Here is a 56,924-nt window from a genome sequence, read left to right as displayed (position 1 = left end):
CCCCGTCTTGTCGAAGACGACGGCGTCGACGTCGCGGACGCGTTCGAGGACGTCGCCGCCCTGGAAGAGGACGCCGTAGCGTGCGCCGATGGCCGTCCCGACCATCGTCGCGGTGGGCGTCGCCAGGCCGAGCGCGCAGGGGCAGGCGATGAGGACGGCGCTCGCGAACACGACCACGGCGAACTCGAAGCCGGAGACGGCACCGCCGGCCGCGGCGGGGCCGCCGGCGACCAGCCCCCAGGCGGGGAGCGCGTCGACGAAGGACGCGAGCGCCTCGGGGAAGAGGAACCAGGCGGTGCCCCAGAAGACGGCGTTGACGATGACCGCCGGGACGAAGTAGGCGCTCACCCGGTCAGCGAAGTTCTGGATCTCGGGCTGGCGGGCCTGCGCCTCCTTGACCGTCTGGACGATCTGCTGGAGGGCGGTCTCCTCGCCCACCTTCGTCGCCTCGACCAGGAGGACGCCGTTCTCGTTGACCGTGCCGCCGATGACCTCGTCGCCGTCGCGCTTCTCCACCGGCACCGACTCGCCGGTCACCATCGACTCGTCGACGGCGCTCTCGCCCTCGACGACGACGCCGTCCGTCGGCACCTTCTCGCCGGGGCGGACCCGGAGGCGGTCGCCGACCTCGACCTCGTCGAGGGGCACCTCGCGTTCCGCGCCGTCCTCGACGACCGTCGCCGTGTCGGCCTCGAGTTCGAGCAGTTCGCGCAGCGCCTCGCCGGCCTGCCCCTTCGAGCGCGCCTCCAGCCAGTTGCCCATCGTGATGAACACGAGGATGAGCACGGCGCTGTCGAAGTAGAGGCCGCCCGGGATGAGCGTGAGCATGACGGCCACGCTGTAGAGGTACGCCGTCGTCGACCCGAGCGCGATGAGCACGTCCATGTTCGCCGTGCGGTTCTTCACGAGCGCCGTGTAGGAGTTCTCGTAGAACTCCTTACCCAGCAGCACCTGGACGGGCGTCGCCAGGAGGAACTGGACGACGTCGAGGTCGACGCCGAAGAGTTCATCGCCGAGCACCTCGGGGAAAAAGAGGTGCTCGACCATGAACGCCACCAGCGGCACTGCGAACGCCGCGCCGAACAGCGTCAGCCGGAGCTGTCGCCGTATCTCGGCGTCGCGAGCCGCGTCGCGTGCGTCGGCCGCCGACTCGTCGCCGGACTCGCCGTCGCCCTCGTCCTCCCGGATGGGGTCGTACCCCGCCTCGACGACCGCGTCGTGCAGGTCGTCGCGGTTTGCCTCGACCGGGTTGTACTCGACGCTGGCCTCGTCGGTGGCGAAGTTCACCTCGGCGTCGACGACGCCCGGAACGTCCTCCAGCGCAGTCTCGTTGCTCTCCGCGCAGTTGGCACAGGACATGCCGGAGATGCCGATGCTCGCGGTCGCGCGAACCGGCTCGTACCCCGCGTCCTCGATGGCGGCGTACAGTTCGGACAGCGAGATGCGCTCGGGGTCGTACTCGACGCTGGCCTCGTCGGTGGCGAAGTTCACCTCCGCCGATTCGACGCCGTCCAGCAGTTCGAGCGCCTCCCCGACCGTGCTCGAACAGTTCGCGCAACTCATCCCGCGGACGTCGAGTTGGGTCCGTCTCGTCACAGTGTCACCTGTCAGTTACTACGGGGTCCTCGTTCATTGGCATTGTTCTTAACAAGTATCGGATGAGCGACGACGTACTTTTCGGAATGTAAGGTCGAGCGCGGTCCGTCTTCGATTCCAAAGCTCGATGCGGCGTGCGCCATGATTTCATCTACCACGGTGGCGTGAGGCGGCTTTCCTGCCGGCAGCGTTCCGACTGTTGGCTGGCTTCGAAACGCTTAGACGCGCCCCGCCGAATGGTCCGCCATGAGCGACCTGCTGGTCCGCGCGGCGCGCGGCGAACGAACCGAGCGCCCGCCCGTCTGGCTGATGCGCCAGGCCGGCCGATACATCCCCGAGTACCGCGACATCCGCGAGGAGTACTCCTTCCGGGAGGCCATCGAGGACCCCGAGGTGGCCGAGCGCATCACGCTGCTGCCGTGGGAGCTGTTCGAACCCGACGGCCTCGTCATGTTCTCGGACATCCTCACCGTCCTCGAGCCGCTCGGGTTCGACTACCACATCGAGAGCGGCGTCGGCCCCGTCGTCGAGAACCCCGTCCTCGACCCCGCGGACGTGCCGACCGAGGCCGGCGACGTCCGCGAACAGCTCGACTTCGTCGGCGCACTGCTCGACCGCCTGCAGGAGGGCGTCGGCGACCGGACGAGCATCATCGGCTTCGCCGGCGGACCCTACACCCTGGCGTCCTACGTCGTCGGCGAGGACTCCACCTCGCGCAAACCCCTCCGTCGGCTCCGCGCGAACCACCCCGAGGCGTTCGCCGCGCTCCTTGAGGCGTTCACGGAGGTCGTCGAGGAGTACGTCGAGTACCAGGTCGACCGCGGGGCCGACGTCGTCCAGGTGTTCGACACCTGGTCAGGCGTCCTGACGCCCGACGACTACCGCGAGTACCTGCTCCCGCTCCACCAGCGCATCTTCGACGCCATCGACGTCCCCTCGATCGTCTTCGCACGCCACCCCGGCGGGAAACTCGACCTGCTCGACGAGGCCGGCGCGGACGTCGTGAGCCTCGACTGGACCGTCGACATGGCCGACGCCCGCGAACGCCTCGGCGACACGCCCGTCCAGGGCAACCTCGACCCCTCCTACCTGCTCGGCGACGAGGACTTCGTCCGCGAGAAGACCCGCGAGGTCATCGCGAAGGCCGGCGACACCGGCCACATCCTCAACCTCGGCCACGGCATCGACCGCAACACGCCAGTGGAGAACGCGAAGGCGTTCGTCGAGACGGCCAAGGACGTCGAACGGTAGCGTTATCCCCGACGGGTGACACGTCCCCGCCATGTCCCTCCGCCTGGTCGCCCGCAAGGAACTCCGGTACGCCCTCCGCACGAAGACCTTCTGGGCCGTCTCGACGGCGTTCGCCGTGCTCGTCGTCGGCGACGCCGTGCTGTACACCCAGCAATCGTGGGTCGCCGGCACGACGGCCGACGTCGTCGACGAGTTCTCGCTGACCGCGAGCGTGCTCGTCCCGCTGGTCGGCCTGCTCGTCGGCTACCCCGCCGTCGCCGGTGAGCGCGAGTCGGGGTCGCTGAAGGTCCTGCTCGGTCTACCCCACGCCCGCCGCGACGTCGTCGCCGGCAAACTGCTCGGACGCAGCCTCGTCGTCGCGCTCCCATTGCTAGCCAGTTTCGCCGTCGCGGGCGTCGTCGTCCGGTCGGCCTATCCCGCCGTGTCGCTCCCGACGTTCGGCCTGTTCGCGCTGTCGACGCTGCTGCTCGGCGTCACCTTCGTCTGCGTCGCCGTCGGTATCTCCGCGGCCGCGCGCACCTCGCGGCGAGCTGGCGCGGCCGCCATCGCGGTCTTCGTCGTCGCGCGGTCGCTCTGGGGCGTCCTCGTGAACCTCCTCCACTACCTGAAGACGGGCTCGGCGGTGCTGGTGGCGCCGTATCCCGCCTGGACGCACTTCGTCGAGCGGCTCGGCCCGATGGCGGCGTTCGAGGGGCTGACGACGCTGTTCTTCCCGGAGCGCAACGGCGTCCATCTTCCGGGCGGAGCGGAGCCGCCGGCGTACCTCTCGCCGTGGGTGTCGCTGCTCGTGCTGCTGGCGTGGGCGACGATACCGCTCGCGCTCGGCTACTGGCGGTTCGAGACGGCGGACCTCGCCTAGTTCGACAGCGTCTCGGCGAGGCGCTTCGCCTCGCGCACCCGGCTCGGGACGCCCATGCGGGCGGTGTAGTTCGTCGCGAGGTGGACGCCGTCGGGCGTCGACAGGTCCTCGATGGCGTCCCAGGAGCCGTCGTAGGCCGGGAACCCGCGGTCGAGTTTCTCGACGCTGAGCACCTCGGCCGCGGCGTCGATCACCTGCTCGAACTCCTCGGCGGCGATGGCCCCGAGCGTCGATTCGTCCTCTTCGAGCAGTTCGGGCTTCTTCATCCCGCCCAGGAAGACGGTGTAGACGCCCCTGTCGTCGGGGCCGCGGCGGTCGAACATGCTCGCGTTCCACGAGACGCCGAGGGTGTCGAGGTCCTCGTCGTGGCGCACCTGGTAGCCGAACCCCTCCCGGTCGCAGTCGGCGAGCAGGTGGACCATCGCGAGGGGGTTGTAGCGCAACTCGGCGAGCGCGTCGGCGGCGTCGGGCGCGAGCCCGGCGAGCAGGTCGGCGGTGACGTCCGCCGGCGTCGTCACGACGACGTCGTCGACGGCGACCGTCTCGCCGTCCGCGCGCTCGACGGCGTAGCCGCCGCCCTCGCGCGCCCGGATGGCCTCGACGGGCGTCTCCAGGTGGACGCGCTCGCTGTGGGCGTCGTACAGCGCCGCCGGCAGTCGCTGGGCACCGTCGCGAAAGGAGATGGCGGGTGCGGACGCGCCGCCCTGCATCGCCCGCTTGACGGCGGGCGCGAGCAGCGAGCCGTACTTCTCCTCGACGCCCAGCAGCCCCGAGAGGGCGTGCCGGACCGGCATCTCCTCGGGGTCCGAGCCGTAGATGCCGCCGAAGAGCGGGCCGAGCAGGTTGCGGTAGGCCTCCTCGCCGAACTTCCGGGTGAACAGTTCGGCGGCCGTCTCGTCCGGTCGTCCCGGGTCGGTCGATGGTTCGTTGACGACCCGGAGCTTCGACTCCTCCGAGAGCAGGTCGGTCTCCGCGAACGCCTCCAGCGAGAAGGGGGCGCGACCGAGGCTCCCCTCGGCGTAGACGAACATCTCGGTGTCCCCGGCCTCGATGACCTCGTCGCCGAGGTCGAGGTCGTCGATCAGTTCGTCGATGGGGTCGGTGCGGCGCAGGCGCTGGGGGCCCCACTCCAGCAGCGCGCCGTCGACGCGACCGCTCCGGACGACGCCGCCGGGTTCGTCGGTGGCCTCGAAGACGACGTGGTCGACGCCCGCGCGGTCGAGGTGGTGGGCGAGCGACAGGCCGGTGATGCCGGCGCCGACGACGCCGACCGCAGCGTCGCGGTCGTCGTCAGTCATCGCTGAACGGGGCGTTCAGGCACATCGTCCCCGGCGTGTCCTTGCACTGGCACTGCCGGAACTGGTAGTACGACGGGTCGAAGTCGGCGACGAACGGCTCGACGAGGTCGGCGAGCACGCCCGCGAACCGCTCGTCGTCGTGCGGGACGGGGACCCGGTGGAACTCCAGTCCCAGCTCCTCGGCTTCCTCGCGCAGTTCGTCGTCGAGTTCCGACAGCGTCTCGCTCTGCTCGTGCATGAAGCTGATGGGCTCGACGACGACCCGTTCGGCGTCGACCGACTCGATGGCCTCCTCGACGTCCGGTTCGGTCCACGGGATGTCGCGGTTCCCGTGGTTCTGGAACCCGAGCGTGTAGTCGTCGACGCCGAGTTCGGCCGCCATGACGTCGCAGAACTCCTGGACGTACGTGTCGTAGCGGCTGCCCTCCTCGAGGTAGTGGGCGGGCGTGCCGTGCGCCGAGAAGACGAGCTCCGTGTCCTCGTCGGTCAGGTCGACGCCCTCCTCGTCCGCGAACGTGGCGATGTTCTCCGCACGGAGGCGGTTGTAGGTCGGGTGCTTGTGCCAGCCGGTAATCTCGTGGACGGGGACGTCCCAGTCGCGCTCGTCGACGGCCCCGGTGAGTTCTTCCAGGGACGCGACCGTGGTCGACGCCCCGCAGAGCGGGTACACCGGGAGCCCGACGAGTTCGTCGACGCCGTCCTCGCGCGCCGCCTCGACGGCGTCGCTGATGAACGGCTCGGTGAACTGCATCCCGACGTACGTCTTGGCGTCCAGTCCCCGCGATTCGAGTTCGGCCTCCAGCGCGTCGGCCTGCGCCGTCGCCTGCGGGTTCAGCGGCGACCCGCCGATCTCCTCGTACTCCTCGATGAGGCCGGCGGCGCGCCGCTCCGCGAGCTGGCGCGAGCGCTGCCGCGCCTCCTCCTCGGTGGTGTCGCCCTCAAGGTCGGCGTTGTTCATGAAGATGCGCTCGAGGTAGTCGAGAACGTTCTCACGCGTCGGTTCGGCCGGTTCGCCGAAGTTGAGTACCGCGACGCCGATAGTCATGTCCGGACTTCAGGACGGAAGTGGGGAATAGTTGTCGCTCCGTCCCAGTCGCCGGGACCCGACTCGAACCACGTCCGCCGAGGCGGTCCACGTCCCGTCGTGTCACGAACAGGGTACCTCTCGTCACCTGTCGCGCGCGCCGGTTGCGGCCAGCCCCGGTGGCTCCGTGCCTGTCGATGCCCGTCCGCCGTCGTTGACTCCCGCCGCAGGAACTGCAACATCAGTTACCCGTTCCGAACCGCGTTCGTGACTGTCGTTCCGCAGGGTTACCAACTGTGCCACGGCCGTCAGTTTTCGGTAAGCGCCCGTTTCCTCGACGCTACGCACCGTCTCCGGTCCGCGGCCGTCGGTGGCTGTGTCCTCTAGACCGACGTTCCCTCGTCGCAGACTTTACCTGTAATACGGCCGACTGGTTGGCGACGGCACTGCCGACGACGGTTCATCCCCTTTCATCAGTTCACATCGTTCGTACACGAACCCCGAAATATCTCCACCGTGCGGCGATTGTTGCAAGCTCCCACCGCCCACCTATGAAGAATTAGTTACATGAGGGCGTCGGACGTGTTTCCTTTCCGGATGTCAGAGAAATCCAACGTATCACGACGACGATTCCTCGAGGCGACCGGTAGCGCGGCGTCCGCGGTCGCGCTCGCAGGCCAGGCCGCCGGCCAGCAGACGACCACCACCCAGCAGGGAGGGGGTGGCGGTGGGCAGGGCGACGGCAAGACGCTCCAGCGAATCAACTCGACGATGAGCACGCTGGACCCGATCAAGGCCACGGACACGGCCTCCGGGACGGTCATCCAGCAGATCTTCGACGCCCTGATGAACTATCCGGACGGGCGGATAGCGGTCAACAACCTCCTCGCGGAGAGCCACGAGGTCTCCGACGACTTCACCTCGTACACGTTCAACCTCAAGCAGGGCGCAACCTTCCACAACGGCGACGAGGTCACAGCACAGGACTTCGTGTACTCGTGGGAGCGTCTGGCGGCCTCCGAGAACTCCCGCCGGTCGGCGTTCATCCTGGAGAACATCGGGGTGGAACACGAGACGACCCAGGACGGCGACTACAGGCCTGGGACGCTGGCGGTCGAGGCACAGGACGACTACACGCTCACGATGGAGACGTCGGCACCGTTCCACGCGACGATGGAACTGTTGGCGTACACCTCGTTCGCCGCGCTCCCGGAGGGCATCGTCGGCGACATACCGGGGTACGAGGGCGAGATGCCGTACAACCGGTTCGCGACGTCGAACCCCATCGGGGCCGGCCCGTTCCAGTTCGAGCGCTGGCAGAGCAACCAGGAGGCGGCCGTCACGCGGTTCGACGACTACCACGGTCAGACCGCCAACATCGCGGGCGTCACCTGGAGCATCATCGAGGACGACCAGGCCGCGTACACGTACACGATGAACAAGAACGCCGACGTGGTGTTCAACGAGAACATCCCGACCGCCCAGTACGACCCCGGGAAGCTCAACGTGGAGAACACCGACGACCTGAGTCGTGAGGTCGGTACCTACGGGCCCGTCGAGAACGGCGCGACGATGGACTATCTCGGGGTGCAGACGATCAACTCCTTCTACATCGGGTTCAACCAGAACAACGTGGAGGAGGCGGCCAGGAAGGCCACCGCGTACGCGCTGAACCAGCAGATCGCCGTCGACCAGGTGTTCAAGGGCCGCGGGAACGGGGCGTACCACTTCACGCCGCCGCGCATCTACCCCGGCGGTCCGCAACAGTACAACCAGCACGCCGAGAACAACTACCCCTACGGGTACAACGAGACCCAGCTCGAGCAGGCCCGGCAGATGATGGAGGACGCCGGATACGGTCCGAACAACCAGTACCAGTTCACGCTGACGACCTACCAGTCGACGACCTGGCAGTCCATCGCCAAGATCATCCGCGACCAGCTGGCGAGCGCCCACATCGACCTGCAGCTCCAGCAGGCACCGTTCTCGACTCTCCTGCAGCGGGGCCGGAACGGTAACCTGCAGGCGTACACGCTCGGGTGGATCATGGACTGGCCCGCGCCGGACAACTTCCTCAACCTGCTGTATCCGCCGGCGACGGACACGTCACAGTCGGGACCGCTGTCGTACGTCAACTGGTCCGACACCCAGGCGGCACAGCAGGCGACCCAGGCGTGGGAGAAGATCCAGAACAACGCCGCGCCGTCGGACCAGGCCGAGCAGGCCCGCAACGAGGCCTACGTCACCATCGAGGAGGCCAACTGGCAGGACGTCGTGTTCCTGCCGGTGTACCACCGCCTCGACCAGGAGTTCAGGTACCAGTGGGTCGACATGCCCAAGTTCGGCTCGGCCGGCCCGAGCCGTCAGATGTACAACAAGACCACCATCGGGCAGCGGAACTGAGCGGCTATTCCAGCCACTCGTCCGCCCACTCCTCGATTTCTTCGAACACCGGACAGAGCGACAGCCCCTTCGCGGTGAGGTTGTAGTAGGTCGCGATGGGGGCGTCCTCCTCCGTGCGACGCGCGACGAACCCCATCTCCTGGAGGTCGTCGAGCACGCGCGAGAGCGTGCGCGAACTCGCGCCGGTCGACCGCTTCAGTTCGTTGAACCGCTTCTCTCCGTCCTTCAGGTCGTGGAGGACGACCAGCCGCCACTGCGAGCCGATCTGTTCGAACGATTCGACGACGGGACACACCTTGCTCCGGTCGTCGACGGTCTGCGAAGACATTCGATTCGTGGTAGGGTCGCCGCGGTACTAATCGGTTCGGGTTCGAATCAGGTGACGCGGTGTTACCGGCCCGTCCCGCTACCGTCGTCGCCCGCGAGGCAGCCTTTCACGGTCCGCGACCGACGGGAACAGCGCGGGTAACGCGGTAAATCAACGCCGCCGTCGGGCGAATCGCAGACGGGGACTTTTGCTCGTCCCCGTCGCAGGCCGTGGCATGGTTACGACCGACGAACTCGCCGACTTCGTGACCGGAACCGACTTCGAGGACCTCGCTCCGGACACCGTCGACGAGCTGAAGAAGCGCGTGCTCGACTCGCTGGGCATCGCCGTCGGCGCGATGGGGGCGGAACCGGTCGAGCAGGTGCGCGCGACCGTCGAGGAACTGAACGAGGGCGGCGACTGCCACCTCTGGGGCGGCGGGGCGGCGTCGCCGCCGGACGCGACCATGCTCAACACCGCGCAGGTGCGGTACCTCGACTACATGGATTCGTTCCTAGCGCCCGGGGAGACGCCGCACCCGAGCGACAACGTCGCGGCTGCCATCGCCTGCGGGGAGTACGACGACCGCTCCGGCGCGGACCTGCTCGCCGCGGTCGGCGTCGCCTACGAGGTCCAGGGCGAACTCGCGTGGAACGCGCCGGTGCGCGACAGGGGCTTCGACCACGTGACCCACACCGTCATTTCCGCTGCTACGGGGGCGTCGAAGCTCCTCGGTCTGGACCACGAGCAGGTGCGCTCGGCCGTCGGTATCGCCGGCACGGCGCACAACGCGCTCCGGGTGACCCGCACCGAGGGCATCTCGGAGTGGAAGGGCATCGCCTCCGCGAACGCCGCGCGCAACGGCGTCTATTCGGCGATGCTGGCGAACAACGGCATGGAGGGCCCGGTCAACCTCTTCGAGGGCGGCAAGGGCTGGAACCAGGTCGTCGCCGGCACGGACTTCGACGTCGACCTCACGCCCGCCGAGCGCGTCCACGACGTGATGACGAAGAAGTACGTCGCCGAGACGTACGCCCAGTCGGCCGTCGAGGGCATCATCGACCTCGCCGAGCGCGAGGACCTCGACCCCGACGACGTCGAGCGCATCCACCTCGACACGTTCGCCGGCGCGAAGCTCATCATCGGCGGCGGCGAGGGGTCGCGGTACGGGGTGGAGACGAAGGCGCAGGCCGACCACTCGCTGCCCTACATGCTCGCCGCGGCGCTCATCGACCGCGAGATGACCAACGCCCAGTACGACCCCGAGCGCATCCAGCGCGACGACGTCCAGCAGCTCCTTCAGACCGTCGAGGTCGAGGAGGACCCCGACCTCACCGACCGCTTCGAGAACGGGGAGATGCCGGCCGACCTCACCGTCGACATGGCCGACGGGACGACCCACACCGTCGCAAAGGACGCGTTCGAGGGCCACCCCACCCAGTCGATGTCCTGGGACCAGGTCCAGGCGAAGTTCGACCGCATGGCGGGCGACCGCTACGACGAGGCCCACCGCGAGCGCATCGTCGAGACCGTCCTGCAACTTGAGGACCACGACGTCGCCGACCTGGTCGAACTGCTGGACTGACCCGGCACACGCGCACCCGGAACGGCCGACCGCCCGGGGTACACGCAGTACAACGTCGCGACAGGCGGTGTCTACTCCGTTTTCGGACCTCGCGGCTCGCACGGCGGAACGCGAGTGTCCGCGCGCCGGTAGGAACGTCGCCCACCCCGACCCCGACTGGCCAGATTTCCGGACAGGACTCCGTTCTACGGCCTCCTTCGCTCGTCCCGCCCCCGTTCGCGTCACGTTCGCCGCCCGAAAAATCCCGCGAAAACGGAGCTGAACGAACCCAACGGTGTTCACGTTTAAAATAGGCCTCTGTCGTCGGCGTTGCCCGGGGGCGGGACGGCCGACCGACGGTCGAGCGGCGACGTGTCGTCGGCCGCGTCCTCGAACGACGCACTCCCGTTCCGGGGCAGAACATGAACGAAGGACCCAGGTTACTGCTCGTACTGGCGGTCGTCGGAACGCTGCTGATGGTGGGGTTCGCCGGCGCCGGGCCGGCACTCGGTGGCGACGCTAGCGATGACGCGGACTCCGACGACGATACCGAAACGAACGACGACGGAACGACGACCGTGGGCGTCGACCAGGACGTGGTGACCGTCGAGAGCGACTCGGTGGTCCGGAGCTACTCGGTCGTCGAGGGCGATTCGGTCGTCTCTGCGAATGGCACCGACGTCTCCGTCGAACTGAACTCGACCCAGGTCGTCCGGTCGAACGGCGACCAGTGCCGTATCTCCATCTCCGCGAACGAGTCCGACGCGACGGTCCGGACCTGTGACGAGGTTCGCGAGAACGGTGTCGTCCGGACCGACGAGGACGGCGACGTGAGCGTGGTCGTCCGGTCGAACTCGGTCGACGTCGACGCCGTGAGCGTCTCCAACGCCACGGAATCCGACGGCGACGATTAGGCGAACGTCCACGCACTCGTTCCCCCGTCGGTCGGACTTTCGCGACGCACTGCACCGCCCCCAGGACCAACTCTCCCCGGAACCGCCTCCAGACATGTGTGGCGTTCCAGACGGTCGGGGCGTCGTCGAACCACGAACTCGCTGCCCCGTCCGAACGCGGCGAGCAGTCCCTGGTCCTTCTCGTCATCGAGGCGGCCTGCCGATACTCCGTCGACCATCCCGACGTCTCGGAGCCGAACGACGCGACGTCGGGGACGATCCGGGACGACCCGACCGCTGGTCGCCCGGGTCCGACCGCTGGACCCATTGCGGTACGTGGACGGACTGCCGACCCACGCCGACTCGTCGCCGTGCCAGGGCGCGATGCCGTCGTTCGAACCGTTCGCACCGTTCGTGGCGAGCGTAGCGATGCTACCGGGCCTCAACAGGTCGTCCGTACCTGTAGACACGTTCGCGCCTGACGGTGGCGGCGCACGCTGTCTGGTGCGTCGTGAACGCGTACCCGGGCGTGCATAACGACTCTACTCCAGTCTACTGTGGTCTCCTTGTAAACGCGTACCGACGTCTTTTCTCAACGCCTGTGTCTCGTTGACACGCCTTCGGCAGTGCTAATTTTCCGGTTGCGACACCTGAACGACCCCGGTGGCCGGGAACGCATCGCGGGAGATGCGTAACGGCGTCGCTGTCGTCCCGTTGGAAACGCGTACCGACGTCTTTTCTCAACCCAAGTCGGTCGTTGACTCACGTTCGATTGCGCATAACTTCCGGAACGGGATAGCTAAACGAACCAACGGTGACCGGGATTGAAATAGGAATTCGTCATCACCGTTTCGCGGGGCAGAACCCCGGTACGAGGGCGGTCGGCGCTGAATCGCCGGCCGTCGGCTCGCAGCCGGACCCGCCCCGGATGACAACATGAAGAAGGCATTTCGAATCCTACTCGTACTGACGATGGTCGGCACCCTGATGACGACGGGGTTCGCCGGCGCTGCGGCCGCCCACAGTAGCGGCCACGGTGGCGGCCACGACGACGGTGGTCACCACGACGGCGGCGCTGCCGACGGCGCAGTCGAACAGAACGCGACAGCGGTCGTCGATCAGGACCAGCTGGTCGACCAGGACAACGTCGTCGAATCCGTCAACGCCACCGCGAACGCGGGCGAGGCGGAAGATGGTAACGGCGACGGCGACGACGCTGGCGGTATCCAGCAAGTCGAGTTCTATAATGAGGGGAACGAAGTGGTCCTTGCTACCTTCGTGTGGAATGAAGAGGACGAAATATTCGAGCGGCAGGATCAGGACGGACCCCCAGTCAGCTTGACTGCCACTGAGTTCAACTCGGAAGGCCAGCCGGTCCGAGCTGAGTGGTCGTCTAACGCAAACCTAGGTCAGATCGTCGTTACGCAGTTCAACGGCGAGATGTGCACATTCCCGAACGAGGGAGAGGGTCAGGGCCCTCCGCCTAAGTCTGGAGAGATCACGTCATGTGACCTCGTTGACGGCAACGACGGCATGAACGGCGACGACGGCGCGCAGGCCGCCGGCAACGCCACGGTCGACGTGAGCATCGACCAGTCGAACGCGAACACGCAGCAGGGCGAAGCCTCGGCGTCAAACGTGAACGCCGACGACCAGAACGCCAACGGCGGTAGCTCGGGCGCGAAGACGGCCTCGGGCTCCAGCGGCGGTCACCACGACGGCGGTCACCACCACGACGGCGGCCACGGCGGCGCTGACGACGGCGCTGTCGACCAGGACGCCACCGCCATCGTCGACCAGGCCCAGGAGGTCGGCCAGTCCAACTACGTCGGTGAGGTCAACGCCACGGCGACCGGCGGCAACTCGACGGTCACCGTCGACATCGGTCAGTCGAACGACAACAGCCAGATCGGCATCGCCTCGGCGTCCAACCTCAACGTCGGCGACTCCAGCGAGGCCGAAGCGTAACCAGGCGGTCACTCGCCGTCTTCGGTCGTCGGATGTGACCTGACGTTCGTCCATCTCGGCGACACTCCTTCGACGACTCGGTCATACACGGGAGTCCGGTACCGTACCCTCGGACGCTCGCTCATTCTTCCGTCGCGTCCGTCGCACACCGTGCGCCGTCCAGCGTGCTCTGCCACGTGTCGAAGTCACCTCCCTGCTACCGTGTGGTCGGTCGAGACGACGTCCCTCGACGCGAACCAGCGACGCTGGGACGGCCAATGACGCTTCGCTGGCACCGAAGCGCGCTCTCCGGGGGCTGGTGCGTTTCTCCCCGAGAACGTGGGCGAGCATCGGGTCACAGCCGTCTCGTCTAGCTGTGTCGGTCAACGCAGCGTGCCGACGTTGGTCGTGACGTATTCGCACTCGGTTAGTGTACGCCGTGAGCAGGTGAGAACGGACTACCGTCTCGGAGTCTTATCGACGTCCCTCGGAAAAATTCGCCCGGTCTGCGCCGTCGGTAGGGTCGTTAGCCCTCGTACTCGATTTCGTTCTCGGCTTCCACTTCGGCGACCTGCTGATTGTTGTTGGTCTGAACATTCACGTTGCTGACGGTACTATCGCCACTGCTACCGTCACCGAGGTCGACGCTAGCGGCGACGCCCCACTGGTCGTCGATGGTGTTTTTCTGTGAAACGACCTGCGTTTGCTCGACTTCTGCATCGGCCTCTTGCTCGACTTCAACTTCAGTGCCGTCCTCTCCGCCGTCGGAGCTACTGCCACTGTGGGCCATGGCACCGCCGGCGAACACTGTCGATACGAGCATCAGACTCGCGATGATCGTGATTATCTTTCTCATGGTTTACCTGGTTGGGCTGTGAGCGTCCACGACGGAATCACCTCCCGAGCGACCATCGCTCGGCGCGGCGCTCTCTGCCACCAGAACCAGCCTCGACGGATTCGTATTTCAACCCCGGTCTCCGTTAAGCGGGCTGAACGGTTTCGTTCGGCCGTGAATCTGGATTTCTCGCCGGTAACGGACAGAGAGCCAGTTCAATCGCCGAAAGCGACCCGAGAGTGGGGATTCGTGGCGTTCGGGCTTTATTTCCGACCATCCTTCGAACAGCCCGCGTCGTCACGGCCCTCGAACAACTCGAAGCAGTGAACGGAAACTCTGTGGGCAGTTCACACGGCTCGCGAGCGTTCGCTTGCTCAAAATCCGTTACCCGCTTTCGCGCTCGGAATCTCGGGGTGGGCGTTCACGTCCCGTTCGCCACCGTTCGACGAGATGCGTCGCCGTTCAACTGTTGGCCGTTGGACCACTGTGTGGATTCCGTCCCGTCAACGCCACGTGGTCGCGGTCGAACTCGTCGTTTTCGTCGTTCTCTCGCGGGGATAATCCAGCTTGGGGGTTGTTCGACGCCATCGGGGAACGGCGATCGGTGCGGAAACGACGGTGCGTCGCGCTCCAGCAGGCGCACCTCTCGGTCGTCGTCGAGTTCGTCGGTCGCCAACCGGAGTGGATGCGGAACCCGTGGGTGGCCGTGGCACTGGATGGCCGGGATAACCGTCCCACGCACGCGGTCGCGCTCGCGATGATGAACGCCAACGCCAACGCGCTGACGTCAACGCCGACGCGTCAGCGTCTGTCGTCGGAGTCGCGCTCGCGGGTTCCCGGATGGACAGGGGAATGTCGATCGACCGGGCAACCTCGCTAGCGACGTGATGGCGGTGACCCGGTGTGCTGTGCTCGACTCGAAGCGGGTCGACGTCGCCGGTCGCCGAGTCGGGGTGCCGACCGAGAGGCCCCGCCGTCATCTGGTCCGGTAGCGTCCTGGCCCCACCGTCGGGCCGTCGAGTCCGTCTCGATGCCCCAATTCCGGAGCGTCCGCCGTGGTCGACCCCCGCATGTATCAACATCCTATCATTCGTTTTCGTGGTACGTGCAGCGTCCCGGCCCGATTTTGTCGGCTTAACTATCACTTGGCAGTCTTATCCTCCCTGAACCGGTTCGATATCCGATTTATTCACATCTCGTGTGACGTATTGTATCGATGGAGCGTTCGAGATGTGTGTTTTCCTAGTTCGAAGGATGGCGGCGACAATCTGTCTCGATGATGGGTACGTCCGCCCTGTCGTCGATTAAGCTCTCCCCTCCCCCTGCTCAACCTGTCAATAACAAAGGCCAATACCGGGCTTAACGCTGCTTGCGGAGCTATGACCGAGTAACAAACGATGAATCAGGACGAATCGAAGGAAGACATCTGATAAAATGATGAACAGTAAACTACGAACACTGTGCGTCGTGCTGTTCGGCGCGATGCTGATCACGGCCCCGAGTGCGGGCGTCGTCGGCGCCCAATCGGCCGGCGCCGGTACTGGCGACTCGGCCGGTACCCAGATCGTGCAGGCGGACGACGGCGACGTGTACCTCGTCTTCGGTGCCAACCCGGCGGACGGGGACCTCGAGTCGTGGGTCGAAGAGCACAAGGACCAGGCGAGCACGGGTGCGACTGACACCGACGGCCAGTCGGACTCCGACGCCCAGGTCATCCAGTACCAGGACGTCGACCAGCTGAACGTCCACCAGAAGGGGAAAGCGGTCGCCATCTCGATAGACGGCGGCCAGGCCCGTGCGATCCAGCGCGCGGTCCAGAACAACTACAACACCCAGTCCGGTGAGGCGGAGTCGACCCGCTCGGACGCGCCCGAGCAGAGCGTCACGTTCGAGGACGTCGACGACGTGAACATCATCTTCGCCAACGACGACGGTTCGACGACGTACTCCGGTTGGGTCGTCGAGAACGGCGACGAATCCAGCTCCTCGGGTGCCGACGCGTCGGTGATCCAGGACCAGGACGTCGACCAGCTGAACTACAACAACCAGAGCACCGCGCTGGCGATCGCCGAGAACGGTAGCAACGCGACGGCGATCCAGCGCAGCATCCAGCGCAACGTGAACGTCCAGGAGGGCGTCGCCAACGCGTCCAACGCCGGTCACCACCACGGTGGCGACGCCGACTCCGCGGTGGCCCAGCTTCAGGACGTCGACCAGCGCAACGTCAACCTGCAGGGATCGGCGATCGCGATCGCCGTCGGCGAGAACAGCACCGCCAAGGCGGTCCAGTTCACCCAGCAGACCAACATCAACGCGCAGGTCGCCTCCGCGAGCGCGAACAGCTACGTCCCGATGACTCCGATAGAGTTCGTCGCAACGGCCGGCATCGAACCGTCCTCCGACGACGTCGAAACGTCCGACTCGTCGGACTCGACGGACTCGTCGGACTCGGGGCAGGCGAACCTCGGTGCGATGCACGCCGACGGTGACGACGGCGACGGTCACGAGCACGACGGCAGCCAGGGCGCAGACGCCCGCGTGCTCCAGTACCAGAACGTCTCGCAGCAGAACATCAACATGCAGAACGCCGCGACGGCCATCGCGCTCAACAACAGCACGGCCACGGCGTACCAGACGAGCTACCAGAGCAACTACAACAGCCAGATCGGAGCCGCGAACGCGACGAACGTGGAGAACAGCACCACGGCGCTGTACAACAGCGACGAGACCGGGGACCGTTCGACGTGGTCGGTCGACTACGACAACGGCCACGAGCAGACCAACGAACAGATGGCCGCTGCCGACGTCTCACAGCTACAGTACGTCGAACAGGTGAACGTTAACCAGCAGTACAACGCGCTGGCGGTCGCCGAAAACGACGGTGAGGCGACCGCACTGCAGGTCACCTACCAGAGCAACGAGAACCGTCAGGTGGCGGAATCCAACGCGAGCGACGGAACCGAGTCCCCCGGCCACGAGCATCCGCACGACGGTGGTCACGAACACCCCCACGACGGCGGCCAGGGCCACGAGCATCCCCACGACGATTCCGATCACGAGCACCCACACGACGATTCCAGTCACGAACACCCACACGACAGCACCTCGAACGACGAAGCAGGCAGCCAGAACCAGACGTCGAGCGACCCGGCGAACGACTCGACGACCGATTCGTCGAGCGCGGCGGACGAGTCGACCACGACGACTACGACGACCGAGTCCGACCCGGCCGACACGACGTCCACCGACAGCATGGGCGCGGCCGACGATGATAGCACCACCACGACCACGTCCAACGACGGCGGTCAGCCCGGCTTCGGTGTCGCTATCGCGGTCGTCGCACTCCTCGCCGCTGCGATGCTGACGACCCGTCGCGGTAACTAACTCGACCGACTCCCGGCTTTTTTCGGCGTCGACGAACGTGGACACCTGCCCAGCGACGGCACAGGTGGCACGAGGAGTTGCCACGCTCGCCGTTCGGTCGGCAACGCTCACCTGACGGGCCCCAGTCCCTAAGTGAACACCCGTCGCGCTACCAACGACTATGCCACCCGAAAACCGCGCGTTCGACTTCCTCCATCACAACGACCGACCGGACAAACCCCGAACGACGGGAATCACCGAGATTCGCGGCCCATACTACGACCCGATGGGGCCCCGCGAGCTACGCGACATTCTCGAAACGATGGGCTGGTACGTCGACATCTACAAATTCAGCGGCGGGTCGTTCGCGCTGATGCCGGAGGACGCCGTCCGCGAACTCATCGATATCTGCCACGAACACGACGTCAGGGTATCGACCGGCGGCTTCATCGAGAACGTCCTCGTTCGCGACCACGACAAGGTCGAAGACTACATCGAGGAGGCAGCGGACCTGGGTTTCGACATCCTGGAGATCTCCAGTGGGTTCCTCGCCACTGGCACCGACGACATGGTGGCGCTTACCGAACTGGTGCAGGAGTACGACATCAAACCCAAACCCGAGATCAACGTCCAGTTCGGGGCTGGCGGTGCCTCCGACCCGGAGGAACTGGAGCGCGGCGGGCAGCAGAGTCCGGAGCAGGCCATCGAGGAAGGCAAGCGCCATCTCGAGGCCGGTGCCGACCTCCTGATGGTCGAGGCAGAGGGTATCACCGAGGAAGTCAAGGAGTGGCGCACTGACGTTGCCTACCAGATCGCCAACGAGCTGGGCACCGAGAATCTGGTGTTCGAAGCGCCTGGCCCCGAGATGTTCGAATGGTACATCAAGAACTTCGGCCCGAACGTGAACCTGTTCGTCGACAACTCCCAGATCGTCGAACTCGAGTGTATGCGTTCCGGCCTCTGGGGGAAGATAAGCAGTTGGGGTCGGACTGTCACGTACGAACGAGAGTAAGACCGGTCGTCGCCGGAACCGACGCCGTCGGACGTCTCCCATCTACCGCGCCCGGGCTTGCCCGCCCCTCGCTTCGTGAACTGGGGCGTCCTGTTTCCGTGGCGGCGTGTCGTAGTGTCCCACTCCGGCCGGACCGACACGTATCGACGATAGGCTGCCGTGCCTCGTAGAGCGAGCAGTACGAGGTCGTCTTTCAGCGATGGTACGTGGCGGCTACACTGTTAGCAACGGAAGCATAACAATATAGGTTCGTCCTGATCGTGAGGCTATGCCCGGTATAGCCGGTGGGACGGTCGATAGGCGTAGTCTCGAGGCGATGTCGGACTCGATGATGCACGAACGCTGGTACGAGACCGACGACGTTCTGGGGCGAACGTACGGCCTTGCGTCCGTCAATCACGGGGAGAAAGACCCGAACGCGCACACCGTCTGGACTGCGAACAGTCGAGGTGGGGTTCTCCACGGGGTGATTTCGAACCGAGAAGCACTTGGCATGAGTACCGCCGACGTCTTTCGGGCGGTCCTCGACCGTCCGGATGCGATTCTTCCCAGGCTGTCTGGTCCATTCCTGATCGCATGCGTCGATCAGCGAGGTTCAGCGATCGTCGCGACCGATAAATCAGCGACCCGGCCGTGTTATTACACGACGGATGGGGGATTTCTGTTCGCATCGGAGTTGAAAGCGCTGCTCACGCAACTGCACGACGTTCGACTGAACACCCAGGCCATCGGCGATCTCCTCCTGACTGGTGCCGTCCTCGGTCGAAAGACGCTCGTCGACGAGATCGAGTCGCTCGAGCCTGGCAGCTATCTTCGATACAGGGACGGTGTGATTTCGAAAGAACGGTACTGGACGCCAGGGTTCGGAACAGCGCCGGCAGAGGGCTACGTCGAGCGGACGGTCGACCACTATCGGGAGAGCGTCGAGAAACTGGTCGAGACGGTCGATGGCGACCTTGGCCTCTGGCTCTCGAGTGGGCTGGACAGTCGGACCATGGCATCGGTCGTTACCGACGAAGTCGAGTCCTTCACTGCGTTCACGTACGGCTCCCACTGGGGGAAAGACTGTGCTGGTGCACGGCAGGTTGCCGAGCGACTCGATATTCCGCACTACGTGAGCGAGTACACGGCTGATGGCTGTGTCGATGCGATCCAGAAGGGCGTCGGGCTCACGGATGGGATGAACCAGTGGTCGTACTACGTCAATCTCCCTGCAGCGATGAAGGACGTCTCGTCGAATGCGGACGTGATCTTCGAAGCGTGTGCACAGGGGGAGTTCTTCGGCGAGAACTACTCCGCGTTCCAGTGGGACTCGCCGCTCGAGACGCTGTACGACCTGAAGCGGCAACTGTCGGCACAGGACGTTCGGGCGTTGTTGACCGAGGACGTCGAACCGAAGCGATCGTTCGAAACGTTGCTGGAACGCAGTCCGTTCCGGAACGATAAATCGAGACTCCTCGACGTCAACTGGCAGCTGTACGCGAACAGGCACTTCCGTGGAAACAAACTCTATCGAAGCCAGGCCGGCACGAGAGTTCCGTTCGCTCACGGCCCACTACTCGACCATCTCGCAAAACTACCAGTAGAATCGTATCAGCGACCGACCGTTCCCTTCACGAACGGAAGGATTCCCTGCGGTATCTCACCGCTGAAGCTCGAGGTCATGCGCACCGTCGGCGGCGACCTCAACCGGATTCCGTACGACCGGACCGGGTTCGGACCCGCGACCTCGAAAGTTGCGCACGGGATCGGATTCACTGCGAAACAGGCGAAAAAGCGACTGCTCGACACGAGAGAGACGATGCAGGGCAAGTGGTATCGAGACGATCGCCGGATGAACTCGTTCCTGAACGGCCTGCTCGATGCCGTCTGCGACCGCGACCTGTTCGACGGCGACGTGGTCCGTGACTATCAGGAGGCTCACCTCGACGGTGAGACGGACAACGTCGCGGTGATCTCGGCACTCACGACGCTCGAACACTGGCGTCAGACCGAACTCGAGCGACAGACCGCTGCGAAGGTGACGGTTCCGGCGTAGTACCGGCCGTCTCCTCATCGGTATCGGAACGGATGTTCCGGTCTATCGGCCGTTGAGGTGACTCCCTCGGGGCGTGACCGCGAGACGACTCACCTGCCCGGACTTCGGACGGGACCTACCTGAACGCCGGCCGGGCGAGCGCGACCGTGACCGACAGCCCCCACAGGCGCAGGTCGAGCGCCGTCTCCACCTCGAATCCGGCCTCCCGCAGCGTCGCCCGGACGTAGATGGGCCGGCAGTCGAGGTAGCGCGGGAACGCCTCGTGAAGCCGCTCGTACGCCCGTACCGCGACCGTCTCCGGACGCTTCGAGAGCGCGACGACGCAGAGCCGGCCGTCGTCCCCGAGAACGCGTTGCCACTCGTCGAGGACGTCCCCGAGCACGGGCGTGTCGAACAGTTCGAGCGTGAAACTCGCCAGCATCGCGTCGACGGTGCCGTCCCGTAGCGGCAGGCCCCTCGCGTCGGCACAGGCGACCGTCGCCCGGTCGGCGACGCCCGCCGCGACCACCGTCTCGCGCGCGACGCGACACATGCCGGCGGCGATGTCGACGCCCACGACCCGTCCGTCCTCGCCGACGGCCTCGGCCAGCGGGCCGATCGCCTCGCCGGTCCCCGTCCCGACGTCGAGGACGCACTCGCCCGGCGCGGCGTCGAGCAGCGACAGGCCGGCGTCGAGCGCGTCCGCCTCGAACGGCGTCGCGACGGTCCCGTACCAGCGGCTCAGCGTCGAGTACCACGCCTGGGCCTCGGCGGGCGACCGTCGCACGCGCGTCACCGACGAGGGGTCGGAAGCGGCGGCGTCGGACACGGCCGCACGGTCGGTTCGAGACGACATATGCGTTCGGCCGCCGTCGCACCGGACTGCCCGGGCATCGCTCCGGGTCCCCGGCTAACCGTTTTGGGTCGCCGGGACGAACGTGAGGGTATGTACGAGGAGATTCTGGTGCCGACAGACGGGAGCGAGGGGTCACGACGCGCGGTCGAGGAGGCAGCCGAACTCGCGGCGGCGTTCGACGCGGTCCTGCACGTCCTCTACGTGGTCGACACGCGGGCGCTACCGATGGACGTCGACACCGGTGAGATACTCGGTGAACTCGAGACCGAGGGGAAGCAAGCGATCGACGACGTGGTCGACGCAGCTCACGACGCAGGCGTCGGAACGACGGAGGCGGTGGTGGGCCGCGGAACGCCCCACCGGGCCATCCTCGACTACAGCGACCAGCACGACGTCGACCTCGTCGTCATGGGGACCCACGGCCGCACCGGAGTTGGCCGGTTCCTCCTCGGAAGCGTCACCGAAAAGGTGGTGCGGGCCTCCGACGTGCCGGTGTTGACCGTCCGGATGTCCGGCGAGGGGACGACAGGCGCTGAGTCGAACGGGGAGTGACCGGTCGCCACTGCGGGCGTCCGTCGTAGCGCCCCTTCTCCACGAGCGCCGCCCGAACTATTAGGGGGCGTCGGGTGGTCGTAGGGACGAATGTCGTCCCAGCCCCCGCTCGGATTCCACTCGCTCAGGGAGGAGGTCACAGGCGAGCTACCTGTCGAGGGGCGGATTCCGGACTGGCTCTCGGGGAGCCTCGTCCGCAACGGTCCCGGCGCGTTCGAACTCGGCGACGAGGCGGTCGACCACTGGTTCGACGGGCTGGCTATGCTCCACCAGTTCACCTTCGACGACGGGGTCACCTACCGCAACCGCTTCCTGCGGACGGAGGCGTACGAGGCGGCCCGCGACGGCGAGTTCGACGGCGGGTTCGCAACCGGCGAGACGACGCTCCGCGAGCGCCTGAAGGCGTTCGTCCTCGACGACCCCTACGACAACGCGAACGTCATCGCCGAGCGGATCGGCGACCGATATCTCGCGCTGACCGAGACGCCGCGCTGGGTCGAGTTCGACCCCGCCACGTTAGAGACCCGCGGGCACGTCCAGTACGACGGGTCCGAACCCGCGGGACGACTCGCCTGCGCGCACATGAACCGCGACCCGGCGACCGGCGAGATGGTGAACTTCGAGACGGCGTTCGGGCGGTCGAGCGAGTACCACGTCTACTCGATGGCGTCGCCCACCGAGCGCGACCACGTCGGCTCCGTCGCCGTCGACGAACCCGCGTACATGCACAGCTTCGCGCTGACGCCGAACTACGTCGTGCTCACCGAGTTCCCGTTCGTCGTCGACCCGATGGACTTCCTCCGTCCCGGCAAGCAGGGGCCGTTCGTCGACAACTACGAGTGGCGACCCGAGCGCGGCACGCGATTCCTCGTCCTCGAGCGCGACACCGGCGAGCTGGTCGCACAGCCGCGGACGGAGCCCTTCTTCGGGTTCCACCACGCCAACGCCTTCGAGGACGACGACGACCTCGTCATCGACCTCGAGACCGTCCCCGACGCGGCGTCCATCGACCACCTCTACCTCGACGCGCTCCGCGCCGGCGACCTCGACGCCTTCGGCGGTCGTCTCGAGCGGTTCCGCGTCCACCTGGGGACGGCCGACGCCGCCGTCGACCGCCGGACGATCTACGACGGGACCGCGCTCCCGACCGTCTCGCCTGCGCGGTGGTGTCGCGAGCACCGGTACGTGTACGCACAGGGGACCGACCAGCCGGTGACCGAGTGGCCGCGGTCGGTGACGAAGATAGACACCGTCTCCGGGTCGGCACGCACGTTCGCTGCCGCGGGGGACCACTTCAGCGAACCCATCTTCGTCCCGCGGCCCGACGGCACGGCCGAGGACGACGGCGTCGTGCTCACCGTCGCGCTCGACGACGACGCCGGGCGGTCGGTCCTCGTCGTCCTCGACGGCGACTCGTTCTCCGAACTGGCCCGCGCACCCCTTCCCCACGCCGTCCCGTTCGACTTCCACGGGCGGTTCTTCGCCGAACTGGCGTAGGCCGCCGCCGAAGCCTTATCTTCGCTCGACCCCGAGCACGACCATGCAACCGAGGGGAAACCGGGGGCCGGGCAGGCGCCGTCTCGTCCGACTCCTGCTGTTGCTCGTCGTGCTGTCCACCGGCGGACGCTTCCTCCGGGGCGGCGGCCTCGGCGGGACGCAGGTCGTCCCCGACGGGGTCGGCGGACCGGTCGTCGTCGCGGTCGTCGCAGGCCTCGCCATCGTCGGCGGCGTACTGGCGTTCCGGGCCGGCGCGTTCGACCGCCGCGGTGCGTCCGGCACGTCGGTGCCTGACGGCGAGTACACGTGTCGCTACTGCGGCACCGACCTGGAGCGCTACCGGAACCGCTGTCCGCACTGCGAGACGCGCGACCCGGTCGCCAGCGACGAGGAGTGGTGACCGCGGTCGCGATTCCTAAAAGAATTAACCGTTCAGCGTATACGTCCGTCTGTGAACGCCGAAATCGTATTCCGCCTCGTCGTCGCGGGCGTGCTCGTCGTCGCGCCGACGATTCTGTTTCTCGGCCTCTGGCGAGGGCTGATGGCCCTTCGCAACGACAACCTCGTCAACCGCACGTTGAACGGAGAGTCCGGCCGGTTCTCCGACGGGCCGATCCCCGAACGCTTCTTCCGCACGGCCGTCGGTGGCGGGCCCGCCGCGGACTCCGTCGCGTCGAGCGACGTCGGCACCGTGCGCTGTCCGGACTGTGGCCAGCCGAACCCGCGCTACGCCGACTACTGCGGGGACTGTCTGGACAGCCTGGACTGACCGCCGGTCGACGGGGGTCTGCCGTCCCGCTTCGTACCCTACTTGGGGGGCTTGCGCTACCAGGGGACGACGTCTTGCGGATAGCCGAACTACGTCTGCTCCCATGAAGGACGTCCAGCTCCCGGATGACGCCGCCGACCCGGTCGACGACCTGCGCGAGATGTACGGCCAGCGACGGCACGAACGGCCGTCGACCCCCGGGGTGGCCGTTCGGGAGGCGTACGGTCCCGCCCAGCACGGGGATGGCGACCACGCATCGGACGCGCAACTGGTCGCCTGGACGGTCGGGGACCGGCCGACCGGGTGGGTCAGTAGTGCTGTCGGCGTCCGCAGGCGGACGACGTTCCCGACGCAACCGTCGGCCGGTCCGAGGAAAGCCCCCGCGTGAGGACTGGCGTGACCGGAGTCGCCCCGCCCCGCTCCCTCCCGTCCTGCTCTGCCAGCAGTCCTCACGACCGCGACTCGTGGCACCGGAGCACCACGTTCCACCTCACTCGGCGTCCGCCGGTTCGCCGATGGTGGCGGTGACGAGCGCTTCGGTACCGCGTCGAAGCCGCTCCGAGACGGCCTGGTGGGAGACGTCGAGGCGCTCGGCCAGGTCCTCCGCCGAGGCCTCGCGGGGCACCGAGAAGTACCCCATCTCGACCGCGGTGAGCAGCGTCTCGCGCTGGAGGTCGGTGAGTGGGAGCGCGTCGCGGCCGCGACTGTCGGCGCTGTGTATCTGTTCGAGCTCCAGCGTGAGGCCGTTCTCCCGGCAGAACGAGACGTACTCCTGGACGCTCTCCTGGTCGGGGAACCGGAGCTGGACCTGCCAGCCGTCGCCCGCCCGCTCCGACGAGAGGAAGACCGCGCCGAGGTTCGCCCAGCTCTGGTAGGTGACGACCTCCTCGCCTTCCTCCGTCAGCCGCACCTGGTACAGCCGCGTCCCGTCGACGTCGGCGAGGAGCGTCGGGTCCGTCACCGTCGGGTCGGCGTCGAGACCGTCCTCGAACGCCGCGAAGTCGCCGTCGCTCGCCCAGAAGACCATCGTCGTCGCCGACGCGTCCGTCGCGGTCTGCTGTTCGACGGAGACGGAGATGTCGGGGACGTCCCGCAGGGCTCGCCGGAGGACCGGGGTTTCGAGGTAGAACGTGGCGATGACGGACATCCTGTCACCTGTTGGTGCGCGAGCAGAATAAGGAGCGCGGCCCGACCGGCGACGCGAACGCTGTGGGTGTGCGGGGTGCTGAAGGTGCGGTGACTGGCGCTGTAGCTGCGGCGTCGGACGAGGGTGTGTGCGGTGGCGCACCCTTCACCGCGCACTGACGGCTCCTCGGCACAGCCGCCACTCGCTATTTGTCGGTCCGCGTCGACTCCCGACGTATGGAGTACGAGACGGTCGACGGCCAGGATGTGCCGGTCGTGGGGCTGGGGACCTGGCGGACCAGCGGGCGAACCTGCCGGAACGCAGTGGCTACGGCGCTGGCGCTCGGCTACCGGCACGTCGACACCGCACAGGCGTACGACAACGAACGCGACGTCGGCCGGGCGATCGCCGCCGCCGACGTCGACCGCGAGGAGGTGTTCCTGACGACGAAGGTCCGGCCGATGCACCGCAGCGCGGACGCCATCCGCGGGTCGGTGCACGAGAGCCTCGCGCGACTCGGCACCGACTACGTCGACCTGCTGCTGATACACTGGCCGAACCCGCTCGCGTCGACGGCGGAGGTGATGGGTGCGCTGTCGGACCTGCGCGACGAGGGCGCGACCCGCCACGTCGGGGTGAGCAACTTCGACCGCGACCAGTTGCAGACGGCCCGCAGGGTCTCGCGGGCACCCGCCGTCGCCGACCAGGTGCAGTTCCACCCGTTCAACCCGCAGACGGAACTGCTCGACTACTGTCGCGAGGCGGACGTGCTGCTGACGGCGTACAGCCCGCTCGCCCACGGCGGCCTCGTCGACGACCACGTCCTGACCCAGATCGGGCGCAAGTACGGTAAGACCCCCGCCCAGGTCGCACTGCGCTGGGTCGTCCAGCACGACGGCGTGGTGGCCATCCCGAAGGCGACGTCGCGCGACCACCTGGAACAGAATCTGGACGTGTTCGACTTCTCCCTGACGGAGACGGAGATGGCGCTCGTCGAGCGGCCGTCGCGCGTCCGGACCGGCGTGTCGATGCTGCGCGGGAGACTGGGGGTGTAGATGGTGGCGACACGTTTTCTTCCGCTCGTCCTCCGGGCGGTAGTCGCGATAGTCGTCGCCACACCGGCGACGGGCAAGTTCCTCGACTACCGCGGCCAGGTCGACTTCTTCGCGAGTCTCGGGCTTCCCGCACCCGAGTTGACCGTCGTGCTCGTGGGAGCCGTCGAGGTGGCGGCGCTCGTCATGCTCGTGCTCGGCTTCGCCGGTCGGGTCGCCGCGGCCGCGCTCGCCGTCGTCATGGTCGTCGCCATCGCCACCGCCGGCGTGAACCCGCTCAACGTCGTCGTCCTGCTGGGGTCGCTCGGTATCGTCGCGCTCGGGACGGGACCGTACTCGCTGTGGCAACCCGAGGACGACGTCGTCGGGACGGCGGGGTGAGCCTGGTCCTCTCCCAGTCGACGTGATTCGAGGGGGCCCCGGCCTCGAGGAGCGAGCGAAGCGAACTACGTCGTAGACTACGCCCCGTTGACGATGTCGGCGACTCGCTGGCGGTCGAACAGTCGTTCGTCAGCGGTTACCTCGCCGAAGACGTCGGGGTAGAGTTGCTTCGCGGCGCGTTCCGTCAGGAACAGGTTGTGGATCGGCCCCTGCCGGAGGTATCCGCCCCGGTACACCCGCCGGTTCTGGACGGCCGTCAGTTCGCTCGCTACCGGGTGTTCTTCCATGTATCCGAGGACGACGTCCCGGAACTCCGCGGCCGATTTGTCCTCGTGGCCCCGGATCAGAAGCACGTCCGGGTCGATGGTGAGCAGGTTCTCGTAGTCGAGCTCGCCCCGGTTTTCCGTGCTCAGGTTCTCGATACCGGTACCGGCGAGCGCGTCGCTGACCCCGAGGTCGTTCCACTGTTTCTTGCTCGTACCCGCGTCGTTGAGTCGGTACGGCGAGAACGTCTCTGGCTCGTCCTTCCCCTCGTAGGTGAGAAAGACGTTCGGTCGCTCGGCGGCAGGAGGCAGCCGTGATTGTACGTCGGCGATGAACTCGTCGTGGAGTGATTTCAGGGCCTCGAAGCGGTCGCGTTCTCCGAAGAGCGCGGCCATCTTCTCGAAGGCCTGATAGAGCGTGTAGTACCGGTAGTCGTGCCAGCTATCGGACCGCCGGAATATCATGTTGCCGAGGAACGGCGCCACGTTTTCGCGGATCTCCCTGATGTCGCCGTCGCTCCAGTCGAACCAGTTGCGCAGCATCCCCGGATCGATGACGTGGACGTCGCTGTCGAGCTCGTAGAATAGCTCTTTGGACATCCCGGCCTCGACGAGGTCGTTCGCCGCTATCTCGTCCTCGTCGACGCTCACACCAGGCAGTTCCTCGTAGGGGTCAGTGTAGTACTCGCCGGCCTGTCCGATGCCAAGCATCCCGTCTGCTCGACCGAGGGCGACCCCCATGTCGGCGTAGTCACCACCGTAGGGGAGCCACGTCCGGGGGGTCGACTCGAAGGTGACCTCCCCGACTGGCGCCATCTCGACGGTGGAGGATTCACCTTCCGTCGTCGTCCTGGTCTCCGTCGAAGTAGCAGCGCCAGTGTCTGTCGAATCGGTCCCGGGCGTGGAGTTGTCGCTCGAACAGCCCGCGAAGAAGCCGCCAGCGACGACCGCGCCGCCGTACCTGATGTAATCACGCCGCGTCGGTGCCTCGCGTTCCGTTTGTTCGCTCGACATGGTTTTTAGGCTCGCCTAATAACACAAAACACTTCCGGACTTTAGGCCGGCCTAAACCATTCAGCGAGGCGCTCCGCAACGCGGACACATCGGCGGCCCACCCGGTGGCAGTTCGACTCCGCAGTGCGGACAGTCGTCGCCGTCGTGCGACTTCATCTCCGCGACGACGTCGTCTGTCCCGGCTCGAACGGCGTCGACGGTCCCGAGACCATCCGGCACCGACTGGTCGCCATCTTCCAGCACCCTCCGGGCGAATCGCACGCGGTCGGCCAGGAACGACGGGGTGTCGTCGTCCACCGCGTCGATGCCGTCGAGTTCGGGAACCGAGTCGACCGCCGCCCGGGACTGCGCGAGCAGGGCGAGAGCCTCCGCCGCCCGCCCCTGGACGTACGGACTCTCGTCGGTCAGTCGTTCCCGGAGCGCGTCTTCCGTCCCGGACAGCTTCTCCGGACGCTCACAGCCGACCACCACAAGTGCCGTACAGAGATGATACCGGACGAGTGTGCCCCCGTCGTCGAGATGCTCGGCCAGCGACGGAACCTGGTGTCGGAGCCGGCCCGGATCACCCAGCGCGACGTACGCCAACGCCTTGGCTAGCTTCTCTTTGACCTCCGGTTCGTCGAACGACAGCCCGACACGGAAGTCCGCCAGTATCTCCGGGTCGCCGACCTCCCCGGGACGTTCGAGCGCGACGTACCCGAGCGCTTCGGCACACCGCGCACGGACGTAGTAGAACTCCTCGTCGTCGGCCAACCGGGCAGCGAGCGATCCGACGACCGGCACGACGACAGCCGGCTCTGACCGGGCAAGCGTGACGAACAACTTGCCGGTCGTCAGTCTGACCGCACGATCGTCGTCGGTCAGAAACGTCGTGAGCGGAGCCGCGAGTCCGTCGAAGACCCGCGGTCGTTCCTCGGCCAGGCTCCGGGCCGCACGTAGCGCACGCTTGCGTCCGTCGGCGTCGGCCGTATCCAGCCGGTCGAGACACGCCACGGCCTCCTCGTGGGCCCCATCTTCCAAGAGTTCAGTCAGGCGGTCAGGTGACGGAGGCTGGTCGGATTCGGTCATCGGCGGCGTTCCGTATGTGACAACCTTTCACGACCAGTCGTTTCAATCCGGTGTTTCGCCGTGACGAGCGAGTCCGCGCTATGAGCAGTCAGTGTAGTCGACCAGTTCTCCAGGACCGGTGTGAATCTCGCCACTACCTATCTCGGCTTTCGAGCGAATCCCTGCCCTCGAGGTCCGAGAGTACTAGCCCAAACGCCATCCCGTGAGGACGTTGCCCTCGAGTTCTGAACGCATCTGAGTCACGGTGGACGCATTCGGTCTGCTCTCTCCGTTAGTACGAGTTGTCCCCGGTAGTCAGACTTCGACCTCCTCCCACGGCTTTACGTGGGCTTTCGCCTCGCTACCGCTGTAGCGTTCCTCCGACTACCGTGTGGTGCTCCGTTTCCGGGTCTTTCGTAGCGAGCCAACGCTGTCCGCGCTGTTCCAGTCCCGGTTAGAACGGACAGACAAGCAGCGTGAGTGGTACAGGGACGCGGGCGACGGACACATCGAGCTCGAGACAGTGCGCAGCAGCGATGTCGGCGAATCCCTGTGGTGATACCCCTCCCTGGAACGATCTCCTTGTAGAGGTGTATCATCGTCATAACAAACACCGGCTCGACGTTACGTGGAAACATACTGATGCACCCGTCCAGTGTCGGCACGGGGGATACCAAGCAGCTGCCGGGTAGGGCCTGTGAGCAAACGTACAGAGTCGATACAGTGACCGAAGACCGCAAGAGATCCTTGCCAGGCTTTCTGGCGGATGCCCTCGAGTGGTCGGGCTGGGAGAGCGCTGCGGAAGCCGGGACTTCGACAGCGAACAGTGTCGCTGCCACCTGGCCACCGAGCAGCCAGATCGCCGACCGAACGCGCATGCTGCAGTCGCTTCGGACGAGCGAGTGTGCCGATGCTACGCGAAGGGAGCAACGATGAGCGACGGTCCGAACTCGGCGACACGCCGGGCGGTGCTCGAAAACGGGCTGGCTGTCGCAGGAGCGATACCGGTGACCGGAATGTCGGCCACGGCTGCTCCTCCAGATGGGAAACTGGTGTTCACGTACGACGACGGCCCCGTCGAGGATTACACCCACACCTATCAGCGAGCTCATCGCAAGGAGGGCGTCCCAGCCTGTTCGGCCGTTCCCTCGTCGTACGTCGGGGAAAGCGGGAACGTGAGTGCGGACCAACTGCAGGAACTCGCGGACGAAGGGTGGGAGGTCATGTCGCATTCTGTCAAACACCGGATGCTGGGACCTGTTACGGTCACGCGCGACATCGCAGCCGCCGATCGAAGAATCTACGTAGAGGAGAACTTTCACGGGAGTTTTCCAGACGACACACTCGTCGTCAGCGATGGTTCCCGGTCGACGACCGTCACCGTCGCTGGAAAAGGCTCCGACGACCGGGGCAAATTCATCGGAGTCGAGTCCTCGGTCGGACAGTCGTTTTCGGCCAGTGACGACGTCTCCACGCATTATACGGAAGATATCGTCCGGATGGCACTGGAAAAGTCGAAACGGCAACTCGAGAGCTACGGGGTGAACGTGACGAACATCGTGATGCCGTACGCCGGATACGGGGAGCGAACTCGGAAGATGGTCGACGAGTACTACACGGCTGTGGCGAACGCGGAGTCCACGGCCGGCGGAAACCCCCAGATTATGGAACCGAGCGAAATCCGGCTTCCCCATCTCTCCAGGATGCTGTTCCGGGAAGGATCTGCCACGAGAGCTCAACTTGGAACGTTGCTGGATACGATCGCATCACAGAACGGCCTCGGTATTCTGGGCGGCCACAGCTGGTGGCAGGAGAGACTTCCCCCATCACGAATTCGGATGGTGATTCAGATGGCGAAGGACCGGAACATCGATGTCGTCACGCTCCGGACCGCACTTTCCGACTTCGGCATCACCGCGACCACCACCTCTCGAACGACGTCAGCAACGACGAATGCACCAACCGCGAATCCCCCCACGACGGAGACAGATCAACTTGGACTTGGCGTGCTCGCGGCACTTGCTGGTATCGGTGGTGCAGCTGCATTGAAGCGATACGGGGACACGTGAACCACTTCGCCTTGCCACGCTCGGGGTCACCCGGCTCTCCGCACCGGACCTGTATGAAGAACGATGTGTTCTTCGTCCCCCGTGATACGTGGGCTCCCCTTTTGCTGCGTCGGTCGAGTTACTTGAAGCCTCGACTCGAAGCCACGGCCACGACGTTCGTGAACGGGATCGGTCGCCTGGGTTACCGACAGACCATCGTGTCTCGGTCTGCATCGGACGCGCATCGGTGTCGAGCAGTTCTGCGAACTCCCCGGGCGTCACACTCCCCTGGCGCTCGGTCGTCGCCATCAGCCCCTCGAAGGCCCCGGTCGTGACGGCCGCGTTCCCCCTGCACGTCCGCAGGTAGAACTCGGCCAGCTCGGTCGGGGTCGAAGGCGTTTCAGTGTCCACACGGAGTGTACGTACGATGCGTGCACCTTTGGGGATCCGTTTCTTCGTTCGGCAACCGTCGGTGGGAGACGCGCGGAGCGACCGACGGTCTCGGTCAGACAGACCCAGTAACGAGACACACCGGTCGAACGTACGGAACACAGCAGAGGCCAAAGCCGTGGGTAGCTCAACCGACACGCAATTATACCATCATTTAGCGTGTTACTAGCATGGCCGGCCCTCCACTCAGCGTCACCCGACGCACGCTCGTCGTACTCGTGCTCCTCGGTGTCGCGCTCCCCGCAATCCTCTGGGCAGCGGGGGGCGCAATAGAGGACACGAACCCCTCGGTCGACGCCAACGTGACCGAGCGCTACCGCTCGATCGACGCGCTCACTGGAACGCAGACGGTCACGATACGGACGAACGGCACCGTCACGTCTCGGAACGTCGCCACCGTCACGCTCGTCCCGGGGACGGACCGGAAGCGGATCCGCTTCCAGACTGCGCTGGAGCGACGGTACGAACTGCAGGTCTCGAACGGATCGACGCTCTGGCTCCACGACACCGACCGAAACGCCGTAACCGCCGTCGAGCTGACAGGGCCGCCGACCGATTCGCACGCGGCTGCCCGACTGCAACGACTCGTCGCGGCCGCGGGACTGACCGACGACGCGGGCCGGCCGCGGTCCGTCGGTGTGTCCCCGTTGCCCGCCGTGCCGCGACACGCCGCCGCCGCTCCCCAGGTGGACGCGAACAGTAGCTACGGCGTCGAGTTCGTCGAGACCGATACTGTCGGCGGGCGAGACGCGTACGTGCTCGAGGTCGCCCCCGCGACCAACCTGAGCGAGGCGCACTACAGACAGCGGCTGTGGCTCGACGCCGAGCAGTTCTACCCGCTGCGCAAGCAGACGACGTGGACCGACGACGACACCCGTCAGTCGGTGACGACGACGTACACGAACGTGACGTTCGACGCACAGGTGCCAGCGGACGCGTTCCGCCCCGAACTGGACGCCAACACGACAGTACGGCGGGCGGACACCCCGAACACGGAGTGGTACCGAAGTAGCGCCCAGCTGGCGGCACGGAGTTCGATCGCGGTGCCGGATCCGACCGTGCCGCCCGCGTTCGAACTGGTCTACGCGACGCGGACGACCGGCCGCATCGACGGCGTCGGACTCCGCTACGCCGCCGAGGGACGCGAACTCACGGTTGCGAAGTTCGACTACCCCCTCGACGTCGACACCGACGAGCACGACCTGACGCTCGACGGTCAGCCGGCAACCCTCGTCCACGGGTCGACGACTTCGCTCTCGTGGAACTGCAACGGCTACGGCTACACCGTCCGGGGAACCGGCGTCGGAACGGACCGCCTGATCGAAGTCGGCCGGTCGGTGGGCTGTCCGGCCTGAGACCACGCGAACTTCTGGGTCGGAAACTCGCACCACTTTTATATTATCCACCGGCCCGTCTGTCGAACTGCGATGGGATTCAACGAGCCGACGACGTACTCCGACACCAGTAGTGCGGTGACGTGCCCTCTGACAGCACGATGCTCCCCATCGCAGTCACCGTTGACGCAGCAGTCCTCCACAGTAGCGCGGTACTGCTCCGACAGCTACGCCCTGCTCTCGGATCCTGGCACCGTGACCGTCCGTATTCGAAACCCATGTGCCTATTAATGTGACAGGCAGTCATTCGACTGAAACGTGAGTGAGGATTCCCCGCTGGGCGAGCTTCTCGACGTCCTCAGCGACGAGTACGCCCGGGACATCCTCGCAGCAACGAGTGTCAAACCAATGTCCGCACAACAGCTTGCCGACGAATGTGAGATGTCCAAACCGACGGTCTACCGTCGGGTGGAACGATTACAGGCGCACGGGCTCCTCGACGAACAGACCAGGGTCCGGACCAGCAACAATCACTACAGCGTCTATACGGCCACGCTTTCGGAAGTCTCTATCGAGCTGGACAGCGGAACCTTCGAGGCGGCAGTGAGGCACACCGACGACGAATCGTTCCCCGGGGAGCGGGAAAGCGACACCGCCGACCGCTTCAGGAAGATGTGGGAGGACCTCTGAGATGGCTCCCGTGGCCGCCGTCGTCGACTGGGCTATCGTCGCGCTCGCCCTCGGGTCGACACTCGTCGGTAGCTACGTGGGATACCAGGCCTACCGTGGCTATCGCCGTCACGACAGCCGAACGATGCGGGCGCTCTCGATGGGCCTGTTTTTCCTCACGGCCGTCGCGTTCAGCATCGCCTTCGTCGGCTCGCTACTTCTCCGTGAGGGCTACCTCGGTCTCCGGTACCAGCAACCGCTCACGCTCGTCACGCGACTGTTTCAGTTCCTCGGCGTCCTGCTGATCGCTTACTCGTTGCATTCGCGAGGATAGTCCGCTCGCAAGTCGCTGTGGACAGGCCGTTCTCCCGCGTGTTCCACTGATCGACGTCCGCTCACCCCTGCAGGGGGTATGGGCCCGCTAGCGCGTAGTTGCAATAGAACTAACCCGTTCGCCCTGGACCGGTCTTCCATGTCCCCGCTTCGGAGTCTCGGTGCTGACGTGACCAGCGAGACGTTTCGTCTCGCGGCCTTCCTGGGAGTTGCATCGATCCCGGTGACGGTGGTGTTGAACTGGCCACTCACCCCGGCGTCTCTCCCCCGCAGTAGTGATTCGTCCGCACTCCTGCTCGCCTGCGTGTTCGCAGGGTACTGCTACGAGTCACGGTCGGCAGCGAGCACTCGTGCGGGCGCGATAACGGGCTGTGTCGGGGGACTGCCGATCGTGCTCTGGCAAAGCGCGATCGGTTTCGTCGACGTCCGGGGACACCCGGTCGTCGTCACGGCTGTCGGTGAATCCGTCCTGATGGCCGTGGTCGCGGCCGGAACCGCGTTCGTTTCTGCCGCGGTGTTGGTCGGCGTCGTCTGGTTGCTCGGCAGCGTGGGTGGTGGTCTCGGTGGGTGGCTCAACAGGCGACTCACCGCGTCGCGATTGCTCGGTCCGACCAGCTAGCTGCGAATCCGCCATCTCGATTCGTCGTCTATCGATTTTCCCGCCGGGAGCGATCTTGCCAACGCCTGGTGGGGACACGTTCGCTCTTGGCCGCAGGTCGTTCACGGATTCGTCGTGGTGCGCGTCTCGCGGACGAACTGTAGCACGGCGACGAGAAGGACGAGACAGACGACGATCATCGCGCCCTGTGAGATGGTCGCGATAGTCGATTCGACTGCTTCGCCCGTCAGCAACGCGATCATGTCCGGGATTCCACGCGTCGAGCCCACCACGCCGAGCACTGCCAGCAGGCCGATCCCGTAGGCAGCCAGTCGTTGCTGGTCCGTCCGTCGGCGTCCGACCACACCCAGGATGGCGACGAGAACGCCAAAGAAGGCCGGGATGAGCGCCGTGACGCTCGCGAAGTCCGAAAGCACGTACGCGCCGACGCCCAGGGCGACGAGTGCGACTCCGAGCACGATGCCCAGTAGGAATGCTGGCGTCCTCGATCTCGTCATATGCCGACCCTCGTGGGGCAGAGGCATAGGTGTACGTGTTCTCCCTCACAGGGGACTTTTGACAGGCAGTCTGTAGTCCGGTGAGTCCTCGCAGATTCCGTCAGAACCCGGCAGCCAAGAGTGTGACGGCCTGCGGAAGATCCCGTCTCACCGGGACGTCGGGACGGTGAAGCACTCTGCGTACTCGTTCCGGCAGCGGCGGTAGCGAACAGCGGCGTCGAACGCCCCGGATCTGGCCGATCTGGGGGAGGCTGACGTCGATACGTGCTCGGGACGGCGTGCCGAGTTGGTTCCGGTGTGCACTGCGGCTTCGACTCACGAGAACTATTTTGGTTGGCCTAAAAATCGAAATCACTTTATTGCTTTAGGGTAGCCTAAACCGTATGGCAGGTCATCCGGACGGGGACGATGCACCGACGCGGAGAGACTATCTCAAATACGGCGGCGCGGTCGTCGGCGGTGGGCTGCTGGCAGGCTGTCTCGGCGACAGTGGGTCCCAATCGGCGACGAGTACTACGACGACAGAGACGGACGCCGCGACACAGACAGACACGACGACCAGTTCCGAGACGACCACCGGGGAGGACGAGCCGTACTCGGTGTCGATGGTTCCGGTCGGCGAGGTCACCTTCGACTCGGTCCCGGAGACGTGGGTCGCCAACAACGGGAGCTGGGCGGACATGGGCATCGCACTCGGACTGGAACCGCCGAAGGCGGTCTGGCTCACCAGCCGCTACCACACCCAGTACTACGACGAGATCCCCGGCGTCTCCGTCGACAAGAGCGACATGGTGTCGCTGTACCAGGACGGCGTGAGCAAGGAGCTCTTCTACGAACTCGACGGGGACGTCCACGTCATGGACCCCAACTTCCTCATGAATCGGTTCAAGGGCTGGAAGCAGTCCGACGTCGACGAGATCGACGAGAACGTCGGCCCGTTGTTCGGCAACTGTATCTACGCCCAACATTACCCGTGGCATTCGGACTACCGGTACTACACCCTCTACGAGGGCTTCGAGAAGCTCGCGCAGGTCTTCCAGCGGACCGAGCGGTACGACGCCTTCGAGAAACTCCACGACGAGTTCCAGGCGAACCTCGCCTCGGTCGTTCCCGAGCAGGGCGAGCGACCGTCCGTCGCTGTCCTCTGGGGCGTCGGGAACCAGCCGGAGAAGTTCTATCCGTACATCATCGGCGGCGGCACCGGCTTCAAGCACCTCCGCGACCTCGGAGTCCAGGACGCACTCGCGAACACGGACATCAAGGACTTCCACGGAAGTCGGGGATCCATCGACCTGGAGACGCTCCTCGAAGTCGACCCCGAAGTGCTGATGTTGCGCGGCTACGAGTCGCTGTCCAAGAAGAAGTTCCAGAGCACCGTCGTCGAGTTCCTCCGCAGCCACAGCACGGCGAGCGCACTCACCGCGGTCGAGAACGGCGACGTCTATCGCGCCGGCGGGCTCTACCAGGGTCCGATCACGAACCTCGTGGTCACCGAACGTGCCGCGAAGCAACTGTACGACCACGAAGGAACGCTGTTCGACCGCCAGCGGGTCGCCGACATCGTCGACGGAAACAGCTGATCATGTCGTCCACGGACGAACCGGCCACCGACTACGACGTCGTCGTCGTCGGTGGCGGCCCCGCCGGCTCCTCGGCGGGCGTCTTCACGTCCCGGTACGGCCTCGACACCGTCGTCTTCGACCGCGGGAACGCGGCCCTGCCACGGTGCGCCCATCTCGAGAACTACCTGGGCTTCCCGGCAGGCGTCGACGTGGACACCTTCCACGACCTGATGCACGCCCACGCCGAGGAGGCAGGGTGCGACGTCGTCCCGGAGATGGTGGTGTCGGTCGACCGAGGGGAGCAGGAGTCCGGCTTCGTCGCGGCGACCCAGGAGGGGCGACGCGTAACGGCGACCTACGTCGTGGTCGCAGCGTGGTACGACGGCTCGTACCTCCGCCCGCTCGGCGACGATGCGATGTTCGAGATGCACGAGCACCACGGCGAACCGGAGGAACGGTTCGACCCGGACTACCCCGACGAGGACGGCCGGACCCCGATCGACGGACTGTACGTCGCCTCGCCTGCGGGGGCCCGGAGCGCACAGGCTATCGTCGCCGCCGGGAACGGAGCCCACGTCGCCCGGTGTCTGCTCGCGGACCATCGGCGCGAACAGGGCTATCCGGACGGCGTCGCGCCACACTACGACTGGCTCCGACCGGACGCGGAGTTCTCTGGTGAGTGGGCCGAGCGCGACCGGTGGCGCGAGTGGTTCCACAACGAGGTCGGCGAGGACGACGTGGACGACGAGCGCCTCGCGGAACTGCGCGAGACGTACGTCGACCGGGCGTTCGAAACCCGACTCGGCGAGTCGGAGGTCGAAGCGCGCGCCGAACGCGGCCTGCAACGTCTCGTCGAGGTGATCGGAAGCGAGCGCGTGCTCGACGTCATCGACGACGAAACCATCCACGAGTACGTGGGGACATCGCTGGAATCCAGGCACGGGTGAGAAACCGTGGATCGGACAGAACTGACGAACGGCATCGACCGACGAACTCGACTCTGTCGACCGGTCGCTGCTCGTTCTACACCGGTCTTCGAGATTACGGACAGATGAGTAGACCCTCACAGTATCTCCTTGGGCTGTACATCGCCGAACATCGGGAATCGAGTCCCGTCTCGCCGGGCGTCGTTGCCGAGATGCTCGGGCGGTCACCGGCGACGGTCATCGAAGCGTTCCGACAGTTCGAGAACGACGGCCTCCTCCGCTACGAACCGTACGACGGCGCGACGCTGACCGACGCCGGACGCCGGCGAGCAGCGGAGTTGCACGACACGTACGTGACTCTCTCGTGGTTCTTCCGCGGTGTCCTCGACATCGACGACCACGAAACCGAAGCGATGGAGATGTGTGGCGCGGTGAGTCCGGCAGTCGCCGAGCGACTCGCCTCGACGCTTCCGTTCGAGCGCGAAGATACCCGCGACTGAGCAACAGCCGACTCTCGTCGGCCGGTTGCTCCGCTGTAGCGACGACGCGTAGATAAAATCCGTGAGGTACCAGTCCCGCGATGAGCGGGCAGCTACGTCGGGGCTGCCGTCGGCCGAACCGTGTCGGGCAGGTTCTCAGAACGGCGGCGAGTAATCGCTGTACTCGTCCATGTCTTCCATCTCCTCGGTCTTGCTGGGCATCACTGCTGCCTGCGGGCCACCTGCCCGCCGGACGGCCACCTCGGAGATCTCGTCGATTTCGTCGGGGAGTCGGTGTCGAATCGCCCGCATCGTCATCGGTGCGATGCCACACCCCGAGCAGGCACCGCCGATAGCGACCGTCACCTCACCGGTCTCCTCGTCCACGTCCTCTATCTCGAAGTAGCCGCCGTGATCTTGGATCTGCGGGACGTTGTTACTGAGGTAGCTCCGCGTTCGTCGCTCCAGGCCTTCTGTACTCATGCACGAGCAGCTACGACCTCATTTGTAATCAATCTGTGGTGTTTGGCGAGCCTAAAGAAAACGTTCGAATGTTTGGCGGCCCTAAAAGAAAACAAAGCGGTAATTATTGGTTCGAACTGTGGGGGGATCACAGTACGACTACTGACGCCAGCGATGAGCCGTCCCCGTCTCACCGCGCGGGGAGCAGTCGCTCACCGACCTCGTCGAACGCGCTCCCAGCGGATCCCACAGTACGGAGGAGACGAGAAGATGACACGAAGTCGATTCCAGAATAGCAACGAGACAGCTAGAACGAACAATTCCGAACGGAACAGAAGACCACCACTCCCAGCACGCTCGGCCAGCCACGACTGCAACACCCCCAATGCTGAAACCCGCACGGCAGCACCACGCGTGAAACCGATCTCCAGCCACAGTCGACGCAAGAACCCCTTCCGCGTTCCGGTACTCGTGCGAGGAGTACGGTTTCGTTTCGCTCGTCAACCAGCGGACGGCTCCCCGAGCAGCGCCACCGCGTCCTCGACGGCGTCGGAGCGTCCGAGGAGGGTGACGCGGTCGCCCTTCCGGAAGACGACGTCCTGCGTCGGGACGACGTAGTCGCCGTCCCGCTGGAGGAGGACGACGACGACCGGGTCCGGGAGCCCGGCGTCCGCGACGCGCTCGCCGTCGACGTCGTCGGAGACGACGACCTCCTCGGCCAGGTTCTGGTCGTGGCCGACGCCGTGTTTCCACTCGGACAGACTGGGCAGCGACACGAGTTCGTCGATCGCGGTCGCGGTCGCCGCCGGTCGCGTTATCGTCAGGACGCCCAGGTCCTCCATGGCCGTCGCCCTCGTCGGGTCGTTCACCAGGGAGACGAGCGTGTCGACGCCGAACGCGGAGCGCGCCGTCTGGCACGCTAGGACGTTCGTCGCGTCGTCGTCGGTCGTGGCGACCACCATGGTCGCGTCGGTCGCGCCGGCGTCGTCCAGCACGTCGGCGTCCGTCCCGTTTCCGTGGACGACCGAGTAGTCGTCCGAGCGGAGCGCCGCGACGACGTCACCGTCGCGTTCGACGATGAGTGGGTTGTCGCCCTGGTCTTCGAGCCTGTCTGCGAGCGTTCGTCCGATGTCGCCGCCGCCGATGATGATGGTTGTCATAGGTACGATGTCGAGCATTCGTGCGATGAACGGGGCGCCGCCGGCCTCAATGACCACGGTCACGAGGATGACGAGGAAGACGAGGTTCGCGACGCTCGCGGCGTTCGCGACGCCGGCCGCCGAGAGCTGGAGCGTGAACAGGGTCGCCGTCGCGGCGGGGATGATGCCCCGCGGGCCGACGCTAGCGACGAACAACTGCTCGTTCCGCGAGAAGTCCGAGCCGTACGTCGAGACGAACACGGCGAGCGGTCGAACGACGACGATGGCCACGAACACGACGGCGAGGCCACCGACACCGAGGGTGACGATGTCCTCGAACCGGATCAGCGCCGCCAGGATGAGGTACACCGCCCCGAGGACGACGTTCGACACGTCGCCGCTGAACCCCGCGACCTCCGCCCGGTAGGGGAGGTCCAGGCTGCCGAGCAGCAGTCCGGCGACCGCCACCGTCACGACGCCAGCCTCCGTCGCGACGGCGCTGCCGACGGTGTACGACAGTAGCACGCTCCCCAGGACGACGAGCCGCGAGTCCTGCGGCGACGTGCTCAGTTCCCTGAGGACGTAGCCGACCACGACCGCCGTGACGATGCCGACGAGGACGCCGACGGAGATCTGGGTGACGAAGTCGACGACGACGTCGCTACCACGTTCGCTGCCGTTCGCCGTGCGCCTCGTGGTCAGCGTCGCGGAGAAGACGACCGCCCCGAGGACCGACGCCACGGGGTCGTTGATGATCCCCTCGGTCTCGAGGAGCTGCCGGACGTCCTCTCGCACCGTTATCTGCTCGAGGATCGGCGTGATGACGGTCGGCCCGGTCGCGACGAGGAGGGCGGAGACGAGCAGCGAGAGGGTCCACTGCAGGCCGACCAGATAGCGGATCGCGACCCCCAGCCCGACGAACGTGATGGCGGACCCGACGGTCACGAGCCTGAGCGTCCCTCGCGGGGTGCGTCGCACCCTGTCGAGCGAGAGCGAGAACGCCCCCTCGAAGACGATGATGGCGACGGCGAACCCGACGATGTCCTCGAGGTCGCCCCTGAACAGCGACGGGTCGAGGAAGCCGACCCCTTCCGGACCGACGAGGATGCCGAAGGCGAGCAGGAACACGACGTTCGGGATGCCGTACCGGTTCGCGAGCAGCTTCGCGACGGCCGCCAGCGCGACGATGACCGATATCGCGACCAGGAAGTCCGTGGTCATGACAACCCCCGTGTCGTTCGACCCGCCCGGGCCGCGGTCCGACTCCTCGACTGCAGGGACCCGTCATCGCACGTTCGACGACGGCCCCGATAAGCGTTGTTTCGGCGGCGGCCTACGACAGGTCGACCGTCCGGTCGGCCCACGCCCCGAGCGACGCGAGGGTCGACCGCTCGCGCCGCGAGACCGGGTTGTCGGTCCCGAGTTCGTCGCTCTCGAAGGCGTTCAGCACGGCGCACTCGGCGCCGTCGCAGTACGCCGTGAGCCGCTCCGCGTCGACCGACTCGTGCTGGAGCGGTATCGTCGCGTCGTTGACGAACACCGCCCGCGGGTCCGGGGCAGCGTCGACGATGCGCTCGGCCCGCACGGCGTTGTCCTGTGCCAGCGCGACCGCCTCCGCCGCCGTCTCGCCGTCCGACCGCGGGGCGTGGGCGTCGAGGACGCCGTGCCACGCGGCGTCCGGGACCGACGTGAAGCGGTCGAGTCGGCCGCCGAGCAGCTGGCCGTCGCGTTCGACCTCGGGTGCGAACTCCAGGACGACGACCCCCGCCGCGCCCTCGCGGTCGACCCAGACGTCCCGCGCGCGGGCGGTGAGCCGCGTCTTCCCGGCCTGCGAGGGGCCGACGACGAGCGTCGACCCGGCTAGCGGGAAGGGCAGGTCGGTCACGCGGCGGCCTCCTCGTGGGCGAACTTTCCGAGGAGGGCGACGGTCGCGACGCCGAGGACGACGGCGAACGCCAGGACGACGCCGGAGAGCGCGTCGACGCCGCCGGCGACCTGCCCGCGGACGAAGTTGGCCGCCAGCCCACCCGACACGGCCAGCAGGCCCATCCCGCCGACGTTGGCGAGCGTCGGCGTCGGCTCCGGGACCGCGGCCGAGTTCAGGAGGTAGATGACGACGGCGATGGCGAACGGCGTGCCGACCGTGCCGAGCGCGAGGACGAGCACGAGCTGGCCGAGCACCTGGCCGCCGATGAACGCACCGGGCGCCGACAGCAGCGCGACGGCGGCGAGCAGCGCGCGATACCGCGTGTCCTCGACGGTCGTCCCCCAGCCCAGCTTGTCGGCGACCAGGAACGGCGGGACGATGGTGTTCCCGCCGAGGGTCGAGACCGCCGCGCCGCCCAGTCCGAGCAGGAACAGCCACTTCGCGCCCGGGCCGACGAGCGGGCCGAGCGCCTGCGCCGCGCTCACCGTCGTCAGGTCTGGGTCCGTGAGCACGCTCGCGGTGACGAGGAAGATGGCGACGCTGTAGACGCCGAACGCGACGAGCATCGAGGCGCCGACGTCGAAGGTCGCGAGACCGTACTCGCGCTCGGTCCACCCGCGTGCCCGCATCGTGTAGGAGTGCATCGTTATCAGCGTGATGTGGACCGCGCCGCCGAGGATGCCCGCGGCCACGACCGCGCTGCCCGCGGGGAGCGAGGGGACGAGCCCCGCGGCGGCCCGCCCTGGGTCGATGGGGGCGACGAACAGCGACGCGACGAACGCCAGCACGACCCCGCTGACGAGGACCTTCGCCGCGAGTTCGACGAAGCGATACCCCTCGCCGGCGAGTCCGGCGACGAGGACGAGCGCCCAGACCACGCCCCAGATGCGTGCGTCGACGCCCGTCATCGTCGCCGAGACGGCCGCGACGGTGTTCATGATGACGAGCTGTGCGACGCCGGCCGCGACGACCACGTCGGCGACGAGTATCCACGCCCACGTCTCTCCGAGGTGCTCCTCGACGACGCCGACGATGCCCTGTTCGGTCAGCAGGCCGAGGCGCATCGCGAGGTACTGCGCGAGCGCCCCTGCGACCGCGGAGAGGACGACGACCCACAGCAGGGCGTAGTCGAAGCTCGCGCCGGCGGCGACGAGACTCGCCATCGTCGCCGGTCCCGCGGCGATGGACCCGGCGACCCACGACGGCCCCATCTCGCTCACGTAGTCGCGTATCCGTCCGCCCGTCACGGCGTTCGCATCTCTCGTGGCTCCGCCCATACGTTGGTGGTATCACCGGAGAATAAAAACGTGCCGGGTCACCCGGCTCCCGTCAGCAGTCGCCGCTCACCGCGACGACCCGCCTCCGGTCGCGTCCGGGTCGTACGCCGTCTCGAAGAACGCGGCCTCCAGCGCCACAGTCCGCCGGAAGAACCGCTCGATCCGTCGCTGTCGTCCGGGCATGGCGGTCGCTCCCTCGCGGTCGAGTTCCCGCCGTAGCCACCGCACGAAATCCGCGAAAGCGTCGGTGGCGTGGAGTTCGACCCACTCCGCGAGGTAGAACGGCTCGGGCGACCCGTCGACGGCGGTGGCCCACTCCAGGTAGATCCACTCGGCGGGGACGAGGACGGCGAGCGTCTCGGCGTACCCGCCCTCCCGCGCCGCCCGCTCCAGGAGGTCCTCGAAGGCGCGCGTGGTCGGCGTCGGCTCCGGTTCGGCGTACGTCGTCTCGGGGACGTCGAGCGACGCGAAGGCGCGTTCGAAGTAGTCGTTCTCGTCGTCGGTGATCGTCGCGAGGAAGTCGACGAGTCGCGACTTCGCCGCCATCGTCGGCGCGTCCCCGACGGCGTGGCCGAAGACGCCGGTCAGCGTCCGGACGAAGGCGTAGTCCTGCACCAGATACTGCCGGAACACGGCGTCGTCGAGGTCGCCGCTGCCGAGTTCGCGCGCGAACCGGTGGGTCGTCGCCGCCGACCAGTCCGGTTCCGCGCGCTCGCGGAGCCAGTCGGTGAACCGCGCCCGCTCGCGCCCCTCGGCGTACCCCTCGTAGGTGTCGGGGACGCCGTCCGTACCGGGGGAGGTCACACCGACCACTCCTCCTGACGCCAGGCGGCGTCCCAGAAGCGGTACTCGTAGCGTGCGGACGTGCGGAACAGCTCCACGTATCGCTCGCGTTCGACCTCGTTCGCGTCCGCGGCCACGTCGTCCATCAGCTCCTTGCACCACGCCGTGAGCTCCGCAAACTCCTCGCCGGAGTACATCTCGACCCACGCGACGTACCGCTCGTCGTCGGGTGACCCGCGTTCCGCAAGTCGCCGCCCCGTCTCGTTGAAGCCCCACATGCAGGGCAGCAGCGCCGCCACGAGGTCGCCGAACGTCCCGGTCGCCGCGACGCGCACGAGGAAGTCGGTGTAGGCCCGCGTGGTCGGCGAGGGGTCCGTCCCTTCGAGGTCCGTCTCCGAGATGCCGAACTCGGCCGCGTACTCTCGGTGGAGGTCCATCTCGGTGTTCACGGTCGACTGGAGCAGGTCCGCGAACGTGGCCATGCGGTCGAGGTCGGGCGCCCTCGTCGCCCCGTGGGCGAACACCCGGGCGTAGTCGACGAGGTAGACGTAGTCCTGCCGGACCCAGTACCTGAACGGCTCCTCGTCGAGGGTGCCAGCCCCGAGCTCCTCGACCATCGGGTGCGCCAGGATGGCGTCCCAGATTGGTTCGGCGACCGGTTCCAGTTCGCTGGTGAAGCTCATGGCTGCATCTGGACGCCCCAGGGCCATATAATCTAGTGGTATTCATTGGTTATCACCACCGAGTGCCGCAGGCGTGGTTCTCTTGGGAGCAAACTGGTAGCCTCGACAGACGGAGGGCCTGATGCGCCCGCGGTATCCCTGTCGTCCCGCTTTCCCCGCCGTGTACGCTCGACCAAACCACCACCGATTTATATCAACCAGTGATATCGCCTGGCATGACCGAACCTCGCCGACCGGCACCGGTCGAGAAACCCGTGGCGCTCACCGTCGCCGGCAGCGACTCGGGCGGCGGTGCCGGCGTACAGGCGGACCTGAAGACGATGGCAGCGTTCGACGCGTTCGGCACCAGCGCCGTCACGAGCGTCACTGCACAGAACACGCGCGGCGTCGAGTCCATCCACCCCGTTCCCGTCGAGGAGATCGAGGCACAGATAGACGCCGTGCGCTCCGACTTCGACGTCCGCGCGATGAAGACCGGCATGCTGGGCGTCGCGCCGGTCGTCGACGCCGTGGCGTCACGCGCGGCCGACGTGGAGGTCCCAGTCGTGATCGACCCGGTGATGGTCGCTGCGTCCGGCGACCGCCTCCTGGAACCCCAGGCCGAGGACGCCTACGAACGACTGGTCGCCGAGGCGACGGTCGTGACGCCGAACGCCGACGAGGCAGAGATCCTCGCGGACGTCACCGTCGAGGACGAGGCCGCGATGGTCGAGGCTGGGGAGGCTATCGTCGCGATGGGTGCCGACGCGGCGCTCGTGAAGGGCGGCCACGTCGGCGACGGCGCGACCGTCAGGGACGTCCTCGTCACCGGCGAGGGCGCACACACCTTCAGGCATCCGCGCATCGACTCCCCGGCCACGCACGGGTCCGGCTGTACCCTCTCCAGCGCCATCGCGGCGCGGTTCGCACACGGCGACGACCTGTACGACGCGGTCGAGGCCGGCGTCGAGTTCATGAGTCGCGCGGTGCGCTACCCGCTGGACGTGGGGACCGGTCCCGGGTCCGTCCACCATCTCTCGGCGGTCAGAGAGCGCGCCGCCCGCCAGCCGACCCAGGAGGCCGTCGAGCGCGTCGTCGAGCGCCTGGTCGCGGCCGACGCACGCCCGCTCGTCCCCGAGGTGGGGACGAACGTCGTCGGTGCGACACCGCTCGCGGAGGCGACCGAGGAGACGGTGGCCGTCGAGGGGCGCATCACCCGGACGCTGTCCGGCGTCCGGCCGAACCGCGGAACGCGATTCGGCGCCTCCAGTCACGTCGCGCGGTTCCTGCTGGCCGCCCGCGAGCACGACCCCGCTCTCCGGTTCGCCACGAACCTCGCGTTCGACGACGCCGTCGAGTCGGCGCTCGGGAGCCTCGACGCACCCGTCGTCGAGGTCGACCGCTCGAACGAGCCCGACCCGGACGAGGAGGGAACGACGATGGGCTGGGCCGCGCGCCGGGCGTTCGAGACTGCGGACGCGACGCCCGCTGCGGTCTTCGACCGCGGCGACGTCGGCAAGGAGGCCGTCGTCCGCCTGCTGGCACCCGACGCCGACGCGCTCGCCGGGCGTGCACTCGCCATCCTCGACCAACTGTGACCGCCCGGGCGAAGGTTTATAATCAGCGAGCAGCGACGTGTCGGTAATGGCACCCGTTTCCGTCGGACGGTGCTAGTGCTGTGGAGTCGGGTGGAGTCCCGGTCCGGGCCGCATCCTACGGTCGTCGCCGGGGCAGAAACCATCGACTCCCTCTTTCTCGGCAGTAACGACTGCGACCGACACCGAGCGTTCCACAGCACAGCAGCCATGTCAGCACCAACCACACCGACAGCACAGCCAGCTAGCTACAACGACGGCCGCCAGCGGCGGGTGAGCCGCGATGACTGACCCCGACGTCGTCGAACTCGCGAAGCGCCGTGGTTTCTTCTTCCAGGCGAACGACGCCTACGGCAGCGTCGCGGGCTTTCACGCGTTCGGTCCCCGAGGTGCCGCGCTGAAGCGCAACGTCGAGGACGCCTGGCGCGACCGGTTCGTCGTCCGCGAGGGCAACCACGAGATAGAGTCGCCGACGGTCGTTCCCGAGGACGTCTTCGCTGCGTCGGGTCACCTCGACACCTTCGACGACATGCTCGTCGAGTGTCCAGACTGTGGCGAGAGCCACCGCGCCGACCACCTCGTCGAGGACGAAAGCGACGTCGAGGACGCCGAGAGCCTGGCGGCCGACGCGGTCGAGGAGCTCCTGGCCGACCACGACGCCGACTGTCCGACGTGCGACGCCGCGCTCGCGGGCGAAGCCGTCGACGAGTTCAACCTGATGTTCGAGACGTCCATCGGCCCCGGTAGCTCCCAGACGGGCTACCTCCGCCCGGAGACGGCCCAGGGCATCCTCGTCGAGTTCCCGCGACTCAAGGAGTACGCGCGCAACCAGCTTCCCTTCGGCGTCGCCCAGGTCGGCCGGAGCTACCGCAACGAGATCAGCCCCCGGAATTCGCTGCTCCGGGTCCGCGAACTCACGCTCGCCGAACTCCAGCAGTTCGCGGCTCCCGACGGCGACGGCCCGGACCTCGCTCCCGTCGCGGACGTGCCGCTCCGTCTCTACCCGGCGGCGGCACAGGAGCGCGAGGGCGAGGGGGACCTCGAACTGACAGTCAGGGAAGCCGTCGACGAGGGCGTCGTCGCGAACCCGTGGCTCGCCTACTATCTCGGCCGCGCCCGGCAGTGGTACGAGCGCGTGGGCGTCGACCCCGCACGCCTCCGCTTCCGCCAGCATCTCCCGGGCGAACTCGCCCACTACGCGAGTGCCTGCTGGGACGCGGAGGCCCGCCTCCACGGCGACTGGGTCGAGGTCGGCGGCTTCGCCTTCCGGGCCGACCACGACCTCACGAAACACGACGCCCACTCCGACGAGCGGTTCACCCTCTTCCGGGAGTACGACGAACCGAGGACGGTCGAGCGCCCGACGGTCGACCCGGACATGAGCTACCTCGGTCCGGAGTTCGGCGAGGCCGCGGCCGACGTCGTCGACGCGCTCGAAACGCTCGCGGAGCGCGACCCTGACGCGTTCTCCGGCGACCGCGTGACGGTCGAGGCCGACGACGAGACCTGCTCGCTCCCGGTCGAGAAGACCGGCTTCGCCGTGCGCGAGGAGACCGTCCACGGCGAGCACGTGACGCCGCACGTCGTCGAGCCGTCCATCGGCATCGACCGCGTCGTCTACGCCGTCACCGCCCACGCGCTCCGCCACGACGAGGTCGACGGCGAGGAGCGGACCCGCCTCGCGCTCCCCCCGACCGTCGCACCGACCGTCGCCGGCGTCTTCCCGCTCACGGACGCCCAGGCCGACCGGGCGCGCGACCTCGCCGACCGACTCACGCGCCGCGGCATGCCGGCGACGTACGACGACGCCGGTAGCATCGGCCGCCGGTACCGCCGCCAGGACGAGATCGGCACGCCGTTCTGCGTCACGCTCGACGAGCGAACGCCGGCGGACGACTGCGCGACCATCAGGGACCGCGACACCACCGACCAGGTCAGGGTGCCGCTCGCGGAGGTCCCCGATACCATCGCGGCGCTCCGCGCCGGCGAGACGACCTTCGACGCGGTGTCTCGGGAGTACGACGACGGGTGACCCTCACTTCGGCGGTTCCAGCGCCTTCCGAAGCGGACCCTGGTTGCGCGCCGAACCAGGGTTCGAGTCTTTCAGAGGAAGCGTTCGTCGGCCCGCGTCGATTGCACGGTAGTTCTCGATGCGTCGAGCCATCCCGTCTCGGTGGTGCCGTCCGGAACGTCGAATTGCGGGACGAACGGCTTGATGTCGAGCAAGGGCGTCCCGTCGACGACGTCCACTCCTTCGACAGTCACTTCCTGCTCCGAGACGGTGTCGATCTCGACGACCGAGAGGCCGATCGGATTCGGACGCTGCGGTGCCCGCGTCGCGAAGAGTCCTCTGTGTACGTCGTCGAGAAACGGTTCGACCTGTAGGGAGACGGTATCGTCCGCCGCGTGGAAGTGATACAGCAGGATGCAATGCGTGAACCCGTCCAGGTCCTGCAACCCCTCCGCATACGACGCCTCGAGTTCGACAGTTCCCACCGTGGAATCTGCACCGACCGGTTGGATCGGCATCTCCTCGGGAGAATCGAATGGTGAGCGGATCACGCCGATAGATTCGTACCGGAACTGGTCTTCGGTCACGCCTGTAGGGCAGTCTTCGACGGGCAAAGCAGTGTCGTGTGGAAGACGCACGTCCGACGTCGCGAGCGTCGGCGCTTTCCGGCTACGTCGAAGTCCCATCAGGTCCCGATGCCACTGTTCGTCCCGTCAGGGTCCGACCGTTTCCACCACGCGCGGCGCGGCAGCGACGAGCGCACCGAGATGGCCTGCGTCGTCGAACTCGGTCAGGTCCGCGTCGTACAGCGACTCCGAGAGCCGTCGCGCCCCCTCGACAGGGGCGTTCGCGTCCGCGGTGCCGTGCCAGCAGTGGACCGGCTGGTCGATGGCCGCAGGCGTCACCGACCACGGCGCGGCGAGGAGGCGGAAGTCGGCGACAGCGCCGTCGGTCCCGTCGCGGAACGCCTCGACGAAGTCGGCGTCGACCAGTTCCTCGACGTGCGACGGGATCTCGACGGAGCTCCCGTCGGTCACGTACTGGTCCGCTGCCGAAGCGCCCGACAGCCGGTCGACGGCCGCCGTCTGCAGGCGCAGCCCCGCCGACAGGACCGACGGTGCGTGCGTCGCGAGCCAGCCGAGAACGCGCGTGACGGCCGGCCGTTCGTCGACGAGTCCGGGCGCCGGTGCGCCCGAGACGAGGTGGAGGCTGTCGACGCGGTCCGGCCGCTCCGCTGCCGCCGCCAGCGCGTACGGGGCACCGCCGGAGAACGCTGCGACGGCGACGCCCTCCGCGTCGACTGCGTCCGCGAGTGCAGCGACCGTCGCCGCGCCGGCGGAGAAGCCGTCGGCTCCCTGGCCTCCGGTGTGGCCGTACCCGCGGCGGTCCGGCGCGAGTACCTGGACGCCTGCTCGACTCGCCGGGTCGTCCAGCAGTCCTCCGAGCAGCCGCGACCCCGGCGTCCCGTGCAGGAACACCAGCGGAACGCCGTCGTCGTCGCCGTACGTCTCGTAGGCCACCGTCCGGTCCGTCGCCGTCTCGACGGTCCGGGGAGCAGCGTCCCGGTCGACCTGGGGTACCGTTCCGGGAGCACCCCGTCCTTCTCCAGTCGCCAGTTCGTTCATACGTGTCAGTTTCGACGGAACGGCGGTGAACACTTCGCCGCTCGTGAACGGTGTTTTAAGTACTACTGGTCGGAACGTCTGGTATGAAGCAGGTGTCGGTCGTCGTCGACCGCGACCGCGAGCGGGTCGACCCGCTCCACGGTGCAATCATCGACGCCGACGCGATATCGACGGTGCACATCCTGATGTGGGACGCGGGCCGGGCGACCCCGACGACGCTCGCGCGGTACGACGCGGACGAGGCGGCAGTGGCCGCGATGCTGGACGACGTCGACATCGTCGACTCCTACCGGGTGCGGTCGGCGCAGGGACGGGGCGGAACGTACGGCTTCGTCTGGCAGGAACGGTTCCACTTCGAACCCTACCTGTCGGAGACGTTCGGTCTCCCGGCCGTCCTCATCGTACCGCCGGTGGTGTTCCGGGGCGACGGCGCGCTCGAACTGACGCTCGTCGGGACCGCCGCCTCCCTCCGTGAACTCGCCGACATGCTCGACGGCGCTGTCGACTACGCCGTCACCGCGGCCGGCGACTACCACGGCCCCGGCCGCGGTGGGTCGCTCACCGACCGCCAGCGCGAGGCGCTGCGTGCGGCCGTGGATGTCGGCTACTTCGACGTCCCGCGCACCGGGGACGTCGCAGACGTCGCCGAACGGCTCGACTGCGCCGAGAGCACCGCGGCCGAACTCGTCCGGAAGGCCCAGTCTTCCGTCGTCCGGGGATACGTCAGGTAGCGCCGTCGCGCAGTCGGTCGACGACGTGCGACGCCACGCGGTAGGCGTTCTCCAGGCCGATCCCGACGGTGACCTCGCCGATGTCCTCGGCGACGCTCTCGCGGGGCGACCGTCCCGCTGGCGGCCGGTCGAAGTTGACGACGCCGCGGACGCTGAGGTAGCGGTCGAGGCGGCCGAAGCGGTCGAGCGCGGTCGCGGTTCCGAAGTCCTCCATCTCCGTCGTCGCGTACGCGCCGGCGTCGTACTGCTCGACGAGCCAGCTTGCTTCCTCGGCGGAGCGTTCGCCGTGCCAGTACTCGTCGCCGCAGACCGTCGTGCCGACGCCGACGGCTGGTTCGCCGCGTGCGGCCGACTGGTCGTACCGCTCGCGGTACCGGTCCGCGCGCTCGTCGTCCCGGAGGTCGACCGCCGTCGCCCACTCGCGCGCCGTCGCGACCAGGTCCTCGTCGAGCGCGTAGGCGTAGTCGCGCGGCCGGTAGGGCAGCAGGCGCATCGAGCGCCCGCCGTCCGCCTCGTCCCACGTCTGCTTGCGGTCCCAGTCGACGACGTGGTCGGCGAGGAAGACGGAGCCGAGCGTCCCGACGGCGGGCGACGCACCGGCGATGCCCACCGTCACGAAGTAGGCCTCGGAGCAGTCGAGGGTCGGCGACGAAAGCAGCGCGGTGACCGTCGCAGCGGCGTCGGCCTTCCCCATCCCCGTCGGCGTGATGGCGACGCCGTCGTCGGTGACGAGCACGGGCGCGTTCGCTCCCGGAACGACGTACTCGCGCTCGAACGCGTAGTCGTCGAGCCACGGTTCGAGTTCGTGCGGCAGGTCCGCCTCGGTCGTGAAGTCGTCGGCCGCGAACGCCGGCAACACCACCACGTCCAGTGGGACGGACTCCGTCGACGATGGCGGGTCGTCCGACCCGCCGCGAGCGGTCGCGGGCATCCTCTCGTGCGGCGAGAGGTCCAGCGACGGCAAAATCCTGTCGGCTCCGCGGCGCTCGCGGCGTGGACGCCCGGACCGTTGACGGTAACGCCTATCTCCGTCGGTAGCGTCAGTCTCCCATGGACGAAACGGTGAGGAGCGGCACCGACGAGGACGTGTTCGAGGTGTTCGCGGACGACGTCGGCACGCCGTTCACGACGGCCGAGGTGGCGGACGCACTCGACTGCGCCCGTCGCACGGCGTACAACAGGCTGATCGCGCTGGTGGAACGCGACCTGCTCGAGACGAAGAAGGTCGGTGCACGCGGACGCGTCTGGTGGCTTCCCTCCGGCGTCGCCGAGGTCGGTCGTGAGTCCACTGCCCTCGCCGGTGACGTCGGCCTCACGGGCTCCGAACTCTTCGCTCGCATCTGCGACACCGCGCCTGTCGGCGTCGCCGTCGTCGGCCCGGACCACGCCATCGACTACGCCAACGAGCGGTTCGCGACGCTGCTCGGTCGGACCAGCGCGGCGGTCACCGACGGCCCGCGGTGCAGGTCGGTCTGGCGCGTCTTCGACGAGGACGACCGGCGGGTGAGCGACGACGACCACCCCGTAGCGCGGGTCTTCGAGACGGGGCGGCCGGTCTGGGGGTTCCGCCACGGGGTCACGCTCCCCGACGGCAGCGACCGGTGGCTGTCGAGCAACCTGGCGCCGATCCGCTCCGACGGCGGTTCGGTCGCGGGCGTGGTCGTCGGTCTGGAGGACGTCACGGACCTGAAAGAGCGGGAGTCGCACCTGCGGTCCCAGCGGGCCGAACTACTGCGCCTCGACCGCGTCAACACGGTCGTCCGCGGCATCGTCAGGGAGGTGACGGAGGCGCGAACGCGGGAGGACATCGAACGGGCGGTCTGTCGTCACGTCGCGCGGTCCGACCCGTACCTGTTCGCGGTCCTCGGCACCTTCTCGTCGTCGTACACGGAGTTCACGCCGAACGCGACGGCCGGCATCGGTCAGGAGTACCTCGACGCGATGCTGGGCGATTCCGAGGCGCCGCCGATCGACGAGGGGACCGGTGCGACGGCGGCGAAGACCCGGGAGGTCCAGGTCGTCCAGAACGTCACCGACCTCCCCTACGAGCACTGGGAGCGGACCGCCGAGGAGTACCGGTTCCGCTCCTACGCCTCGGTGCCGCTCGTCCACGAGGGGAACGTCTACGGGGTCCTCGGCGTCTACGCGCGCCAGCCGGCGGCCTTCGACGTCGAGGAGCGACGGCTCCTGGAGGAACTCGGCGAGATGGTCGGGTACCTGCTTCACTCCATCGAGGTCACGGAGAAACTCCGGAACGAACAGGTCGTCGAACTCACGTTCCGGTCGAAGTCGCTGGGGCGTCCCATCGTCGAACACGGCGGCGACGCACTCCAGGTGTCCGGCGACGGAATCGTCGAACTGGTCGACGGGACGTACCTCCAGTACTATACCGTCAAGGGAATCTCGACCAGCCAGTGCTTCGAGCTGATCGACCACCTCCCGGTGGCGGACGTCCGACTGCTCAGCACGACCGACGACAGCTTCGATCTGGAGGTCCAGTCGACGGACCAGACCCTCGTGTCGCGGCTCACCACGTACGACGGCGAGATCGCGTCGGTCGGAATCGACGACGACGCGCTGACCCTCGTCGTCCAGCTCCCCCGAACGGTCGACCGTGAGTCGGTGGTGGCGAGCGTCCAGGACGTCTATCCGGACATGGAACTCGTTTCGGAACGCCTCGTGTTCACCCCGCGAACGTTCCGACACATGCTCGAGACGCAACTGACGGACCGCCAGTTGACGGCGGTGGAGCTGGCGTACCACGCGGGGTACTTCGAGCAACCGCGACGAACCACGGGGGCGGAACTGGCCGCCCAGATGTCGGTGTCGACCACGACGTTCCACCGCCATCTGCGCCACGCCGAGGATCGCATCTTCCGGGAACTTCTCGCCACGTCGTGGGCGACCGCCCCGTGAACAGTCACGGACGCCGCTTTTGCCCGCAGCGTGCCCAACTTCGTCCATGGCAGTGCGCTCCTCCGAAGCGAACGACGCGGGTGACCTCCGGCGGGCCTTCGTGGAGGTCGGAGACCTCCTTGGCCGGAAGTGGCATCTTCTCATCCTCTCCCAACTCCTGGAGGACGGGGCGGCCGGTTTCAACGAACTCAAGCGAGAGGGCGACATCTCCAGCAAGGTCCTCTCCGACGCCCTCGGCGACCTCGAGGCGAACGGCTTCGTCTCGCGCGAGGTGGTCGACGACCGCCCGATCCGCGTCGAGTACCGGCTGGCGGAACGAGGAGTCTCCTTCGGACGGGTGCTGCTGGAGATACGGGCGTGGCACCACCAGCAGGACGGGACTGCTGGCAGCGGACGCACCGCGGCCATCGTCGACCCGGACGAGTGTCCGGACTGGCGACCTGTGGAGGGGGTTTCAAACGGGCGGACGTGACGTCCGCGTTCCCCGCCGCGAACGGTCGGTGCCGACGTTCGAGTTGGTCCGACGGGTCGCTGCCGACGGCGACCTGTGAATGGTTACGTAGTGTACTTTTGTCCTCCGCATCCTGCTGTCTCGTCGTGTCTTCACAGAGCCCACCCGGCAACGACCGGACCGACCCCGCGCCGACGCTACCACGCCGGTTCGACAGAGTGCTCGAGGCGCTCGCCCATCACGACCGTCGCGTTGTGGTGATTGCCCTGGTCGAGGCGAACCCGCAGAACGGCGAGTCCGTTCCCGTGGAGTGGGCCGACCTGACACGCGAGATGACGCCCCAGGAACTGATCGCCACGTCCCACACCCACCTTCCGAAACTGGAGGACTTCGGGTTCGTGACGTGGGACCGCGACGCCCACGTCGTCCACGCGGGCCCGGAGTTCGACGACGTCCGCGCGGTGGTGGAGTTGCTCACCGCGAACGCCGACGAACTCCCCGACGGCTGGCTCTAGCCGCCGAGCGGGAGACGGGAACGGGTCGTCGCCCGTTAGTCCGTCTCCGCGTCGATGGCGGCTGCCAGTTCGTCGACGGCGCGCTCCAGCTGCTCGCGGGTGATGGTCAGCGGCGGCTGGAAGCGCATCACGTTCTTGTAGAACCCGCCGACGCCGATGACGACGCCCTCGTCGCGGAGGCGCTGGCTGACGTGCTTGGCGAGGTCGGCGTCGGGCGCCGCGGCGACGCCCATCGGCCCGTCCTCGTCGGGGTCGACCAGTTCGACGCCGTACATCAGACCGAGTCCGCGGGTGTCGCCGACGACGTCGTACTCGTCCTCGAGGTCGGCGAGGCGGTCGCCGAGCCACGCGCCCTGTTCGGCGGCGTCGTCGACGATGCCGTCCTGGAGTTCGTCGACGTTCGCGAGCGCGGCGGCGCAGGCCACGGGGTTGCCCCCGAAGGTCGAGAGGTGGTCGCCGGACCCGAAGCTGTCGGCCACGTCCGCGGACGCGGTGAATGCGCCGAGCGGAAGCCCGTTGGCGATTCCCTTCGCCTGCGTGAGGATGTCTGGTGTCACTTCGAAGTGGTCGCTAGCCCAGAGACTGCCGGTGCGACCGTAGCCCGTCTGCACCTCGTCGACGACGAGGAGCGCGCCGTGGTCGTGGGCGATCTCCTTGACGCGCTGGAACCACTCGTTCGACGGGACGACGATGCCGCCCTCGCCCATCACGGGTTCGACGACGACCGCCGCGAGGTCGTCCGCGGTGTGGGATTTGATGACGTGTTCGAGGTCGTTCGCACAGGCGGCACCGCACTCGTCGCCGTCGCAGCGCGGACAGCGGTAGCCGTACGGTGCGGCGAAGTGGGAGACGTCGTTGATGGTCGGGGCCATCCCGTCCTTGTACGCCGTGTTCCCCGTGAGCGCGAGACTGCCGAGCGTGCGACCGTGGAAGCCCATCTCCAGGGCGACGACCTCCGTGCTGCCGGTGTGCTTGCGTGCGAGCTTGATGGCACCCTCGACGGCTTCCGTCCCCGAGTTGCAGAAGAACGTCTTCTGGAGGTCGCCGGGCGTGACCTCGGCGAGCCGCTCGGCGAACGCGGCCACCGGCTCGTTCGGGTGGACGTACGAGCAGCCGTGGACGAACTCGTCGAGCTGGTCCTTGGCCGCCTCGACGACCGCCTCGTTGCCGTGGCCCGCGTTGGTGACCGAGATGCCCGAGAAGCAGTCGAGGTACTCGTTGCCCTCGAAGTCCTCGAGCGTGCAGCCGCTGGACCGCTTGACGGGCACGTCGAGCGACTTCCAGATCGGCATCAGGTAGTCGTCGTAGCGGGACTCGACCGCATCGTTTGTGTCCGGATATGTTTCTTTCTGCATAATCTGGTAACCTTATACGGATTTGAAGTGAACATTGTTAGGCAACCTCAAATAGCTATCGGACGGCGGGAGTCGAGGCGAGCGGTGAACCGACGACGTAATTATAACCGCTCGTGAAGAACGAAATCAGCAATGAGCGTGCCGCCGCAGTCCGACGACGTCGACTGGGAGTTCAAGGAGCGCGACATCAAGATACTCCGCGAACTGAGTCGGAACCCCGAGCTCTCGACGCGGGAACTCGCGGACATCCTCGACGAGAAGTACGACATCGAGGTGTCCCACGTCACCGTCAGCGAGACCATCCGCAAGATGCGCGACCAGGGCGTCTTCCAGGAGGCCGTCATGCCCAACGAGACGTTCTACAACTTCGCGCTGTTCGAGTTCAAGTTCAACCCCGAGCACTTCGAGGAGGGGTGGTACGACGCGATGGAGGACATCAAGGCCGACGAGCACACGCTGATGTTCTTCATCTCGAACGGCGAGTACCAGTGGAAGACCATCATGATGTTCCGCACGCGACAGGCCGAATCCCAGTGGATCCACGAGTTCTACAAGGACCACGGGGAAGTGGTCGACAACGTCCGCAACTCGGTCGTCCACAACCTCCTGAAGTTCCGCACCGACCCGGAGATCTTCGAACTGCTCCGGAGCGAGACGGAAGAATAGACGGCGGGTCGCGACTGCTCAGTTCTGCGCAGGGAATAAGCGGTTGCGGATGGCGAACGCGGCGATGGGGATGCCGATGGTGACCACCAGCACGAGCGTCGCCAGGACGTTCACCTTGGGCGTGATGAGCGTCTCCAGCATCGTGTAGATGACCACCGGGACGGTGGTCGTGCTCCCGGCGACCCAGAACTGGGTCGCGGTGAACTCGCCGAACGAGATGACGAACGAGAGCACCATCGCGGTGACGATGGCTGGCGAGATGATCGGGAAGGTTACCTCGCGGAACGTCGTCAGGTGGTCGGCCCCCAGGGTTCTGGCCGCCTCCTCCAGCGAGTCGTCGAAGAGGTAGAGGCGACTGCGGACGATGAGGAACGCGTACGGCAGCGTGATGAGCATGTGCATCACGGCCAGCCACGCGAAGCTGCGGTCCCAGCCGATCTCGGTGAAGAACATCGTCGACGCGAGACCGATGATGACGGGCGGGACCAGCATCGGCGAGAGCACGACGATGGTCAGTCCCTTCTGGAAGGGGAACTGCTTGCGGACGAACCCCATCGCCGTGACGGTGCCGAGCAGGCCGCAGCCGAGCGCGGCGACGATGCCGACCTTGGTGCTGACCCAGACGGCGTTCAGGAACATCTCGTCGGCGAAGAACTCGCCGTACCAGTGCAGGCTGAGCTCCGACGGTGGGAAGCTGGGGATGCGCTTGGGGTGGAAGGAGTTGACCACGACCACCAGCAGCGGGACGAGCATGCTGAAGTAGACGAACGCCGAGACGGCCTTGATGCCCGTCCAGTTCCAGTTGCGGCTCATAGCGAGGTCCCCTCCAGGGCCTCCTCGAGGTCGGCCTTCCGCGTGAACAGGTACAGCGCGACGCCGATGAGCAGGAAGTACACCAGCGACAGCGCCGCCGCGAACGGCCAGTTGAAGTCCTTGAGGAACACGTCGGCGATGACCGGCGCGACC

General features: G+C 66.9%; 53 protein-coding genes (2 of these 53 only partly in view). 31 read left to right on the top strand and 22 right to left on the bottom strand.

Going from position 1 to position 56,924, the window contains the following annotated elements:
- Positions 1-1,563 carry the 5' portion of a heavy metal translocating P-type ATPase gene (locus tag NKT36_RS17150; protein ID WP_407652240.1) on the bottom strand. The gene continues 1,026 nt to the left of window position 1, outside the view, so 1,563 of the gene's 2,589 nt are visible here — the first part of the coding sequence; its start codon is at positions 1,561-1,563; its stop codon lies off the left edge, out of view.
- A gap of 279 nt (positions 1,564-1,842) precedes the next feature.
- Between NKT36_RS17150 and hemE the strand changes: the two genes are divergently transcribed.
- Together hemE and NKT36_RS17140 are read left to right on the top strand one after the other, a co-directional pair.
- Positions 1,843-2,847, top strand: coding sequence for a uroporphyrinogen decarboxylase (hemE, locus tag NKT36_RS17145; RefSeq protein ID WP_327053608.1), 1,005 nt, complete (start codon positions 1,843-1,845; stop codon positions 2,845-2,847).
- Positions 2,848-2,878: 31 nt separating this feature from the next.
- Positions 2,879-3,706: an ABC transporter permease subunit gene (locus tag NKT36_RS17140; RefSeq protein WP_327053607.1), complete on the top strand. Its 828-nt coding sequence runs from the start codon at positions 2,879-2,881 to the stop codon at positions 3,704-3,706.
- Here the strand turns inward: NKT36_RS17140 and hemG are convergent.
- Together hemG and hemH are read right to left on the bottom strand one after the other, a co-directional pair.
- On the bottom strand, positions 3,703-5,004 hold the full coding sequence (gene hemG / locus NKT36_RS17135; RefSeq protein ID WP_327053606.1) for a protoporphyrinogen oxidase: 1,302 nt from the start codon (positions 5,002-5,004) through the stop codon (positions 3,703-3,705). The genes NKT36_RS17140 and hemG overlap by 4 nt on opposite strands.
- The gene (gene hemH / locus NKT36_RS17130) at positions 4,997-6,049 is read right to left on the bottom strand and encodes a ferrochelatase (protein WP_327053605.1); all 1,053 of its coding nucleotides are present in this window, start codon (positions 6,047-6,049) and stop codon (positions 4,997-4,999) included. Before hemH ends, hemG begins: the two co-directional genes overlap by 8 nt.
- A 576-nt stretch (positions 6,050-6,625) precedes the next feature.
- On the opposite strand from hemH, the gene NKT36_RS17125 reads away from it, so the two are divergent.
- Positions 6,626-8,431 carry an ABC transporter substrate-binding protein gene (locus tag NKT36_RS17125; RefSeq protein WP_327053604.1) on the top strand — a complete coding sequence of 602 codons (1,806 nt, stop codon included), beginning with the start codon at positions 6,626-6,628 and terminating at the stop codon, positions 8,429-8,431.
- Between the two features lie 4 nt (positions 8,432-8,435).
- Here NKT36_RS17125 and NKT36_RS17120 read toward each other — a convergent pair whose 3' ends face one another.
- On the bottom strand, positions 8,436-8,759 hold the full coding sequence (locus NKT36_RS17120; RefSeq protein ID WP_327053603.1) for a winged helix-turn-helix transcriptional regulator: 324 nt from the start codon (positions 8,757-8,759) through the stop codon (positions 8,436-8,438).
- Between the two features lie 214 nt (positions 8,760-8,973).
- On the opposite strand from NKT36_RS17120, the gene NKT36_RS17115 reads away from it, so the two are divergent.
- The 3 genes from NKT36_RS17115 (at position 8,974) to NKT36_RS17105 (ending at position 13,163) form a co-directional block, all read left to right on the top strand.
- Complete coding sequence (locus NKT36_RS17115; RefSeq protein ID WP_327053602.1) at positions 8,974-10,323, top strand: MmgE/PrpD family protein; 1,350 nt, start codon at positions 8,974-8,976, stop codon at positions 10,321-10,323.
- Between the two features lie 401 nt (positions 10,324-10,724).
- The gene (locus tag NKT36_RS17110) at positions 10,725-11,216 is read left to right on the top strand and encodes a hypothetical protein (protein WP_327053601.1); all 492 of its coding nucleotides are present in this window, start codon (positions 10,725-10,727) and stop codon (positions 11,214-11,216) included.
- 915 nt (positions 11,217-12,131) lie between these two features.
- Entirely contained in the window at positions 12,132-13,163 is a 1,032-nt protein-coding gene (locus tag NKT36_RS17105; protein ID WP_327053600.1) for a hypothetical protein, read from the top strand.
- 505 nt (positions 13,164-13,668) lie between these two features.
- On the opposite strand, the gene NKT36_RS17100 is transcribed toward NKT36_RS17105, so the two are convergent.
- Entirely contained in the window at positions 13,669-13,998 is a 330-nt protein-coding gene (locus NKT36_RS17100) for a hypothetical protein (RefSeq protein ID WP_327053599.1), read from the bottom strand.
- 1,461 nt (positions 13,999-15,459) lie between these two features.
- Between NKT36_RS17100 and NKT36_RS17095 the strand changes: the two genes are divergently transcribed.
- The 3 genes from NKT36_RS17095 (at position 15,460) to NKT36_RS17085 (ending at position 20,390) form a co-directional block, all read left to right on the top strand.
- Positions 15,460-17,361 carry a PGF-CTERM sorting domain-containing protein gene (locus NKT36_RS17095; RefSeq protein ID WP_327053598.1) on the top strand — a complete coding sequence of 634 codons (1,902 nt, stop codon included), beginning with the start codon at positions 15,460-15,462 and terminating at the stop codon, positions 17,359-17,361.
- A gap of 160 nt (positions 17,362-17,521) precedes the next feature.
- On the top strand, positions 17,522-18,352 hold the full coding sequence (locus NKT36_RS17090) for a phosphosulfolactate synthase (RefSeq protein ID WP_327053597.1): 831 nt from the start codon (positions 17,522-17,524) through the stop codon (positions 18,350-18,352).
- 268 nt (positions 18,353-18,620) lie between these two features.
- The gene (locus NKT36_RS17085; protein ID WP_327053596.1) at positions 18,621-20,390 is read left to right on the top strand and encodes an asparagine synthase-related protein; all 1,770 of its coding nucleotides are present in this window, start codon (positions 18,621-18,623) and stop codon (positions 20,388-20,390) included.
- 115 nt (positions 20,391-20,505) lie between these two features.
- Here the strand turns inward: NKT36_RS17085 and NKT36_RS17080 are convergent, their stop codons facing one another.
- The gene (locus NKT36_RS17080) at positions 20,506-21,198 is read right to left on the bottom strand and encodes a class I SAM-dependent methyltransferase (RefSeq protein WP_327053595.1); all 693 of its coding nucleotides are present in this window, start codon (positions 21,196-21,198) and stop codon (positions 20,506-20,508) included.
- Between the two features lie 117 nt (positions 21,199-21,315).
- On the opposite strand from NKT36_RS17080, the gene NKT36_RS17075 reads away from it, so the two are divergent.
- The 5 genes from NKT36_RS17075 (at position 21,316) to NKT36_RS17055 (ending at position 24,431) form a co-directional block, all read left to right on the top strand.
- Positions 21,316-21,777 (top strand): universal stress protein, encoded by a 462-nt coding sequence (locus NKT36_RS17075; protein ID WP_327053594.1) that lies wholly within the window; start codon positions 21,316-21,318, stop codon positions 21,775-21,777.
- A gap of 90 nt (positions 21,778-21,867) precedes the next feature.
- On the top strand, positions 21,868-23,274 hold the full coding sequence (locus tag NKT36_RS17070) for a carotenoid oxygenase family protein (protein ID WP_327053593.1): 1,407 nt from the start codon (positions 21,868-21,870) through the stop codon (positions 23,272-23,274).
- A gap of 43 nt (positions 23,275-23,317) precedes the next feature.
- Entirely contained in the window at positions 23,318-23,674 is a 357-nt protein-coding gene (locus tag NKT36_RS17065; RefSeq protein WP_327053592.1) for a hypothetical protein, read from the top strand.
- Positions 23,675-23,725: 51 nt separating this feature from the next.
- On the top strand, positions 23,726-24,043 hold the full coding sequence (locus tag NKT36_RS17060) for a DUF7577 domain-containing protein (protein WP_327053591.1): 318 nt from the start codon (positions 23,726-23,728) through the stop codon (positions 24,041-24,043).
- A gap of 103 nt (positions 24,044-24,146) precedes the next feature.
- Positions 24,147-24,431 (top strand): hypothetical protein, encoded by a 285-nt coding sequence (locus NKT36_RS17055; protein ID WP_327053590.1) that lies wholly within the window; start codon positions 24,147-24,149, stop codon positions 24,429-24,431.
- 102 nt (positions 24,432-24,533) lie between these two features.
- Here NKT36_RS17055 and NKT36_RS17050 read toward each other — a convergent pair whose 3' ends face one another.
- Positions 24,534-25,190, bottom strand: coding sequence for a helix-turn-helix domain-containing protein (locus NKT36_RS17050; RefSeq protein ID WP_327053589.1), 657 nt, complete (start codon positions 25,188-25,190; stop codon positions 24,534-24,536).
- A gap of 215 nt (positions 25,191-25,405) precedes the next feature.
- Between NKT36_RS17050 and NKT36_RS17045 the strand changes: the two genes are divergently transcribed.
- Together NKT36_RS17045 and NKT36_RS17040 are read left to right on the top strand one after the other, a co-directional pair.
- Positions 25,406-26,224 carry an aldo/keto reductase gene (locus NKT36_RS17045; protein ID WP_327053588.1) on the top strand — a complete coding sequence of 273 codons (819 nt, stop codon included), beginning with the start codon at positions 25,406-25,408 and terminating at the stop codon, positions 26,222-26,224.
- Complete coding sequence (locus NKT36_RS17040) at positions 26,225-26,602, top strand: DoxX family protein (RefSeq protein WP_327053587.1); 378 nt, start codon at positions 26,225-26,227, stop codon at positions 26,600-26,602.
- Between the two features lie 77 nt (positions 26,603-26,679).
- Here NKT36_RS17040 and NKT36_RS17035 read toward each other — a convergent pair whose 3' ends face one another.
- Positions 26,680-27,879, bottom strand: a complete 1,200-nt coding sequence (locus NKT36_RS17035) for an ABC transporter substrate-binding protein (RefSeq protein WP_327053586.1) — start codon at positions 27,877-27,879, stop codon at positions 26,680-26,682.
- 60 nt (positions 27,880-27,939) lie between these two features.
- On the bottom strand, positions 27,940-28,947 hold the full coding sequence (locus NKT36_RS17030) for a HEAT repeat domain-containing protein (RefSeq protein WP_327053585.1): 1,008 nt from the start codon (positions 28,945-28,947) through the stop codon (positions 27,940-27,942).
- 911 nt (positions 28,948-29,858) lie between these two features.
- Between NKT36_RS17030 and NKT36_RS17025 the strand changes: the two genes are divergently transcribed.
- The 5 genes from NKT36_RS17025 (at position 29,859) to NKT36_RS17005 (ending at position 34,379) form a co-directional block, all read left to right on the top strand.
- A complete protein-coding gene (locus tag NKT36_RS17025; protein ID WP_327053584.1) occupies positions 29,859-30,995 on the top strand; it encodes a polysaccharide deacetylase family protein in 1,137 nt (378 codons plus the stop codon).
- A 599-nt stretch (positions 30,996-31,594) separates the two neighbouring features.
- A complete protein-coding gene (locus tag NKT36_RS17020) occupies positions 31,595-32,779 on the top strand; it encodes a LolA family protein (RefSeq protein WP_327053583.1) in 1,185 nt (394 codons plus the stop codon).
- A 297-nt stretch (positions 32,780-33,076) separates the two neighbouring features.
- Positions 33,077-33,448 carry an ArsR/SmtB family transcription factor gene (locus tag NKT36_RS17015; RefSeq protein WP_327053582.1) on the top strand — a complete coding sequence of 124 codons (372 nt, stop codon included), beginning with the start codon at positions 33,077-33,079 and terminating at the stop codon, positions 33,446-33,448.
- 1 nt (position 33,449) lies between these two features.
- On the top strand, positions 33,450-33,761 hold the full coding sequence (locus NKT36_RS17010) for a DUF7521 family protein (RefSeq protein WP_327053581.1): 312 nt from the start codon (positions 33,450-33,452) through the stop codon (positions 33,759-33,761).
- A 138-nt stretch (positions 33,762-33,899) separates the two neighbouring features.
- Positions 33,900-34,379: a DUF5518 domain-containing protein gene (locus NKT36_RS17005; RefSeq protein WP_327053580.1), complete on the top strand. Its 480-nt coding sequence runs from the start codon at positions 33,900-33,902 to the stop codon at positions 34,377-34,379.
- A gap of 101 nt (positions 34,380-34,480) precedes the next feature.
- On the opposite strand, the gene NKT36_RS17000 is transcribed toward NKT36_RS17005, so the two are convergent.
- Positions 34,481-34,876, bottom strand: coding sequence for a hypothetical protein (locus tag NKT36_RS17000; protein WP_327053579.1), 396 nt, complete (start codon positions 34,874-34,876; stop codon positions 34,481-34,483).
- 383 nt (positions 34,877-35,259) lie between these two features.
- Here NKT36_RS17000 and NKT36_RS16995 point away from each other — a divergent pair, with 383 nt between their 5' ends.
- From NKT36_RS16995 to NKT36_RS16985, 3 genes are all read left to right on the top strand, one after another.
- On the top strand, positions 35,260-36,456 hold the full coding sequence (locus NKT36_RS16995; RefSeq protein ID WP_327053578.1) for an ABC transporter substrate-binding protein: 1,197 nt from the start codon (positions 35,260-35,262) through the stop codon (positions 36,454-36,456).
- 2 nt (positions 36,457-36,458) lie between these two features.
- Positions 36,459-37,385, top strand: a complete 927-nt coding sequence (locus NKT36_RS16990) for an FAD-dependent oxidoreductase (protein WP_327053577.1) — start codon at positions 36,459-36,461, stop codon at positions 37,383-37,385.
- Positions 37,386-37,489: 104 nt separating this feature from the next.
- Positions 37,490-37,864 carry a metal-dependent transcriptional regulator gene (locus NKT36_RS16985; protein WP_327053576.1) on the top strand — a complete coding sequence of 125 codons (375 nt, stop codon included), beginning with the start codon at positions 37,490-37,492 and terminating at the stop codon, positions 37,862-37,864.
- A gap of 135 nt (positions 37,865-37,999) precedes the next feature.
- On the opposite strand, the gene NKT36_RS16980 is transcribed toward NKT36_RS16985, so the two are convergent.
- From NKT36_RS16980 to tenA, 6 genes are all read right to left on the bottom strand, one after another.
- On the bottom strand, positions 38,000-38,326 hold the full coding sequence (locus tag NKT36_RS16980; RefSeq protein WP_327053575.1) for a NifU family protein: 327 nt from the start codon (positions 38,324-38,326) through the stop codon (positions 38,000-38,002).
- 479 nt (positions 38,327-38,805) lie between these two features.
- The gene (locus NKT36_RS16975; protein ID WP_327053574.1) at positions 38,806-40,665 is read right to left on the bottom strand and encodes a cation:proton antiporter domain-containing protein; all 1,860 of its coding nucleotides are present in this window, start codon (positions 40,663-40,665) and stop codon (positions 38,806-38,808) included.
- 112 nt (positions 40,666-40,777) lie between these two features.
- A complete protein-coding gene (locus tag NKT36_RS16970; RefSeq protein WP_327053573.1) occupies positions 40,778-41,329 on the bottom strand; it encodes a hypothetical protein in 552 nt (183 codons plus the stop codon).
- Complete coding sequence (locus tag NKT36_RS16965) at positions 41,326-42,648, bottom strand: NRAMP family divalent metal transporter (RefSeq protein ID WP_327053572.1); 1,323 nt, start codon at positions 42,646-42,648, stop codon at positions 41,326-41,328. The genes NKT36_RS16970 and NKT36_RS16965 overlap by 4 nt, the downstream gene beginning before the upstream one ends.
- 66 nt (positions 42,649-42,714) lie before the next feature.
- On the bottom strand, positions 42,715-43,452 hold the full coding sequence (locus NKT36_RS16960) for a TenA family protein (protein WP_327053571.1): 738 nt from the start codon (positions 43,450-43,452) through the stop codon (positions 42,715-42,717).
- A complete protein-coding gene (gene tenA, locus NKT36_RS16955; RefSeq protein WP_327053570.1) occupies positions 43,449-44,114 on the bottom strand; it encodes a thiaminase II in 666 nt (221 codons plus the stop codon). The genes NKT36_RS16960 and tenA overlap by 4 nt, the downstream gene beginning before the upstream one ends.
- 215 nt (positions 44,115-44,329) lie before the next feature.
- On the opposite strand from tenA, the gene thiD reads away from it, so the two are divergent.
- Both thiD and glyS read left to right on the top strand, forming a co-directional pair.
- Entirely contained in the window at positions 44,330-45,691 is a 1,362-nt protein-coding gene (thiD, locus tag NKT36_RS16950) for a bifunctional hydroxymethylpyrimidine kinase/phosphomethylpyrimidine kinase (RefSeq protein WP_327053569.1), read from the top strand.
- Positions 45,692-45,971: 280 nt separating this feature from the next.
- On the top strand, positions 45,972-47,720 hold the full coding sequence (glyS, locus tag NKT36_RS16945; protein WP_327053568.1) for a glycine--tRNA ligase: 1,749 nt from the start codon (positions 45,972-45,974) through the stop codon (positions 47,718-47,720).
- 71 nt (positions 47,721-47,791) lie between these two features.
- On the opposite strand, the gene tsaA is transcribed toward glyS, so the two are convergent.
- Both tsaA and NKT36_RS16935 read right to left on the bottom strand, forming a co-directional pair.
- On the bottom strand, positions 47,792-48,286 hold the full coding sequence (gene tsaA / locus NKT36_RS16940) for a tRNA (N6-threonylcarbamoyladenosine(37)-N6)-methyltransferase TrmO (protein WP_327053567.1): 495 nt from the start codon (positions 48,284-48,286) through the stop codon (positions 47,792-47,794).
- 126 nt (positions 48,287-48,412) lie between these two features.
- A complete protein-coding gene (locus NKT36_RS16935) occupies positions 48,413-49,324 on the bottom strand; it encodes an alpha/beta fold hydrolase (RefSeq protein ID WP_327053566.1) in 912 nt (303 codons plus the stop codon).
- 83 nt (positions 49,325-49,407) lie between these two features.
- Here NKT36_RS16935 and NKT36_RS16930 point away from each other — a divergent pair, with 83 nt between their 5' ends.
- The gene (locus NKT36_RS16930) at positions 49,408-50,055 is read left to right on the top strand and encodes a helix-turn-helix domain-containing protein (protein WP_327053565.1); all 648 of its coding nucleotides are present in this window, start codon (positions 49,408-49,410) and stop codon (positions 50,053-50,055) included.
- On the opposite strand, the gene NKT36_RS16925 is transcribed toward NKT36_RS16930, so the two are convergent.
- The gene (locus NKT36_RS16925) at positions 50,048-50,986 is read right to left on the bottom strand and encodes a phosphorylase family protein (protein ID WP_327053564.1); all 939 of its coding nucleotides are present in this window, start codon (positions 50,984-50,986) and stop codon (positions 50,048-50,050) included. The genes NKT36_RS16930 and NKT36_RS16925 overlap by 8 nt on opposite strands.
- Before the next feature lie 119 nt (positions 50,987-51,105).
- On the opposite strand from NKT36_RS16925, the gene NKT36_RS16920 reads away from it, so the two are divergent.
- The 3 genes from NKT36_RS16920 to NKT36_RS16910 all read left to right on the top strand — a co-directional run bounded on the left by NKT36_RS16920 (position 51,106) and on the right by NKT36_RS16910 (position 53,937).
- Entirely contained in the window at positions 51,106-52,971 is a 1,866-nt protein-coding gene (locus tag NKT36_RS16920) for a bacterio-opsin activator domain-containing protein (RefSeq protein ID WP_327053563.1), read from the top strand.
- 46 nt (positions 52,972-53,017) lie between these two features.
- The gene (locus tag NKT36_RS16915; protein WP_327053562.1) at positions 53,018-53,443 is read left to right on the top strand and encodes a winged helix-turn-helix transcriptional regulator; all 426 of its coding nucleotides are present in this window, start codon (positions 53,018-53,020) and stop codon (positions 53,441-53,443) included.
- A gap of 125 nt (positions 53,444-53,568) precedes the next feature.
- Positions 53,569-53,937, top strand: coding sequence for a hypothetical protein (locus NKT36_RS16910; RefSeq protein WP_327053561.1), 369 nt, complete (start codon positions 53,569-53,571; stop codon positions 53,935-53,937).
- 35 nt (positions 53,938-53,972) lie between these two features.
- On the opposite strand, the gene NKT36_RS16905 is transcribed toward NKT36_RS16910, so the two are convergent.
- Positions 53,973-55,292, bottom strand: a complete 1,320-nt coding sequence (locus NKT36_RS16905) for an aspartate aminotransferase family protein (protein WP_327053560.1) — start codon at positions 55,290-55,292, stop codon at positions 53,973-53,975.
- A 132-nt stretch (positions 55,293-55,424) separates the two neighbouring features.
- Between NKT36_RS16905 and NKT36_RS16900 the strand changes: the two genes are divergently transcribed.
- Positions 55,425-55,958 (top strand): Lrp/AsnC family transcriptional regulator, encoded by a 534-nt coding sequence (locus NKT36_RS16900; RefSeq protein ID WP_327053559.1) that lies wholly within the window; start codon positions 55,425-55,427, stop codon positions 55,956-55,958.
- 18 nt (positions 55,959-55,976) lie between these two features.
- On the opposite strand, the gene NKT36_RS16895 is transcribed toward NKT36_RS16900, so the two are convergent.
- Complete coding sequence (locus tag NKT36_RS16895; RefSeq protein WP_327053558.1) at positions 55,977-56,771, bottom strand: ABC transporter permease; 795 nt, start codon at positions 56,769-56,771, stop codon at positions 55,977-55,979.
- On the bottom strand, positions 56,768-56,924 hold the 3' portion of the coding sequence (locus tag NKT36_RS16890; RefSeq protein ID WP_327053557.1) for an ABC transporter permease. The gene runs 767 nt beyond the window's last position; 157 of the gene's 924 nt are visible here — the last part of the coding sequence; its start codon lies off the right edge, out of view; its stop codon occupies positions 56,768-56,770. Before NKT36_RS16890 ends, NKT36_RS16895 begins: the two co-directional genes overlap by 4 nt.

It is taken from the genome of Halomicrococcus gelatinilyticus (genome assembly GCA_024227995.1).
Taxonomy (GTDB): domain Archaea; phylum Halobacteriota; class Halobacteria; order Halobacteriales; family Haladaptataceae; genus Halomicrococcus; species Halomicrococcus gelatinilyticus.
Note: the sequence above shows the minus strand (reverse complement) of the source record. Positions and strands in the feature narration are given on the sequence as shown.

Coding starts and splice junctions, on each gene's coding strand:
- hemE (WP_327053608.1), top strand. CDS start 1,843: ATGAGCGACCTGCTGGTCCGCGCGGCGCGCGGCGAACGAACCGAGCGC.
- NKT36_RS17140 (WP_327053607.1), top strand. CDS start 2,879: ATGTCCCTCCGCCTGGTCGCCCGCAAGGAACTCCGGTACGCCCTCCGC.
- hemG (WP_327053606.1), bottom strand. CDS start 5,004: ATGACTGACGACGACCGCGACGCTGCGGTCGGCGTCGTCGGCGCCGGC.
- hemH (WP_327053605.1), bottom strand. CDS start 6,049: ATGACTATCGGCGTCGCGGTACTCAACTTCGGCGAACCGGCCGAACCG.
- NKT36_RS17125 (WP_327053604.1), top strand. CDS start 6,626: ATGTCAGAGAAATCCAACGTATCACGACGACGATTCCTCGAGGCGACC.
- NKT36_RS17120 (WP_327053603.1), bottom strand. CDS start 8,759: ATGTCTTCGCAGACCGTCGACGACCGGAGCAAGGTGTGTCCCGTCGTC.
- NKT36_RS17115 (WP_327053602.1), top strand. CDS start 8,974: ATGGTTACGACCGACGAACTCGCCGACTTCGTGACCGGAACCGACTTC.
- NKT36_RS17110 (WP_327053601.1), top strand. CDS start 10,725: ATGAACGAAGGACCCAGGTTACTGCTCGTACTGGCGGTCGTCGGAACG.
- NKT36_RS17105 (WP_327053600.1), top strand. CDS start 12,132: ATGAAGAAGGCATTTCGAATCCTACTCGTACTGACGATGGTCGGCACC.
- NKT36_RS17100 (WP_327053599.1), bottom strand. CDS start 13,998: ATGAGAAAGATAATCACGATCATCGCGAGTCTGATGCTCGTATCGACA.
- NKT36_RS17095 (WP_327053598.1), top strand. CDS start 15,460: ATGCTGATCACGGCCCCGAGTGCGGGCGTCGTCGGCGCCCAATCGGCC.
- NKT36_RS17090 (WP_327053597.1), top strand. CDS start 17,522: ATGCCACCCGAAAACCGCGCGTTCGACTTCCTCCATCACAACGACCGA.
- NKT36_RS17085 (WP_327053596.1), top strand. CDS start 18,621: ATGCCCGGTATAGCCGGTGGGACGGTCGATAGGCGTAGTCTCGAGGCG.
- NKT36_RS17075 (WP_327053594.1), top strand. CDS start 21,316: ATGTACGAGGAGATTCTGGTGCCGACAGACGGGAGCGAGGGGTCACGA.
- NKT36_RS17070 (WP_327053593.1), top strand. CDS start 21,868: ATGTCGTCCCAGCCCCCGCTCGGATTCCACTCGCTCAGGGAGGAGGTC.
- NKT36_RS17065 (WP_327053592.1), top strand. CDS start 23,318: ATGCAACCGAGGGGAAACCGGGGGCCGGGCAGGCGCCGTCTCGTCCGA.
- NKT36_RS17055 (WP_327053590.1), top strand. CDS start 24,147: ATGAAGGACGTCCAGCTCCCGGATGACGCCGCCGACCCGGTCGACGAC.
- NKT36_RS17050 (WP_327053589.1), bottom strand. CDS start 25,190: ATGTCCGTCATCGCCACGTTCTACCTCGAAACCCCGGTCCTCCGGCGA.
- NKT36_RS17045 (WP_327053588.1), top strand. CDS start 25,406: ATGGAGTACGAGACGGTCGACGGCCAGGATGTGCCGGTCGTGGGGCTG.
- NKT36_RS17040 (WP_327053587.1), top strand. CDS start 26,225: ATGGTGGCGACACGTTTTCTTCCGCTCGTCCTCCGGGCGGTAGTCGCG.
- NKT36_RS17035 (WP_327053586.1), bottom strand. CDS start 27,879: ATGTCGAGCGAACAAACGGAACGCGAGGCACCGACGCGGCGTGATTAC.
- NKT36_RS17030 (WP_327053585.1), bottom strand. CDS start 28,947: ATGACCGAATCCGACCAGCCTCCGTCACCTGACCGCCTGACTGAACTC.
- NKT36_RS17025 (WP_327053584.1), top strand. CDS start 29,859: ATGAGCGACGGTCCGAACTCGGCGACACGCCGGGCGGTGCTCGAAAAC.
- NKT36_RS17020 (WP_327053583.1), top strand. CDS start 31,595: ATGGCCGGCCCTCCACTCAGCGTCACCCGACGCACGCTCGTCGTACTC.
- NKT36_RS17010 (WP_327053581.1), top strand. CDS start 33,450: ATGGCTCCCGTGGCCGCCGTCGTCGACTGGGCTATCGTCGCGCTCGCC.
- NKT36_RS17005 (WP_327053580.1), top strand. CDS start 33,900: ATGTCCCCGCTTCGGAGTCTCGGTGCTGACGTGACCAGCGAGACGTTT.
- NKT36_RS17000 (WP_327053579.1), bottom strand. CDS start 34,876: ATGACGAGATCGAGGACGCCAGCATTCCTACTGGGCATCGTGCTCGGA.
- NKT36_RS16995 (WP_327053578.1), top strand. CDS start 35,260: ATGGCAGGTCATCCGGACGGGGACGATGCACCGACGCGGAGAGACTAT.
- NKT36_RS16990 (WP_327053577.1), top strand. CDS start 36,459: ATGTCGTCCACGGACGAACCGGCCACCGACTACGACGTCGTCGTCGTC.
- NKT36_RS16985 (WP_327053576.1), top strand. CDS start 37,490: ATGAGTAGACCCTCACAGTATCTCCTTGGGCTGTACATCGCCGAACAT.
- NKT36_RS16980 (WP_327053575.1), bottom strand. CDS start 38,326: ATGAGTACAGAAGGCCTGGAGCGACGAACGCGGAGCTACCTCAGTAAC.
- NKT36_RS16975 (WP_327053574.1), bottom strand. CDS start 40,665: ATGACCACGGACTTCCTGGTCGCGATATCGGTCATCGTCGCGCTGGCG.
- NKT36_RS16965 (WP_327053572.1), bottom strand. CDS start 42,648: ATGGGCGGAGCCACGAGAGATGCGAACGCCGTGACGGGCGGACGGATA.
- tenA (WP_327053570.1), bottom strand. CDS start 44,114: ATGAGCTTCACCAGCGAACTGGAACCGGTCGCCGAACCAATCTGGGAC.
- thiD (WP_327053569.1), top strand. CDS start 44,330: ATGACCGAACCTCGCCGACCGGCACCGGTCGAGAAACCCGTGGCGCTC.
- glyS (WP_327053568.1), top strand. CDS start 45,972: ATGACTGACCCCGACGTCGTCGAACTCGCGAAGCGCCGTGGTTTCTTC.
- NKT36_RS16935 (WP_327053566.1), bottom strand. CDS start 49,324: ATGAACGAACTGGCGACTGGAGAAGGACGGGGTGCTCCCGGAACGGTA.
- NKT36_RS16930 (WP_327053565.1), top strand. CDS start 49,408: ATGAAGCAGGTGTCGGTCGTCGTCGACCGCGACCGCGAGCGGGTCGAC.
- NKT36_RS16925 (WP_327053564.1), bottom strand. CDS start 50,986: ATGCCCGCGACCGCTCGCGGCGGGTCGGACGACCCGCCATCGTCGACG.
- NKT36_RS16920 (WP_327053563.1), top strand. CDS start 51,106: ATGGACGAAACGGTGAGGAGCGGCACCGACGAGGACGTGTTCGAGGTG.
- NKT36_RS16915 (WP_327053562.1), top strand. CDS start 53,018: ATGGCAGTGCGCTCCTCCGAAGCGAACGACGCGGGTGACCTCCGGCGG.
- NKT36_RS16905 (WP_327053560.1), bottom strand. CDS start 55,292: ATGCAGAAAGAAACATATCCGGACACAAACGATGCGGTCGAGTCCCGC.
- NKT36_RS16900 (WP_327053559.1), top strand. CDS start 55,425: ATGAGCGTGCCGCCGCAGTCCGACGACGTCGACTGGGAGTTCAAGGAG.
- NKT36_RS16895 (WP_327053558.1), bottom strand. CDS start 56,771: ATGAGCCGCAACTGGAACTGGACGGGCATCAAGGCCGTCTCGGCGTTC.